Annotated in this window: 49 protein-coding genes, 3 rRNA genes, 2 pseudogenes and 1 other annotated feature (1 of these 55 cut by a window edge); of the genes and pseudogenes, 44 read left to right on the top strand and 10 right to left on the bottom strand. The window is 72.0% G+C overall.

Features of this window, described 5'->3' with window-relative positions; genetic code table 11:
- The 9 genes from pgsA to dapF form a co-directional block, all read left to right on the top strand.
- A protein-coding gene (gene pgsA, locus EQG70_RS11785) for a CDP-diacylglycerol--glycerol-3-phosphate 3-phosphatidyltransferase (RefSeq protein WP_017832914.1) crosses the window boundary here: on the top strand, positions 1-463 show its 3' portion. It extends 143 nt beyond the left edge of the window; 463 of the gene's 606 nt are visible here — the last part of the coding sequence; the start codon falls outside the window, past its left edge; it ends in the stop codon at positions 461-463.
- Positions 460-954 (top strand): CinA family protein, encoded by a 495-nt coding sequence (locus EQG70_RS11780; RefSeq protein WP_017832913.1) that lies wholly within the window; start codon positions 460-462, stop codon positions 952-954. The genes pgsA and EQG70_RS11780 overlap by 4 nt, the downstream gene beginning before the upstream one ends.
- A 163-nt stretch (positions 955-1,117) precedes the next feature.
- Positions 1,118-1,549, top strand: a complete 432-nt coding sequence (locus EQG70_RS11775) for a helix-turn-helix domain-containing protein (RefSeq protein ID WP_017832912.1) — start codon at positions 1,118-1,120, stop codon at positions 1,547-1,549.
- A gap of 154 nt (positions 1,550-1,703) precedes the next feature.
- The gene (locus EQG70_RS11770; RefSeq protein WP_017832911.1) at positions 1,704-1,925 is read left to right on the top strand and encodes a DUF3046 domain-containing protein; all 222 of its coding nucleotides are present in this window, start codon (positions 1,704-1,706) and stop codon (positions 1,923-1,925) included.
- A 234-nt stretch (positions 1,926-2,159) separates the two neighbouring features.
- Positions 2,160-3,272, top strand: a complete 1,113-nt coding sequence (recA, locus tag EQG70_RS11765; RefSeq protein ID WP_017832910.1) for a recombinase RecA — start codon at positions 2,160-2,162, stop codon at positions 3,270-3,272.
- An 8-nt stretch (positions 3,273-3,280) separates the two neighbouring features.
- Positions 3,281-3,913 (top strand): regulatory protein RecX, encoded by a 633-nt coding sequence (locus tag EQG70_RS11760; RefSeq protein WP_035929674.1) that lies wholly within the window; start codon positions 3,281-3,283, stop codon positions 3,911-3,913.
- A 29-nt stretch (positions 3,914-3,942) separates the two neighbouring features.
- Positions 3,943-5,472: a tRNA (N6-isopentenyl adenosine(37)-C2)-methylthiotransferase MiaB gene (miaB, locus tag EQG70_RS11755; RefSeq protein ID WP_109268708.1), complete on the top strand. Its 1,530-nt coding sequence runs from the start codon at positions 3,943-3,945 to the stop codon at positions 5,470-5,472.
- On the top strand, positions 5,469-6,389 hold the full coding sequence (gene miaA / locus EQG70_RS11750; protein ID WP_109268709.1) for a tRNA (adenosine(37)-N6)-dimethylallyltransferase MiaA: 921 nt from the start codon (positions 5,469-5,471) through the stop codon (positions 6,387-6,389). The genes miaB and miaA overlap by 4 nt, the downstream gene beginning before the upstream one ends.
- A 50-nt stretch (positions 6,390-6,439) precedes the next feature.
- Complete coding sequence (gene dapF / locus EQG70_RS11745; RefSeq protein ID WP_109268710.1) at positions 6,440-7,429, top strand: diaminopimelate epimerase; 990 nt, start codon at positions 6,440-6,442, stop codon at positions 7,427-7,429.
- 93 nt (positions 7,430-7,522) lie between these two features.
- Here the strand turns inward: dapF and EQG70_RS11740 are convergent, their stop codons facing one another.
- Positions 7,523-8,185 carry a class I SAM-dependent methyltransferase gene (locus EQG70_RS11740; protein ID WP_017832905.1) on the bottom strand — a complete coding sequence of 221 codons (663 nt, stop codon included), beginning with the start codon at positions 8,183-8,185 and terminating at the stop codon, positions 7,523-7,525.
- A gap of 140 nt (positions 8,186-8,325) precedes the next feature.
- Between EQG70_RS11740 and hflX the strand changes: the two genes are divergently transcribed.
- Together hflX and EQG70_RS11730 are read left to right on the top strand one after the other, a co-directional pair.
- On the top strand, positions 8,326-9,954 hold the full coding sequence (gene hflX / locus EQG70_RS11735) for a GTPase HflX (protein WP_017832904.1): 1,629 nt from the start codon (positions 8,326-8,328) through the stop codon (positions 9,952-9,954).
- 4 nt (positions 9,955-9,958) lie between these two features.
- On the top strand, positions 9,959-12,037 hold the full coding sequence (locus EQG70_RS11730; RefSeq protein ID WP_017832903.1) for an ATP-dependent DNA helicase: 2,079 nt from the start codon (positions 9,959-9,961) through the stop codon (positions 12,035-12,037).
- Between the two features lie 151 nt (positions 12,038-12,188).
- On the opposite strand, the gene lexA is transcribed toward EQG70_RS11730, so the two are convergent.
- Entirely contained in the window at positions 12,189-12,887 is a 699-nt protein-coding gene (lexA, locus tag EQG70_RS11725; RefSeq protein WP_126347017.1) for a transcriptional repressor LexA, read from the bottom strand.
- A 425-nt stretch (positions 12,888-13,312) separates the two neighbouring features.
- Between lexA and EQG70_RS11720 the strand changes: the two genes are divergently transcribed.
- From EQG70_RS11720 to EQG70_RS11695, 7 genes are all read left to right on the top strand, one after another.
- On the top strand, positions 13,313-13,741 hold the full coding sequence (locus tag EQG70_RS11720; RefSeq protein WP_109222402.1) for a hypothetical protein: 429 nt from the start codon (positions 13,313-13,315) through the stop codon (positions 13,739-13,741).
- A 90-nt stretch (positions 13,742-13,831) separates the two neighbouring features.
- Positions 13,832-14,935 (top strand): histidinol-phosphate transaminase, encoded by a 1,104-nt coding sequence (locus tag EQG70_RS11715; protein WP_017832900.1) that lies wholly within the window; start codon positions 13,832-13,834, stop codon positions 14,933-14,935.
- Positions 14,936-15,079: 144 nt separating this feature from the next.
- Positions 15,080-15,709, top strand: coding sequence for an imidazoleglycerol-phosphate dehydratase HisB (gene hisB, locus EQG70_RS11710; protein WP_017832899.1), 630 nt, complete (start codon positions 15,080-15,082; stop codon positions 15,707-15,709).
- Positions 15,706-16,473: an imidazole glycerol phosphate synthase subunit HisH gene (gene hisH, locus EQG70_RS11705; protein WP_017832898.1), complete on the top strand. Its 768-nt coding sequence runs from the start codon at positions 15,706-15,708 to the stop codon at positions 16,471-16,473. Before hisB ends, hisH begins: the two co-directional genes overlap by 4 nt.
- A complete protein-coding gene (locus EQG70_RS18145; protein WP_017832897.1) occupies positions 16,470-16,631 on the top strand; it encodes a hypothetical protein in 162 nt (53 codons plus the stop codon). The genes hisH and EQG70_RS18145 overlap by 4 nt, the downstream gene beginning before the upstream one ends.
- Positions 16,632-16,691: 60 nt before the next feature.
- Positions 16,692-17,444 (top strand): bifunctional 1-(5-phosphoribosyl)-5-((5-phosphoribosylamino)methylideneamino)imidazole-4-carboxamide isomerase/phosphoribosylanthranilate isomerase PriA, encoded by a 753-nt coding sequence (gene priA, locus EQG70_RS11700; RefSeq protein WP_017832896.1) that lies wholly within the window; start codon positions 16,692-16,694, stop codon positions 17,442-17,444.
- Complete coding sequence (locus EQG70_RS11695) at positions 17,441-18,295, top strand: SseB family protein (RefSeq protein WP_109268712.1); 855 nt, start codon at positions 17,441-17,443, stop codon at positions 18,293-18,295. Before priA ends, EQG70_RS11695 begins: the two co-directional genes overlap by 4 nt.
- Before the next feature lie 44 nt (positions 18,296-18,339).
- On the opposite strand, the gene EQG70_RS11690 is transcribed toward EQG70_RS11695, so the two are convergent.
- Entirely contained in the window at positions 18,340-18,750 is a 411-nt protein-coding gene (locus tag EQG70_RS11690; protein WP_017832894.1) for a DUF1844 domain-containing protein, read from the bottom strand.
- 105 nt (positions 18,751-18,855) lie between these two features.
- Here EQG70_RS11690 and EQG70_RS11685 point away from each other — a divergent pair, with 105 nt between their 5' ends.
- The 6 genes from EQG70_RS11685 (at position 18,856) to EQG70_RS11660 (ending at position 22,664) form a co-directional block, all read left to right on the top strand.
- Positions 18,856-19,152: a DUF503 domain-containing protein gene (locus EQG70_RS11685; protein ID WP_109268713.1), complete on the top strand. Its 297-nt coding sequence runs from the start codon at positions 18,856-18,858 to the stop codon at positions 19,150-19,152.
- Between the two features lie 337 nt (positions 19,153-19,489).
- Positions 19,490-20,443, top strand: a complete 954-nt coding sequence (gene infC, locus EQG70_RS11680) for a translation initiation factor IF-3 (protein ID WP_051063737.1) — start codon at positions 19,490-19,492, stop codon at positions 20,441-20,443.
- A 156-nt stretch (positions 20,444-20,599) separates the two neighbouring features.
- Positions 20,600-20,794 (top strand): 50S ribosomal protein L35, encoded by a 195-nt coding sequence (gene rpmI / locus EQG70_RS11675; protein WP_017832891.1) that lies wholly within the window; start codon positions 20,600-20,602, stop codon positions 20,792-20,794.
- A gap of 94 nt (positions 20,795-20,888) precedes the next feature.
- The gene (rplT, locus tag EQG70_RS11670) at positions 20,889-21,278 is read left to right on the top strand and encodes a 50S ribosomal protein L20 (protein WP_031282709.1); all 390 of its coding nucleotides are present in this window, start codon (positions 20,889-20,891) and stop codon (positions 21,276-21,278) included.
- 14 nt (positions 21,279-21,292) lie between these two features.
- Positions 21,293-22,207, top strand: coding sequence for a TrmH family RNA methyltransferase (locus tag EQG70_RS11665; protein ID WP_232035316.1), 915 nt, complete (start codon positions 21,293-21,295; stop codon positions 22,205-22,207).
- A gap of 4 nt (positions 22,208-22,211) precedes the next feature.
- On the top strand, positions 22,212-22,664 hold the full coding sequence (locus EQG70_RS11660) for a (deoxy)nucleoside triphosphate pyrophosphohydrolase (protein WP_237740428.1): 453 nt from the start codon (positions 22,212-22,214) through the stop codon (positions 22,662-22,664).
- A 44-nt stretch (positions 22,665-22,708) separates the two neighbouring features.
- Here EQG70_RS11660 and EQG70_RS11655 read toward each other — a convergent pair whose 3' ends face one another.
- Positions 22,709-23,137 (bottom strand): DUF4157 domain-containing protein, encoded by a 429-nt coding sequence (locus EQG70_RS11655; protein WP_031282707.1) that lies wholly within the window; start codon positions 23,135-23,137, stop codon positions 22,709-22,711.
- A gap of 290 nt (positions 23,138-23,427) precedes the next feature.
- Here EQG70_RS11655 and pheS point away from each other — a divergent pair, with 290 nt between their 5' ends.
- The 3 genes from pheS (at position 23,428) to EQG70_RS11640 (ending at position 27,863) form a co-directional block, all read left to right on the top strand.
- Positions 23,428-24,498, top strand: a complete 1,071-nt coding sequence (gene pheS, locus EQG70_RS11650; RefSeq protein WP_035929629.1) for a phenylalanine--tRNA ligase subunit alpha — start codon at positions 23,428-23,430, stop codon at positions 24,496-24,498.
- Between the two features lie 3 nt (positions 24,499-24,501).
- Positions 24,502-27,054, top strand: a complete 2,553-nt coding sequence (gene pheT / locus EQG70_RS11645) for a phenylalanine--tRNA ligase subunit beta (protein WP_109268714.1) — start codon at positions 24,502-24,504, stop codon at positions 27,052-27,054.
- Between the two features lie 191 nt (positions 27,055-27,245).
- Positions 27,246-27,863, top strand: coding sequence for a hypothetical protein (locus EQG70_RS11640; RefSeq protein ID WP_109268715.1), 618 nt, complete (start codon positions 27,246-27,248; stop codon positions 27,861-27,863).
- 94 nt (positions 27,864-27,957) lie between these two features.
- Here the strand turns inward: EQG70_RS11640 and EQG70_RS11635 are convergent, their stop codons facing one another.
- The gene (locus EQG70_RS11635) at positions 27,958-29,328 is read right to left on the bottom strand and encodes a M1 family metallopeptidase (protein WP_138976473.1); all 1,371 of its coding nucleotides are present in this window, start codon (positions 29,326-29,328) and stop codon (positions 27,958-27,960) included.
- Entirely contained in the window at positions 29,325-30,293 is a 969-nt protein-coding gene (locus EQG70_RS11630; RefSeq protein ID WP_167508887.1) for a quinone oxidoreductase family protein, read from the bottom strand. Before EQG70_RS11630 ends, EQG70_RS11635 begins: the two co-directional genes overlap by 4 nt.
- A gap of 333 nt (positions 30,294-30,626) precedes the next feature.
- Between EQG70_RS11630 and argC the strand changes: the two genes are divergently transcribed.
- From argC to EQG70_RS11600, 6 genes are read left to right on the top strand one after another with little or no spacing between them, the layout of a single operon-like run.
- On the top strand, positions 30,627-31,676 hold the full coding sequence (gene argC, locus EQG70_RS11625) for an N-acetyl-gamma-glutamyl-phosphate reductase (RefSeq protein ID WP_031282701.1): 1,050 nt from the start codon (positions 30,627-30,629) through the stop codon (positions 31,674-31,676).
- A complete protein-coding gene (gene argJ, locus EQG70_RS11620) occupies positions 31,673-32,887 on the top strand; it encodes a bifunctional glutamate N-acetyltransferase/amino-acid acetyltransferase ArgJ (RefSeq protein WP_017832880.1) in 1,215 nt (404 codons plus the stop codon). Before argC ends, argJ begins: the two co-directional genes overlap by 4 nt.
- Before the next feature lie 46 nt (positions 32,888-32,933).
- Entirely contained in the window at positions 32,934-33,863 is a 930-nt protein-coding gene (argB, locus tag EQG70_RS11615; protein ID WP_109268718.1) for an acetylglutamate kinase, read from the top strand.
- Positions 33,860-35,173, top strand: a complete 1,314-nt coding sequence (locus EQG70_RS11610; RefSeq protein ID WP_017832878.1) for an acetylornithine transaminase — start codon at positions 33,860-33,862, stop codon at positions 35,171-35,173. Before argB ends, EQG70_RS11610 begins: the two co-directional genes overlap by 4 nt.
- A gap of 8 nt (positions 35,174-35,181) precedes the next feature.
- A complete protein-coding gene (gene argF / locus EQG70_RS11605) occupies positions 35,182-36,150 on the top strand; it encodes an ornithine carbamoyltransferase (protein ID WP_017832877.1) in 969 nt (322 codons plus the stop codon).
- A complete protein-coding gene (locus EQG70_RS11600; protein WP_017832876.1) occupies positions 36,147-36,641 on the top strand; it encodes an arginine repressor in 495 nt (164 codons plus the stop codon). The genes argF and EQG70_RS11600 overlap by 4 nt, the downstream gene beginning before the upstream one ends.
- A 40-nt stretch (positions 36,642-36,681) precedes the next feature.
- Here EQG70_RS11600 and EQG70_RS11595 read toward each other — a convergent pair whose 3' ends face one another.
- The gene (locus EQG70_RS11595; RefSeq protein WP_017832875.1) at positions 36,682-37,125 is read right to left on the bottom strand and encodes an ankyrin repeat domain-containing protein; all 444 of its coding nucleotides are present in this window, start codon (positions 37,123-37,125) and stop codon (positions 36,682-36,684) included.
- A gap of 194 nt (positions 37,126-37,319) precedes the next feature.
- Between EQG70_RS11595 and EQG70_RS11590 the strand changes: the two genes are divergently transcribed.
- Positions 37,320-38,840 carry a long-chain-fatty-acid--CoA ligase gene (locus tag EQG70_RS11590; RefSeq protein ID WP_035929606.1) on the top strand — a complete coding sequence of 507 codons (1,521 nt, stop codon included), beginning with the start codon at positions 37,320-37,322 and terminating at the stop codon, positions 38,838-38,840.
- A 108-nt stretch (positions 38,841-38,948) separates the two neighbouring features.
- On the opposite strand, the gene EQG70_RS11585 is transcribed toward EQG70_RS11590, so the two are convergent.
- Positions 38,949-40,625, bottom strand: coding sequence for a catalase (locus EQG70_RS11585; protein WP_017832873.1), 1,677 nt, complete (start codon positions 40,623-40,625; stop codon positions 38,949-38,951).
- Between the two features lie 312 nt (positions 40,626-40,937).
- Here EQG70_RS11585 and EQG70_RS11580 point away from each other — a divergent pair, with 312 nt between their 5' ends.
- The 7 genes from EQG70_RS11580 to EQG70_RS11550 all read left to right on the top strand — a co-directional run bounded on the left by EQG70_RS11580 (position 40,938) and on the right by EQG70_RS11550 (position 50,583).
- Positions 40,938-42,149, top strand: a complete 1,212-nt coding sequence (locus EQG70_RS11580) for an argininosuccinate synthase (RefSeq protein ID WP_031282696.1) — start codon at positions 40,938-40,940, stop codon at positions 42,147-42,149.
- A 140-nt stretch (positions 42,150-42,289) separates the two neighbouring features.
- Positions 42,290-43,738: an argininosuccinate lyase gene (gene argH, locus EQG70_RS11575; RefSeq protein ID WP_017832871.1), complete on the top strand. Its 1,449-nt coding sequence runs from the start codon at positions 42,290-42,292 to the stop codon at positions 43,736-43,738.
- Positions 43,735-44,415, top strand: coding sequence for a DNA-3-methyladenine glycosylase (locus tag EQG70_RS11570; RefSeq protein WP_167508886.1), 681 nt, complete (start codon positions 43,735-43,737; stop codon positions 44,413-44,415). Before argH ends, EQG70_RS11570 begins: the two co-directional genes overlap by 4 nt.
- Before the next feature lie 54 nt (positions 44,416-44,469).
- Positions 44,470-44,976, top strand: coding sequence for an adenine phosphoribosyltransferase (locus EQG70_RS11565; protein WP_017832869.1), 507 nt, complete (start codon positions 44,470-44,472; stop codon positions 44,974-44,976).
- Positions 44,977-45,094: 118 nt separating this feature from the next.
- Positions 45,095-47,353, top strand: coding sequence for a HelD family protein (locus EQG70_RS11560; protein WP_095651761.1), 2,259 nt, complete (start codon positions 45,095-45,097; stop codon positions 47,351-47,353).
- A 67-nt stretch (positions 47,354-47,420) separates the two neighbouring features.
- Positions 47,421-48,731, top strand: a complete 1,311-nt coding sequence (tyrS, locus tag EQG70_RS11555) for a tyrosine--tRNA ligase (RefSeq protein WP_017832867.1) — start codon at positions 47,421-47,423, stop codon at positions 48,729-48,731.
- 460 nt (positions 48,732-49,191) lie between these two features.
- Positions 49,192-50,583: ribosomal RNA gene (locus tag EQG70_RS11550) — 16S ribosomal RNA — on the top strand.
- Positions 50,584-50,616: 33 nt separating this feature from the next.
- Here the strand turns inward: EQG70_RS11550 and EQG70_RS18910 are convergent.
- Positions 50,617-51,480 (bottom strand): annotated as a pseudogene (locus EQG70_RS18910) (IS481 family transposase); the annotation flags it as partial.
- A gap of 75 nt (positions 51,481-51,555) precedes the next feature.
- Positions 51,556-51,827, top strand: a sequence feature (16S ribosomal RNA rRNA prediction is too short).
- A gap of 612 nt (positions 51,828-52,439) precedes the next feature.
- On the opposite strand from EQG70_RS18910, the gene EQG70_RS11540 reads away from it, so the two are divergent.
- The 3 genes from EQG70_RS11540 (at position 52,440) to EQG70_RS11530 (ending at position 56,600) form a co-directional block, all read left to right on the top strand.
- Positions 52,440-55,568, top strand: a 23S ribosomal RNA gene (locus tag EQG70_RS11540).
- Between the two features lie 194 nt (positions 55,569-55,762).
- Positions 55,763-55,879 (top strand): 5S ribosomal RNA (gene rrf, locus EQG70_RS11535).
- Together the 16S, 23S and 5S rRNA genes form the textbook arrangement of a ribosomal RNA operon.
- Before the next feature lie 238 nt (positions 55,880-56,117).
- A complete protein-coding gene (locus EQG70_RS11530) occupies positions 56,118-56,600 on the top strand; it encodes a GyrI-like domain-containing protein (protein ID WP_109268728.1) in 483 nt (160 codons plus the stop codon).
- A gap of 40 nt (positions 56,601-56,640) precedes the next feature.
- On the opposite strand, the pseudogene EQG70_RS18335 reads toward EQG70_RS11530, so the two are convergent.
- Positions 56,641-56,781: pseudogene (locus EQG70_RS18335) on the bottom strand (transcription initiation protein); the annotation flags it as partial.
- Positions 56,782-56,860: the final 79 nt, after the last annotated feature.

Genomic DNA, 56,860 nt, shown 5'->3' with positions numbered 1-56,860 from the left:
CCTGGCGGTCTTCGCGGTCGCCATGTACACGGACAAGCTCGACGGCGACATCGCCCGGGCCCGCGGGCTGATCACCAGCTTCGGCAAGATCGCCGACCCCATCGCCGACAAGCTGCTGACCGGCGCCGCGTTCGTGGTGCTCTCGATGCTCGGCGAGCTGTGGTGGTGGGTGACCGTGGTGATCCTCGTCCGCGAGTGGGGGATCACGCTCCTGCGCTTCGTCGTCATCCGCTACGGCGTCATGGCCGCCTCGAAGGGCGGCAAGCTCAAGACCGTCCTGCAGACCGTGGCGCTCCTGCTCCTGCTGCTCCCGCTGGTGCCCCTGGTGGGCGCGTGGTGGCCGTGGCTGGGCTGGATCGCGATGGGGGCGGCCCTCGTGGTCACGGTCGTGACCGGCGTGGACTACGTGGTCAAGGCGGTCCAGCTGCGCCGCCGGGCGCTGGCCGGGCGGAACGCGGCGTGACGGAGCCGCAGCCGGCCGCCCGGGCGCTCGTCGAGGAGGCCGTCCGCCGGGCGCTGACGGTCGCGACCGCGGAGTCCCTCACCGGGGGAGCGCTGGCCGCCGCCGTCGTCGACGTCCCCGGGGCCTCGGCCTGCTTCGAGGGCGCGGTCGTCTCCTACTCCAACCGGGTCAAGACCGAGGTCCTCGGCGTGCCGGCCCGGCTGCTCGCCGAGCGGGGCTCCGTCGACCCCGAGGTCGCGGTCGCCATGGCGGAGGGCGCCCGCCGCCGCCTCGGCACGGACTGGGCCGTCTCCACCACGGGCGCCGCCGGCCCCGAGCCGCACGACGGCAAGCCGGTGGGCACGGTCTACGTGGGCGTCGCCGGACCGGGCGGGTCCACCGTCCACGAGCTGGCCGCGGCGGGGGGCCGGGCGGAGATCCGGGCGGCCGCCGTGCGCGCCGCCCTCGAGCGGCTCACGGCGGCCCTGGTGCTCCCAGCCAACTCACAGTGAAAAACCGCCTCCTGCGGGGAAGAATGGAACCGTCAGCGGGGTTAGCAATGATCGCAGGCTCGAGTTGAGCCGATCGAAGTCAAGATGTCGACCGGCCGGCGCCGAGGCACCGCCCGCAGCAGGCGGTGAAGCTGCCGCACACACGAGGAGACGAGCGATTCACATGACCAAGCAACCCGTGTCCGTCAATGGCGTCGTCCGTTGGAAGGACGTGGGCCTCGACGAGGACGACAGCACCGAGACGAAGGACATGAAGATGGGTGTACTCCGCCAGGAGATCGGTGAGGTCCTGCGCAGCGTCCGCCAGCGCCAGGGACGCACCCTCCGAGAGGTCTCGCACAGCGCCCGCGTCTCCCTCGGCTACCTCAGCGAGGTGGAGCGCGGACAGAAGGAGGCCTCCTCCGAGCTGCTCGCGTCGATCTGCGCCGCGCTCGACATCCCGATGTCCCAGATGCTGCGCGAGGTCGCGGACCGGCTGGCCTACGCCGAGGGCCTCCTGGTCCCGGACACCGTGCCCAGCGACCTCACCGAGCAGTACTCGCGGGAGTTCGGCCGGGTCAACGGCGGCGAGGCCGCCGCGGCCGGCGCCCGCTGATCCGCCCGGGCGGCCCGCCGCCCGCCCACGACGTCCCGGAGGGCTCGTCGGTCCCAGGACCGCCGGGCCCTCCGGCCTGTGCCGGCCCCGCCGCCCGGATGGCAGGATGGACGGGCACGACCCCCGGCCGGCAGCACGACGAAGGAGGACGCGGATGAGGCTGAGCAGCTTCTGGCAGCTCATGGCCGACGAGTTCGGCGCGGGCTACAGCAGGGTCCTGGCCCGGGACCTGGTGCTCGGGGAGCTCGAGCACCGCACGGCCGCCGAGGCCATCGAGGCCGGCGTCGACCCGCGGACCGTGTGGTTCGCCCTCTGCCGGGCCCAGGACGTCCCCGAGTCCCGCTGGTGGGGCGTGGACCGCCCGCCCCGGGACTGACACCCGCCGGGCTCCCGGCGCGCCCGTGGACCCGCGACCGCTTCGAAGGTATATTCGAAGCAGCGGGTCGCGGACTGCACAGCCCGGTCCGTCCCGGGAGAGTGGTTCCCGCTCCTCCCCAGGCCCCGCGCGAAGCCTTACGGTGTCCGACCACGGCGATACCGTGGAACACGAAAAGACCAGCAGCAACGGTTCCGGCCGCACCGGCGGAACCCCCCGAACACGAGGTGGACCATGGCAGCCAAGGGCAGCAACAAGCAGAGCGCCGACCAGCAGTTCGGCAGCGACCGCGAGAAGGCTCTCGAGACCGTTCTCGCGCAGATCGACAAGAACTACGGCAAGGGCTCGGTCATGCGCCTGGGCGACCGTCCGGCGACCAAGATCGAGACCATCCCCACCGGGTCCATCGCGATGGACGTCGCGCTGGGCATCGGCGGGTTCCCGCGCGGGCGCGTCGTGGAGATCTACGGCCCGGAGTCCTCCGGCAAGACGACCGTGGCCCTGCACGCGGTCGCCAACGTCCAGAAGGCCGGCGGGATCGCCGCCTTCATCGACGCCGAGCACGCCCTCGACCCCTCCTACGCCGAGAAGCTCGGCGTGGACACCGACAGCCTGCTGGTCTCGCAGCCGGACACCGGTGAGCAGGCCCTGGAGATCATGGACATGCTCGTCGGCTCCGGATCCATCGACATCATCGTCATCGACTCGGTGGCGGCCCTGGTGCCCAAGGCCGAGATCGAGGGCGAGATGGGCGACAGCCACGTGGGCCTGCAGGCCCGCCTGATGAGCCAGGCGCTGCGCAAGATCACCGGCCGGCTCTCCCACTCGAACACCACCGCGATCTTCATCAACCAGCTGCGCGAGAAGATCGGGGTGTTCTTCGGCAGCCCCGAGACCACCACCGGTGGCAAGGCGCTGAAGTTCTACGCCTCGGTCCGCGTGGACGTGCGCCGCATCGAGACCCTCAAGGACGGGGCCAACCCGGTGGGCAACCGGACCCGCGCCAAGATCGTCAAGAACAAGATGGCGCCGCCCTTCAAGCAGGCCGAGTTCGACATCCTCTACGGGGAGGGCATCTCCACCGAGGGCGGGCTCATCGACATGGGCGTGGAGCACGGCATCGTCAAGAAGTCCGGGGCGTGGTTCACCTACGAGGGCGACCAGCTGGGGCAGGGCAAGGAGAACTCGCGCCGGTTCCTCAAGGACAACCCGGAGCTGGCCGAGGAGATCGAGCGCCGGATCCTGGTGAAGCTCGGGGTCGTCGAGGAGCCGGAGACCGCCGAGGAGACCGCGGAGGAGCAGCCCGTGACCGGGCTGCCCACCGAGGTCGCCGGCCCGGCCTTCTGAGCGGGTCCGTGACCGAGAGCCCGTACGACCGCCGGCGCCGCCGGTCCTCCGCCCGCCACCGCGGGCCGGAGGGCCCGGCGGCGTCGTCGTCCCCGGCCCAGGACCCCGAGCCGGACGCCCGGGAGGTGGCCCGGGCGATCGTCCTGCGCCAGCTCACCGCCTCGGCGAAGAGCCGCAAGCAGCTCGAGGACAAGCTCGCCGACCGCAACGTCCCCGAGGACGTTGCCCGGGAGGTGCTGGACCGGTTCGAGGAGGTCGACCTCGTCGACGACGCCCAGTTCGCGGAGCTCTACGTCCGCTCCCGGGCCGGCTCCCGCAAGCTCTCCCGGTCCGCGATCCGGCGGGAGCTGGCCACCCGCGGCGTCACGGGGGAGATCGCCGAGTCGGCGCTCGAGCAGCGCACCGACGAGGACGAGCGGGCGGACGCCGCCGAGCTGGTGCGCCGCAAGCTCCCCGCCGGGGCCGAGCTCACCGACCGCGCCGAGCGGGACAAGGCCGTGCGGCGGCTGGTCGGGATGCTCGGGCGCAAGGGCTACCCGCCCGGGCTGGCCTTCGCCGTGGTGAAGGAGGAGCTCGAGGCGCGCTCCGGTGCCGCGGTCCGGGACGACGAGATGGGCGAGGAACACCCGGAGACCCCGTGACCGGGACCGCCCCGTACAATTGTCCGGTGATGTCGACCCCCGCAGCCCTTTCCCCGGACCCGACCGCGTCCTCCGGCGCGCCCGCCCCGCGCTCCTACGAGGTGCGCACGTTCGGGTGCCAGATGAACGTCCACGACTCCGAGCGGATCACGGGCCTGCTCGAGGCCGCCGGCTACGTCCCCGCCGCCGGCGGCGAGCCGGACCTCGTGGTGTTCAACACGTGCGCCGTGCGCGAGAACGCCGACAACAAGCTCTACGGCAACCTCGGCCAGCTCGTGCCCGCCAAGAAGCGCAACAAGGACCTGCAGATCGCCGTCGGCGGCTGCCTCGCGCAGAAGGACCAGGACACCATCCTCGAGCGGGCGCCGTGGGTGGACGTCGTCTTCGGCACCCACAACATCGGCTCCCTGCCCGCCCTGCTGGAGCGCTCGCGGCACAATGCCGAGGCGCAGCTGGAGATCCTCGACGCCCTCGAGGTGTTCCCCTCGACGCTGCCCACCAAGCGGGACAGCGCCTACTCGGGGTGGGTCTCGATCTCCGTGGGCTGCAACAACACCTGCACGTTCTGCATCGTCCCGTCCCTGCGCGGCAAGGAGAAGGACCGGCGGCCCGGGGAGGTCCTCGCCGAGGTGCAGGCCCTCGTGGACGACGGGGCGGTCGAGGTCACGCTCCTGGGGCAGAACGTGAACTCCTACGGCGTGGAGTTCGGGGACCGCGGGGCGTTCGCCAAGCTGCTGCGGGCGTGCGGGCAGATCGAGGGCCTGGAGCGCGTGCGCTTCACCAGCCCGCACCCGGCCGCGTTCACCGACGACGTCATCGACGCCATGGCGGAGACCCCCAACGTCATGCCGCAGCTGCACATGCCCCTGCAGTCCGGCTCCGACCGGATCCTCAAGGAGATGCGCCGCTCCTACCGCTCGAAGCGGTTCCTCGGGATCCTGGACACGGTCCGCGAGCGCATCCCGGAGGCCGCGATCACCACGGACATCATCGTGGGCTTCCCGGGGGAGACCGAGGAGGACTTCCAGGCCACCCTCGACGTCGTGGCGGCCTCCCGCTTCTCCTCGGCGTACACGTTCCAGTACTCCGTCCGGCCCGGCACCCCCGCGGGGGAGATGGCGGACCAGGTGCCGAAGGCCGTGGTGCAGGAGCGCTTCGAGCGGCTGGTGGCGCTGCAGGACCGGATCGCGGCGGAGGAGAACCGGGCGGTGGTCGGCCGGCAGGTCGAGCTGCTCGTCACCGCGGAGGCCGGCAAGAAGTCCGAGCAGACCCACCGGCTCTCGGGCCGCGCGCGGGACCAGCGGCTCGTCCACTTCTCCGTCCCGGAGGGCGCCGAGGTCCCGCGGCCCGGCGACTTCGTGACGGTCGGCGTCACTGGCGCCGCCGCCTACCACCTCGTCGCCGACCCCCGGTCCCCGCAGGACTACGCGCTGCGGCGCTCGCGGGCCGGGGACGCCTGGGACCGCCGCCAGGCCGAGTCCTGCGGGGTCCCCGCCGCCCCGGGCGCCGCCGGTCCCGGGCCCGTGAGCCTGGGCATGCCGGGCCTCCCCGTCCGGTGACCCGCTCGGAGCTGCCGGTTCTCGCCGTCGTCGGGCCCACGGGCACCGGCAAGACCGCCCTGGGCGTCGAGCTCGCCCTGCGGCTGGGCGGGGAGGTCGTCAACGCCGACTCCATGCAGTTCTACCGCGGGATGGACATCGGCACCGCCAAGGCGACCGCGGAGGAGCGGCGCGGGGTGCCCCACCACCTCCTCGACGTCCTCGACGTCACGGAGGAGGCCTCGGTCGCGGACTTCCAGGGCGCCGCCCGGACCCGATTCGCGCAGATCCGCGCCCGCGGCCGGGTCCCCGTCCTGGTGGGCGGCTCGGGGCTCTACGTGCGCGCGGCCCTGGACGTGCTCGAGCTGCCCGGCACCGATCCCGCGGTGCGGGCCCGGATCGAGGACGAGCTCGCGGCGCGGGGCCCCGGTGCCCTGCGGGAGCGGCTGCGCCAGGTGGATCCGGCGTCCGCCGCCCGGCTGCAGGACGAGCGGCGGCTGGTGCGCGCCCTGGAGGTGTGGGAGCTCACGGGCCGCCCGTTCACGTCCTTCATGCCCCGCCGCGAGCACGTGGAGCCCACGGTGCAGATCGGTCTGGACCTCGAGCGTGCCGCGCTGCACGACCGGCTCGCCCGCCGGGTCGGGGCCATGGTCGAGGCCGGCCTGGAGACCGAGGTGCGCGCCCTGGCGGCCCGCGGGCTGCGCGAGGGGCGCACGGCCTCCCGGGCCCTGGGCTACGGCCAGTTCCTGGACGTGGTGGACGGCCGCGCCACCGTGGCGGAGGCGGTCGAGGCCACCGTGGTGGCCACCCGCCGCTTCGCCCGCCGCCAGCGGACCTGGTTCCGTGCGGACCCCCGGGTGCACTGGCTGGACCCGTCCGCGCCCGGCCTCGCGGGGCGCGCCGTGGACGTCGTCGAACGGGTCGCGGCCGGGGGCTGAACCGCGGGCCGGACCGCGGACCGGCGGCCGGGTCCGCGTATCATGGCCGGGTGACTTCCGCCCAGAGCCCCACCGCCCAGCACGAGGACACCCGCCCCGCCCCGGACACCGCCCCCGGCGCCGACGCCGGCCCCTGGGGGGAGCTCCGGGGCCGCGCCTTCGCCAAGGGCCACGGCACGGGCAACGACTTCGTGCTGCTGACCGACCCGCACGCGGAGCTGGCCCTGGACGCCGAGCTGGTGACCCTGGTGTGCGACCGCCACCGCGGCATCGGGGGGGACGGGCTGATCCGCGCCGTGCGCTCCGAGGCGATCCCCGAGGGGCGGGCCGTCCTCGAGGCCGCGCCGGACGCCGAGTGGTTCATGGACTACCGCAACAACGACGGCTCCGTCGCCGAGATGTGCGGCAACGGGGTCCGGGTCTTCGTCCACTACCTGCTCCAGCGGGGCCTTGCCGCGGTCCCCGAGGGGGACGTGCTGCGCATCGGCACCCGCGCCGGGGTGAAGACCGTGGCCCGCACCGACTCCGGCTACGCCGTGGACATGGGGCCGTGGACCTTCCTCGACGGGGACGCGGCCCGGTCCCGCGGCTCGGACGCCGTCGTGACCGCCGAGGGGCTGAAGGTGCCCCGCCCCGCGCTGTCGATCGGCATGGGCAACCCGCACACCGTCGTGGCGCTCGCGGAGGGGGAGAAGCTGGACCAGCTCGGGCTGCACACCGCCCCCGTCGTGCGCCCGGAGCCCGTGGACGGGACCAACGTCGAGTTCGTGGTCCCCGCCGACGGCGACGACGACGGCGTGGGCCGGGTGCGGATGCGCGTGCACGAGCGCGGCGTGGGCGAGACCCAGTCCTGCGGGACGGGCGCGTGCGCCGCGGCGGCCGCGACCCGCTTCTGGGTCGGCGCCACGGCCCCCGACCAGTGGCTCGTGCAGGTGCCCGGCGGGATCGTCTCCGTGACGTTCGTCCCGGCGCCCGACGGCGCCGAGCACGTGGTGCTGGCCGGACCGGCCGTGCTGGTGGCCGACGGCACCTTCGTCTGAGGCCTGAGGCCTGAGGCCTGAGGCCTGAGGCCTGAGGCCCGAGGCCTGAGGCCTGAGGCCCGAGGTTTGTGGGGGCGGCCCGGTGCCGGTCGCTCAGTCCCGCCGTTCGACGAGCAGGACCCGGAACCCCTTGTCGGTCGTGTGCCGGGAGACCCGGAAGGCGGCGCCCAGCGCGGTGCCGAGCCACTTCTGCAGCGAGTCCGCCCCGAGGTTCTTCTGCACCACCAGCCACGCCGTGCCGCCCTCGGCCAGCCGCGGCAGCCACTGGAGGAGCAGCTCGTGCAGCTGCTGCTTGCCGATCCGGATGGGCGGATTGGACCAGATGGTGTCGAAGCGCCGCTCCGCGGGCACCTGCTCCGGCAGCAGCGCCTCCACGCCGGTCAGGCCCAGGGCCGCCGCGTTGTCCCGGGTGAGCCCGAGCGAGCGCTCGTTGACGTCCACGGCCGTGACCCGGGCCCCCGGGGCGGCCCCGGCCAGGCTCAGCGCGATCGGGCCCCACCCGCAACCGATGTCCAGGAGCTCCGCCCCGGCGGGGTCGGGAACATTTTCCAGCAGCACGGACGTTCCCTTGTCGAGACCCCGCGGACTGAACACCCCGTTGGAGGTCTGCAGCGAGACCTCCCGCCCCCGCAGCCGCACGGCCACGGACCGCCGCACCTCGGGGACCGAGGGGTCCTCGGAGAAGTAGTGCTCGGTCCCCGGGTTGGGGGTCGCCGGGCCGGCCACGGGATCGGGGGAGTCGGGAGGCGGTGCCATAGCGCCCCATGCTACCGACAGCGCCCGCCCCGCACGCACCGGGAACCGGCGCGGACCCCGCCGGGACGCCCGGCTCCGACGCCGGGATGTCCGGCTCCGCCACTAGAATGTACTGATCAGCATCCCGTCCGAAAGGAACCATGACCCACCCCCGTGAAACCCCTGCCGAGCCCCGCGACGCCGCGGAGCCCGAGAACGGCCTGAGCCGGCAGGATCTGGAGGACGTCGTCGAGCGCGTGCTGTCCCGGGCCCGGGCCCGGGAGCAGGCCGCCGGGCAGGACACCGCCCCCGAGGACGACTCCACCGCGCCGGGCCGGTTCTCCGGCCGGGCCCGGGAGCTGGCCGACGCCGAGGACGGGCACACCGTCCACGACGGCGACCAGCAGGACCTCGAGGAGCGCCGCGCGCTGCGCCGCGTCGCGGGCCTGTCCACCGAGCTCGAGGACGTCACCGAGCTCGAGTACCGCCAGCTGCGCCTGGAGCGCGTGGTGCTGGCCGGGCTGTGGACGGAGGGCACGCTCGCGGAGGCCGAGAACTCCCTGCGCGAACTGGCCGCGCTCGCCGAGACCGCGGGCTCCGAGGTGCTGGACGGCATCGTCCAGCGCCGGCTCAAGCCGGACCCGGCCACGTACCTGGGCTCGGGCAAGGCCAAGGAGCTGCGGGACATCGTCGCCGCGACCGGCGCGGACACCGTCGTCGTCGACTCCGAGCTCGCCCCCTCCCAGCGGCGCGGGCTGGAGGACGTCGTGAAGGTCAAGGTCATCGACCGCACGGGTCTGATCCTCGACATCTTCGCCCAGCACGCCAAGTCCAAGGAGGGCAAGGCCCAGGTCGAGCTCGCCCAGCTCGAGTACCTGCTCCCGCGCCTGCGCGGCTGGGGCGAGTCCCTGTCCCGCCAGGCCGGCGGTCGCGCCGCCGCCGGTGAGGGCATCGGCTCCCGCGGCCCCGGTGAGACCAAGATCGAGCTGGACCGCCGGCGCATCCGCACCCGCATGGCCAAGCTGCGGCGTGAGATCGCCGCGATGAAGCCGGCGCGCGAGACCAAGCGGCTCAACCGCCGCCGCCACTCCGTGCCCTCGGTGGCGATCGCCGGCTACACCAACGCGGGCAAGTCCTCGCTGCTGAACCGGCTCACGGACGCGGGCGTGCTCGTGGAGAACGCCCTGTTCGCCACCCTGGACCCCACGGTCCGCCGCGCGCAGACACCGGACGGCATCGGCTACACGCTCTCGGACACGGTCGGCTTCGTCCGGTCGTTGCCCACGCAGCTCGTCGAGGCGTTCCGCTCCACCTTGGAGGAGGTCGCCGACTCCGACCTCATCCTGCACGTGGTGGACGCCTCCCACCCGGACCCGGAGGGCCAGATCCGCGCGGTGCGCCAGGTCTTCACGGACATCGACGCGCAGAACATCCCCGAGATCATCGCCCTGAACAAGGTGGACGCCGCCGACCCGTTCGTGGTCGAGCGGATCAAGCAGCGCGAGCGCAACGTGGTGGTGGTCTCGGCCCGCACCGGGGAGGGCATCGAGGAGCTGCGGCAGCGGATCAGCGAGTCCATCCCGCGGCCCGAGACGGTGCTGGACCTGCTCGTCCCCTACCAGCGCGGGGACGTGGTCAGCCGGCTGCACGACTGGGACGCGGAGATCCTGCGCACCGAGCACCTGCCCGAGGGCACCCACCTGCTCGTGAAGGTCCGCGAGGACCTCGCGGCCGAGCTCGCGGAGTTCGCCCCCGAGCGCGCTCCCGGCTTCGGCGCCGAGAGCGCCTGAGCGCGTGGCCGCCGCATTCGTGGACGAGTCCGGGCACGACGTCTCGGGCGTGCGCCCGGAGACCCTGCCCGGGGCCAAGGACTCCCTGGCCCTGCTGGACACCGCCGTGACCGCGATGGGCGGGCAGGTCCGGGACGGGCAGCGGCTGATGACCGCCAAGGTGGCCGAGGCCCTGGACCGGGGCCGGCACCTGCTGGTCCAGGCGGGGACCGGCACCGGCAAGTCCCTCGCGTACCTGGCCCCGCTCGTGGAGCACGCCCAGCGCGCGGACAAGCCGGTGGTCGTGGCCACCGCGACGCTCGCGCTGCAGTCGCAGATCGTCGGCCGGGACGTGCCGCGCCTGCTGGCCGCCCTCGAGGGCGAGCTCGAGCGGGACGTGGACGTGGCCCTGCTCAAGGGCCGTAGCAACTACGCGTGCCTGCACAAGATCGAGGGCGGCTACCCGTCCGACGACGAGCCCGGCGCGCTCTTCGCGCTGCCCGACGCCGCCCCGCACCCCGGCCCGCCGCAGCCCGAGGCCGCCGAGAACCCCGGGCGGCTGGGGCAGGAGGTCCAGCGCCTGCGCGAGTGGGCCCGCGAGACCGGGACCGGCGACCGGGACGAGGTGCTCCCCGGGGTCAGCGACCGCGCCTGGCGCCAGGTGTCGGTCACGGCCAAGGAGTGCCTGGGCCGCAGCTGTCCCCTGGTCGAGGACTGCTTCGCGGAGCTCGCCAAGCAGCGGGCCGGTGAGGCCGACATCGTCATCACCAACCACGCCCTGCTCGCGATCAACGCGTTCGAGGGCATCACGGTGCTGCCCGAGCACGACGTCGTGGTCATCGACGAGGCCCACGAGCTCCAGGACCGGGTGACGGGCGCCGTCACCGGACAGCTCTCCGCGGCGATGGTCCGCTCGGCCGCCGCGTCCGCGCGCAAGCACACCTCCGCGAGCCCCGACTCGCTCACCGCCGGGGCCGCCAACCTCGAGGCCGCCCTGATGGGCGCTCCCGCCGAGCTGCTGCACCGCGGCCTCGGGGACGCCCAGGCGGCGGCCGTGGCCCAGATCCGGGACGCCGCCCGCACCGTGATGACCGAGTCCAAGGCCGGTCCCGGGGAGAAGGACGGGGACGCCGGCCGGCAGATGGCCCGCTCCCGGGTGAGCGACGTCCTCGACCTGGCCGAGCGGATCCTCGCCGCCGAGGAGCACCGCGAGGTGCTGTGGATCTCGCGCCAGGGCGGCTGGGAGCCGGGCCGCGGCTACGTGCCCGCGGAGGACACCGACCCGGCGACCCTGCACGTGGCCCCGCTCAGCGTGGCCGGCACCCTGCGGGAGGGGCTCTTCGACGGGCGCACCGTGGTCCTCACCTCCGCCACCCTGTCCGTCGGCTCGTCCTTCGACTCCGCCGCCGGCGCCCTCGGCCTGCGGGGCGAGGGCGCCCCGCGCTGGGAGGGCGTGGACGTCGGCAGCCCGTTCGACTACCCGAAGCAGGGCATCCTCTACCTCGCCAAGCACCTGGAGAAGCCCGGCCGCCGGCTCACGGAGGCCCAGCTGGACGAGATGCTGGCCCTGCTGGAGGCCTCCAGGGGCGGGGCCCTCGGGCTCTTCTCCTCCCGCCGGGCGGCGGAGGAGGCGGCCGAGGCGCTCCGCGGGCGCACCGACCTGCCGATCCTGTGCCAGGGGGAGTCCTCGCTCGCGGGACTCGTCCAGGAGTTCACCGACGACCCGGCCACGAGCCTGTTCGGCACGATGAGCCTGTGGCAGGGCGTCGACGTCCCGGGGGCCTCGTGCCGGCTCGTGATGATCGACCGGATCCCCTTCCCGCGCCCGGACGACCCGCTGGCGAGCGCCCGCAGCCGCGCCGCGGAACGGGCCGGCGGCAACGGGTTCATGTCCGTGTCCGCGACGCACGCGGCCGTGCGGCTCGCCCAGGGGGCCGGGCGGCTCATCCGCGCGGGCGGGGACCGGGGCGTCGTGGCGATCCTGGACTCCCGGATCGCGACCGCCCGCTACGGCGGCTTCCTCCGCGGGTCCCTGCCGCCGCTGTGGACCACCACGGACCGCCAGGTGGTGCTCGGCGCCCTGCAGCGGCTCTCCGTGGGCTGAGCACGTCCGGCGGACGCCCGGGGTCTCCCCGGACCGCGCCGGGCCCGCACGGGGTGCGGACAGCAGGAGGTGTCCGGACGGCGGCCGGCCCGGACGGCAACGGGCCCCCCCACCGGCGGCGGAGGGCCCGGGTGCCGGGGCGTGCGGCGGCTCAGAGGCTGCGCAGCACCGAGACGACCTTGCCCATCACGGTGGCGTGGTCGCCGAGGATCGGCTCGTAGCGCGTGTTCTGCGGCAGCAGCCAGGTGTGGCCGTCCCGCTGGCGGAAGGTCTTGACCGTGGCCTCGTCGTCGAGCAGGGCGGCCACGATGTCACCGTTGTCGGCGGCGCTCTGCCGGCGCACCACCACCCAGTCGCCGTCGCAGATCGCGGCGTCGATCATCGAGTCGCCCTTGACGCGCAGCATGAACAGCTCGCCGTGCCCGACCAGCTGGCGGGGCAGCGCGAGGACGTCCTCCACGGACTGCTCGGCCGTGATCGGCCCGCCGGCGGCGATGTGGCCCACCAGGGGGACCATCGTCACGTCCGCCGAGGTGGACAGCTCGGCCACGGCGTTCTGGGCGGCGGGACGAGCGGTCCGGCCCGCCGGTGGCGCCGGGGCCTCCTGCGACGGCTCGGCGGACTCCGCCCCGTCGGTCCCGCGCAGCTGCAGGGGAGTGAGCACCTCCATGGCCCGCGGGCGCTTGGGGTCGCGGCGCAGATAGCCCAGCTTCTCGAGCTGGGCGAGCTGGTGGGTGACGCTGGAGAGCGAGGCCAGGCCCACGAGGTCCCCGATCTCCCGCATGGACGGCGGATAGCCGTGCTCGGCGATGGAGCGCTGGATGGCCTCGAGGATGGTGCGCTGGCGCACGGTGAGCCCGCGGCTGCGCGAGCGTGCCCCGGGGCGGGCGCCCTGGGCGCGGGGCTCCTCGGGGGTGGGGGGCTGGGCCATGGGAGCGTCGTCCTTTCCCGTCCGGCTGCAGGTGCCGCAGCCGGTCTGCGCGGTCCCGGTTCCGATGTCGGACCCGGGTGGTTCGATGGGTCCCGGTCGGCAGGCGCAGGGGATCCGCAGCGCGCGCCGGCCGGGGGCCCGGACCTGTCCTCAGCCTAGGCGACACGCCGTGTGTGTTCAAACATATGTACGACCCGCTGTCGACAGCATTCGCAGACACGTGCTAGACATGGGTCATCGGTATTCGAAAGTATGTTCGATCGAATGGAGGCCCGCGAGGGTCGTCGACCGGACCGGTGTTCGAGATCGCCCGCTCCGTGCGGGAACGTCAAGGAGTTCATGTCATGAGTGCCAGTGCCACCCTCACCGCCGTCGTCGCCCGCCGCCGCGAGTCCGCAGGATCCGCCCGGGGGCTCGGCCGTGCGCTCCGGCGGGCCCGTCCCGCCCGCTCCGCGTCCCGCACCCCGCTGACCCTGACCCGCCGCGGCCGCCTGGTGTTCCTGGGGCTGCCCGTCCTGGCCGGCTCCGCCGCCCTGGTGGTGCTCGCCGTGATCTTCCTCGTCCCCTCGACGGCCACGGCCACGAGCGCACCCGTCCCGGGCTCCGGGACCGAGCAGACCACCGTGTTCCCCGGGCAGAGCCTTTGGGAGCTCGCCGTGGCGGCCGATCCGGACCGGGACCCGCGGGAAGTCATGGACGAAATCGTGGAGCTCAACGACCTGGACAGCTCCGTGCTCGTGGCCGGCCAGCTCCTCGAGGTCCCGGCCACCTGAGCCGCCCGCCCGATCAGCACGCCCCGCTCTGTACACCCCGATCTGTACGCCCCGATCTGTACGCCCCGGGCGGAGCACTAAACTGTCCGGGTGACGCAGAACCTGGACCGACTCAACGCCCTCCCGCTCCGCGACGACCTGCGCGGCAAGACGCCGTACGGCGCCCCGCAGCTCGACGTCGCCGTGGCGCTCAACACCAACGAGAACACCCATCCGGTCCCGGCGGACGTGCACGCGGCGATCGTCCGGGAGGTCACCGAGGCGGCCTGGACCCTCAACCGGTACCCGGACCGCGAGTTCACCGCCCTGCGCGAGGAGCTCGCCGCGTACCTCGGCCACGGGCTCGGGCCCGGGAACCTGTGGGCGGCCAACGGGTCCAACGAGATCCTGCAGCAGATCCTGCAGGCCTTCGGCGGCCCGGGCCGCACCCTGCTCAGCTTCGTCCCCACCTACTCGATGTACCCGCTGCTGGCCTCCGGCACGCACACCGGCTTCGTCGCCGGGGAGCGGGCGGCGGACTTCGGCCTGTCCGCGGAGTCCGCGGCCGAGCAGGTGCGCCGGCACCGCCCCGACGTGGTCTTCCTCTGCTCGCCCAACAACCCGACCGGCACCGCGCTGGGCTCGGACGTGGTCACCGCCGTGTACGAGGCGGGGGAGGAGTTCCGCACCGTCGTGGTGGTCGACGAGGCGTACGCGGAGTTCTCCCACGGCGGCACCCCCACCGCGCTCACGCTGCTCGAGGGCCGGCCCCGGCTGATCGTCTCCCGCACCATGAGCAAGGCGTTCGCGCTCGCCGGCGCCCGCCTCGGCTACTTCGCGGCGGCGCCGGAGGTCGCCGACGCCGTGCGCCTGGTCCGGCTGCCGTACCACCTCTCCGCCGTCACCCAGGCCACGGCCCTGGCGGCCCTGCGCCACTCGGAGTCGCTGCTGGCCAACGTGGAGGACATCAAGGTCCAGCGCGACCGGATCGTCGACGAGCTCAAGCGGATCGGGCTGGAGCCGGCCGAGTCGGACTCCAACTTCGTGTTCTTCGGCGGCATGGAGGACTCCCGGGCCGTGTGGGGGGAGCTGCTCGAGGACGGGGTGCTCGTGCGGGACGTCGGGATCCCCGGCCACCTGCGCGTCACCGCCGGCACCGAGGAGGAGACCACCGCGTTCCTGACCAGCATGGAGCGGATCGTCTCCGCCGGCTGAGGGGCCCCGGGGCCGGGTCCTCCCGACCCGGATAGCATGGAGGCAGACCACCACCACCGGGCCCGGGGCGCCGCCGTGCGTCCCGGCCCGGACCATCCGCGGCCCACCGACGGCCGTGCCGCGCCCGCGAGGAGTTCCCACCGAATGAGCGACCAGACCACCACCGGCACCCGTGCGCCCCGCCGCGCCGCCCTGGAGCGGCGCACGAGCGAGTCCACGGTGTCCGTCGAGATCGACCTCGACGGCACCGGCGAGAACGACATCGACACCTCGGTGCCCTTCTACGACCACATGCTCACCGCGCTGTCGAAGCACTCCCTGATCGACATGCGGATCCGGGCGACCGGGGACACCCACATCGACGTCCACCACACCGTCGAGGACACCGCGATCGTCCTCGGGGACGCCCTGCGCCAGGCGCTGGGCGAGAAGGCCGGGATCCGCCGGTTCGGCGAGGCCACCGTCCCGCTGGACGAGGCCCTGGCCAACGCCGTGGTCGACATCTCCGGCCGGCCCTACGCGGTGCACACCGGCGAGCCGGAGGGCCAGCAGTACCACCTCATCGGCGGGCACTTCACCGGCTCCATGGTCCAGCACGTCTTCGAGTCCCTGGCCCACCACGCCGGGATCTGCCTGCACGTCACGCTGCTGGCCGGCCGGGACCCGCACCACATCGCCGAGGCCCAGTTCAAGGCCCTGGCCCGCGCGCTGCGCCAGGCCGTGGAGCCCGATCCCCGGGTCCGCGGCATCCCGTCCACGAAGGGGGCCCTGTGAGCGCCGACGGCACCGCCGCGACCGACGGCGCCGCCCGGCCCACCGTCACGGTCCTCGACTACGGCGCCGGCAACGTGCGCTCGGCCGTGCGCGCCCTCGAGGCCGCCGGCGCGGACGTGGTGCTCAGCGCCGACCCCGAGGCGGTGCTCGACGCCGACGGCCTCGTGGTCCCCGGCGTCGGCGCGTTCGCCGCCGTCATGGACGGCCTGCGCTCCGTGGACGCGCTGCGCCTGATCGGCCGCCGCCTCGCCGGCGGACGGCCCGTGCTGGGCATCTGCGTGGGCCTGCAGGTCCTCTTCGACTCCGGGGTGGAGCACGGCCAGGAGACCGAGGGCATGGGCGAGTGGCCCGGCGTCGTCGAACGGCTGAAGGCCGACGTCGTCCCGCACATGGGCTGGAACACGGTCGACCCGCCCGAGGGCAGCGTCCTGTTCCGGGGCATCGAGGACCAGCGCTTCTACTTCGTGCACTCCTACGGGGTGCAGGAGTGGGACTTCCCGCAGAGCATCCAGAAGATGCGGCCGCCGCAGGTCACCTGGTCCGACCACGGCGGGCGCTTCATCGCCGCTGTGGAGAACGGGGCCCTGTGCGCCACGCAGTTCCACCCCGAGAAGTCCTCCGAGGCGGGCATCCAGCTGCTGCGCAACTGGCTCGGCACCCTGCCTCGCACGGGACGCCTCGACCACCTCAAGGCCGGCGACCCCCTCGGCGGGGACACCCTGGCCGGCCGGCCGACCCTGGAGAGCCAGGACGGCGCCGCGTGAGCGCGGCCGTCGTCGTCATGGTGCTCGGGGCGTTCGTCGCCGGCGGCGCCATCTCGTTCCACCAGCAGCGCAAGCCGCTGTGGACGGTCGTCCTCCTGGCCGCCGTCGCGGCGGCCCTCGTCGGCTACGGCTGGTACGCCTGGTTCCAGGGCCGCTGAGCCCCGGGCCCACCCCGAACGTCCGCACACCCGCACCCGAGCACCGAGAGAAGAGAACCCATGTCCCTGAGCGAGACCCCCCGCCTCCAGCTGCTGCCCGCCGTCGACGTCGCGGACGGCCAGGCCGTGCGCCTGGTCCAGGGCGAGGCCGGCTCCGAGACCGGCTACGGCGACCCGCTCGAGGCCGCCCTCGCGTGGCAGGAGGCCGGCGCCGAGTGGATCCATCTCGTGGACCTCGACGCCGCCTTCGGCCGCGGCGACAACATCGACGTCCTCCGCCGCGTGGCCGCCGAGCTGGAGCTGAAGGTCGAGATGTCCGGCGGCATCCGCGACGACGCCTCGCTGGAGCGGGCGCTGTCCCTGGACCCCGCGCGGATCAACCTGGGCACCGCGGCCCTCGAGAACCCCGAGTGGACGCAGAAGGTCATCGCCGAGCACGGCGACGTCATCGCGGTGGGCCTCGACGTGCGGGGCACCGTGCTCGCCGCCCGCGGCTGGACCGAGGAGGGCGGGGACCTCTGGGAGGTCCTGGACCGCCTCGAGGAGCACGGCTGCGCCCGCTACGTGGTCACCGACGTCACCAAGGACGGCACCCTCAAGGGCCCCAACCTGGAGCTGCTGCAGGAGGTCGCGACCCGCACCGACAAGCCCGTGGTCGCCTCCGGGGGGATCTCCTCCCTCGAGGACCTCGCCGCCCTGCGCACCCTGGTGCCCTCCGGCGTCGAGGGCGCGATCGTGGGCAAGGCCCTCTACGCGGGCCGCTTCACCCTCGAGGAGGCCCTCGACGTGGCGGGCCGGCCGGGAGCGCGGTGACCGGGCGGCCCCTGCCGGCGCACATCGCCGCCCAGCTCGCGGGCGCGGGCGGCACGGAGGACACCGGCGGCCAGGCCTGGGCCGGGCGCGACCTGGGGGAGGGCACCAGCCACACCCACCGCTTCCCCGACGACGACGGCGCCGCCGCCCCGGCCGTGCTGCAGGCCCTCGAGGACCTGCGCGCGGGGAGGGGGGACGAGTCCGCGGTGGTCGCCGCGCTGGCCGGGACCCGGGTGTTCGTGCCCGTCGTGGCCGAGGTCTCGGCCTCGACCGTGACCGAGGCCGGTCTGGTGGCCGACAAGGAGGCCGACATGGCCCTCGTGTCCCTGCGGGCGGCGGACGGCCGGCAGGTGCTGCCGGTCTTCACGTCCACCGCGGCGCTCGCGCACTGGCACGACCGGGCGCGGCCGGTGGCCACGGACGTCCGCCGGGCGGCCGTGGCCGCGGTCAAGGACGGCACCCAGCTGCTCGTGCTCGACCCGGGCACGGAGCTCCCGTTCGTCGTGCGCCGCCCGGCCCTCTGGGCGCTGGCCCAGGGCAGGACCTGGACGCCCTCCTACCGCAGCCCGGCGGTCGGGGCGGCCGTGCGGCGCTGCGCCGAGGACCTGCCCGGGGTGCTCGGCGTGGGGACGGCCCCCGGCGACGGGGTGGCCGTGCGCGCCGCGGACGGGGTGGTCGTCCGGGGCGGCGGGGCGGGCCCCGAGCTGGCCGTGGTGCTGTCCCTGCGCGCCGGGCTCGACCGGGCGCAGCTGGACGACGTCGTCGCCCGCTTCCAGGCCCGGCTGAGCGTCGAGCCGGCCCTCGCGGAGGACGTGGACTCGATGCAGCTGCGTCTCACGACGGCGGGCTGACCCGGGGAACCCGGATCAGCCCGCGGCACGCGGGGTGACGGTCCTCAGGTGACGGGACCCGTGAACCGCTCGCCGGGTCCCTGGCCGGGGGCGTCCGGGTAGCGCGAGGCCTCCCGGAACGCGAGCTGCAGGGTGCGCAGGCCGTCGCGCAGCGGAGCGGCGTGCTGCGAGCCGATCTCCGGGGCCGCGGCGGTGACGAAGCCGGCCAGCGCGGTGATGAGCTTGCGCGCCTCGTCGAGGTCCTTGAGCTCCTCCGCGTCCTCGCCGGCGGCGAGACCGCACTTCACGGCGGCGGCGCTCATGAGGTGCACGGCCGCGGTCGTGATGACCTCGATGGCGGGGACCTCCGCGATGTCGCGCATCTGCTCGTCGACGGCGCTGACCGTCTCCTGCGGGATCTCCTGGCCGGACCGTGCGGCGTCGTCGTCGAAGCGGAAGGTGTTCTCGGAAGTCATGTCCCAACTCTGCCACACCGCTGTCCGCCGCCCGGACCGTCCCGGCCCCGCCGGCACTATCCTGCTGGGGAGGCCGGGGGACGGCCGGGAGGAGGCGGGGACGCCGTGTGGATCGGGTGGATCGAGTTCGACGTGCTCCTGGGGGACGTGCACTCCCTCAAGGGCAAGCGCTCCGTGGTGCGGCCCCTCGTCGCGGAGCTGCGCCGCAGGTTCCCCGTGACCGCGGCCGAGGTCGGCCACCTGGAGCTCCACCGCCGGGCCCTGGTGGGCACCGCCGTGGTCGCGGTCGACGCCGCCCGCCTCGTCGAGGTCCTCGACGACGTCGAGCGCTTCGTCGCCGCCCGCCCGGAGACGGAGCTGCTCTCGGCCCGCCGGGCCCTGCACAGCACCGAGGACGAGTGACAGCGCGCACGCCCGCCGTTTCCCGAACCGGCGGCCCATGGGCTAGACTGGTCGGCAGTGTGCAAGTGGAGGAGACTCCCACCCGCGCCGGCCACGGTCCCCGATCCGCTCGGACGACCTGATCACGGCCGCCGGGTCCGCGACGACATCGTCCGCACGACGGCACGGCCGGGAGTTCCCGCGTCCGCTCCGTCACGCAGCGCGCCACCCCCGGGTGGCGCACCGATGAGCCTCCGCTTGCCGACCGCAGCGGGGGCTTTTTGTCGTTGCGGACCGGACCGAACCATGAGGTCCCCGGAAACCTCCGGGCGACCACGCAGAACATCAGGAGCACGGCATTAGCGATCCACGTATCAATGACAGAATCCGAGTCCCCGAAGTCCGTCTCGTCGGACCCGCAGGCGAGCAGGTCGGCATCGTCCGCGTCGAGGACGCACTGAGGCTGGCCCGCGAATCGGATCTCGATCTGGTCGAGGTGGCGCCCAACGCCAAGCCGCCGGTGGCCAAGCTCATGGACTTCGGCAAGTACAAGTACGAGGCCGCGGTCAAGGCCCGGGAGTCGCGCAAGAACCAGACGAACACGGTCCTCAAGGAGGTCCGGTTCCGGCTCAAGATCGACACCCACGACTACGAGACCAAGGTCGGCCACGCCAAGCGGTTCCTCGGGGCCGGCGACAAGGTCAAGGCCATGATCCAGTTCCGCGGCCGCGAGCAGCAGCGCCCCGAGATGGGCGTCCGCCTGCTCGAGCGCTTCGCGAACGACGTCGCGGAGGTCGGCGCGGTCGAGTCGAGCCCCCGGGTCGACGGCCGCAACATGGTGATGGTCGTGGGCCCGCTGAAGAACAAGGCCGAGGCCAAGGCCGAGGCGCGCCGCCAGAAGCAGCGCGACGAGGCGAAGGCCGAGAACGAGCGCAAGGCGAAGGACAAGATCGACACGTCCTCCGCGGCGCCCGTGACCCAGTCGATCGGGGACGCGTTCCCGGCCGAACTGCGCGAACGGGCCGGGCAGGCCGAGGAACCGGTGCAGCAGCCGGCCCCGGAGCCCGAGGTCCCGGAGACGGCGCAGGCCGCCGCCCCCGAGCCCGAGGTCGCCGAGCCGGAGGCGCCCGAGGCCGTCGAGGCCCCGGAGCCCGAGGTCGCGGAGGCGCCCGAGGTCGTCGAGGCCCCGGCGCCGAAGGCCGCCCCGAAGCCGCCGGCCCCGAAGGCCCCGGCGCCCACGGCCCCGGCCGCGGCGCCGAAGGCTCCCCGGCCCGGTCCCAAGCCGGGCGCCAAGCCCGGGCCCCAGGCCTGAGCGGCGCACGACCTTCCGCGCGAGCGGAGCAGAACTGACAGCGCCCCGCGGCGCGCAGCCGGTCCCGGTTGCACCCAGGGGCACCGTGGAGGTGCGGCGGACGTCGCCGTGCCCTCCGGTGGCCACCACCGGAAGAAACGCAAGGAGAGCGGCCACATGCCGAAGATGAAGACCCACAGCGGGGCGAAGAAGCGCTTCAAGCTCACCGGTACCGGCAAGGTGAAGCGCCAGCAGGCCAACCGCCGCCACTACCTGGAGCACAAGTCCTCGCGGCTGACCCGCCGCCTGGCCTCCGACCAGATCGTGGCCCCCGGCGACGCCAAGGTCATCAAGAAGATGCTGGGCAAGTAGTCCCCACCGCATCCCCCGGGGAGTCCGACTCCCCGCCCCGCACAGATTTGACCTCCCGGCCGCGCGGCCGGGACCGAAGTGAAGGAGTACACACGTGGCACGTGTGAAGCGGGCGGTCAACGCCCACAAGAAGCGCCGGGAAATCCTCGAGCAGGCCTCCGGCTACCGCGGCCAGCGCTCGCGCCTGTACCGCAAGGCGAAGGAGCAGGTCACCCACTCGTTCGTCTACAGCTACAACGACCGCCGGAAGCGCAAGGGCGACTTCCGCCGGCTGTGGATCCAGCGCATCAACGCCGCGGCCCGCGCCAACGGCCTGACCTACAACCGCTTCATCCAGGGCCTCAAGGCCGCCGAGGTGGAGGTCGACCGCCGGATGCTCGCCGAGCTGGCCGTGAACGACCAGCAGGCGTTCGCCGGTCTGGTCGAGATCGCGAAGAACGCCCTGCCGGAGGACACCTCCGCGCCGCGCGAAGCCGCCGCCTGAGCACAGTCGGAGCAGTGAACCTCACGGAGCGCCTGGCCGCCCAGCCGATGTCCAACCCCCGAGCCGATCGGGTCAGGGACGTCGCGGGACTGGTCGGGCGCTCCGCGCGTTCCAAGCGCGGGCTGTTCCTCGCCGAGGGCCCGCAGAACGCCCGCGAGGCCCTGGCCCGGCATCCGGAGTCCCCGTGCGTGGACGCCGTCTACGTCACCGAGGACGCCCTGGGCCGCCACCCGGACATCGCCGCGCTCCTCGAGCGTGTGGCCGAGGACCGCTCCGTGTTCGTTCGCCTCGTGACGCGGGAGGTCCTCGCCGCGATGAGCGACGCGGTGACCCCGCAGGGCGTCGTCGTCGTGTGCCGCCCCCTCGACGCGGACCTCGGGGCCGTGCTCGCCGCCCGGCCGCGGCTCGTGGCCGTGCTGGCCCGGGTCCAGGACCCCGGCAACGCCGGCACCGTGCTGCGCGCGGCGGACGCCGCCGGCGCGGACGCGGTGGTGCTCACCGCCGGCAGCGTGGACGTCTACAACCCCAAGACCGTGCGCTCGACCGCCGGCTCCCTCTTCCACCTGCCCGTCGTCGTGGGCGCCGACCTGCCCGCGCTGCTCGGGGCCGCCCGCGCCGCCGGGTGCGGCGTGCTGGCCGCCGACGGCCACGGGGACGTCGACCTCGACCGCCTCCAGGACGCCTCCGCCGCCCGGGCCGCCGGCGCGGACGGGGTCGACACCCCCTACGACCTGGCGCGCCCCACCGTGTGGCTCTTCGGCAACGAGGCCCGGGGACTGTCGGAGGAGGAGAAGGCGCTGGCCGACCACCGCGTCGCCGTGCCGGTGCACGGCCGGGCGGAGTCCCTCAACGTGGGCACCGCCGCCACCGTGTGCCTCTACGCCTCGGCCCGGGCCCAGCGGCGCCCCGGCGCCGGGGACGGGCGCTGAGCCCGTGACCGCTCCGTTGCCCGCCGCGTACCGCACCCAGGTGGTCGGCGCCGCCCTCCTCGACGACGCCCGCCGCCCCACGGCCTTCCTCGCCGCGCAGCGGGCCTACCCCGAGGCCCTGCGGGGCCTGTGGGAGTTCCCCGGCGGCAAACAGGAGCCGGACGAGAGCTGCGAGCAGGCCCTGGTGCGGGAGTGCGCCGAGGAGCTCGGCGTGGACGTCCGGCTGCTCGCGGAGGTGCGCGGACCGCACGCCCAGGGCTGGCCGCTCAAGGACACCGCGGCGATGCGGGTCTGGACGGCCGTGGCCGCCGGCGGCGACCCCCGGCCCGTGCTGGGGGAGGACCACCTGGCCGTGCGGTGGCTCCCGCTCGCCGACCCCGCCGCCGCGCTCGAGCTCCCCTGGATCCCGGCCGACCTGCCGATCGTGCACGCCCTGCTGGACCACCTGCGGGGCTGACCCGGTCCGTGCCGGCCGGAGCGGGTCAGGTGGCGGCGCGCCGGTCAGCCGTGGTGGCGGGGGGCGGGGGCGTAGCCGCCGTCGGCGAGACCGGCCCCGATCTCGAAGGGGTTGCGGTGCGCCGGGTGCCCGCAGCGCAGCACCGACCACCCCGCGGCCAGGAGGTAGGCCGGCAGGAAGGGCAGGCCCAGCCACTGCGCCCACTGGGTCGCGTGGCGGGACTCGTGGGCCACGAGCCGGGGGCGGGCCGCGACGTCGTCGATCCCGGCGCGGAACAGGACCACGTTGCCCACGGTGAACGCCCCGGCCCGGGGCAGCCGGGGCCGGTAGCCGAAGCCCAGGATCAGCCCCTCCGGGCCGCGGACCAGCTTCGTCCGGGAGGCCGCGGCGACCAGCAGCCCCAGCGGGGTGGACAGGTTCGCCATGTTCCACACCTGCCGCAGGCGCGCCGCCCGGCTCGGTTCGGGTGTCATGGCACCAGCCTAGATCCGCTCGGCGCACCCCGTCCGGGCCGACGATCGCCACGCCTGCGATCACCCGGGCACGGAAGCAGCGGGGCAGCGCCGGCACTCCTCCGCGCCGGACCGCGCCGCGCTCCGTCGACGTGCCGGAGAAGCGGTGGGCGGACCCTGCGGCCCGTGCCATAGACTGGAACACGCCCGCGATCCGTGCCGATCCGGGCTTTCCCGTGCTCCATGTCCCACGGACCGTGGGACGGCGTGCGCGGACGACCCCGTCCCCGAGCCGAAGAAGTCGCCAGCTGATGTCTGAACTGCCACCCGAGACCGCCCCGAGCGGCGCGGTCGACCCGACCGACGAGGCCGCGGTCGCCGCGGCCGTGGAGGCGGCCCTGGCCGCCGTCGGAAACGCCCAGGACCTCGACGAGCTCAAGGAGGTCCGGCTCGCCCACGCGGGGGACCGCTCCCCGCTGGCGCTGGCCAACCGGCAGATCGGCTCCCTGGACAAGTCGCAGAAGTCCGCGGCCGGCAAGCTGGTCGGCCAGGCCCGCGGCCGCGTCAACCAGGCGGTCGCCGCCCGCACCACGGTGCTGGAGGAGGAGCGGGACGCCCGGATCCTCGTCGAGGAGGCCGTGGACGTCACCGCCGCCGGCCGGCGCCGGCGCCTGGGCGGGCGGCACCCGCTGACCAACCTCATGGAGCGCGTCGGCGAGACGTTCGTGGCCATGGGCTGGGAGGTCGCCGACGGCCCCGAGGTCGAGTCCGAGTGGTACAACTTCGACTCCCTCAACTTCAAGCCCGACCACCCCGCCCGGGAGCTGCAGGACACCTTCTTCGTGGACCCGCCCGAGGCGCACCTCGTGCTGCGCACGCACACCTCGCCGGTGCAGATGCGCACGCTGCTCAGCCGCGAGCTGCCGGTCTACGTCGTCGTCCCGGGGCGCACCTACCGCACCGACGAGCTCGACGCCACGCACACCCCGGTCTTCCACCAGGTCGAGGGTCTGGCCGTGGACAAGGGGCTGTCGATGGCCGACCTCAAGGGCACGCTCGAGCACTTCGCCCGGCAGATGTTCGGCCCGGAGGCGAAGATCCGGCTGCGGCCCAACTACTTCCCCTTCACCGAGCCGTCCGCCGAGCTGGACGTGTGGCACCCGAACGCCAAGGGCGGGCCGCAGTGGATCGAGTGGGGCGGCTGCGGCATGGTCCACCCGAACGTGCTGCGCGCGGCCGGCATCGACCCCGAGGTGTACTCGGGCTTCGCGTTCGGCATGGGCATCGAGCGGACCCTGATGTTCCGCAACAACGTCCCCGACATGCGCGACATGGTCGAGGGCGACGTCCGCTTCAGCGAGCACTTCGGGATGGAGATCTAAGACATGCGAGTTCCTTTGTCATGGCTGCGCGAGCACGCCCCCGTCCCGGCGGACGCGACCGCCGAGGACGTCCTGGCCGCCCTGGTGACGGTGGGCCTCGAGGAGGAGGACGTGCACCGTCCCGCGGACCACCTGAAGGGCCCGGTCGTGGTCGGCCAGGTGCTGTCCAAGGAGCCGGAGACCCACTCCAACGGCAAGACCGTCAACTGGTGCACCGTCCGCGTGGTCCCCGAGGGCCAGGAGCAGACCCTGACCGGCGAGGGCATCGACCCCTCCGGCGTGCAGGGCGTGATCTGCGGGGCCCACAACTTCGAGGTCGGGGACAAGGTCGTCGTGACCCTGCCCGGCGCCGTCCTGCCCGGGGACTTCAGGATCTCGGCGCGCAGGACCTACGGCCACACCTCCGCCGGGATGATCGCCTCCGTCCGGGAGCTCGGCATCGGCGAGGACCACGACGGCATCCTGGTGCTCTCGACCCTCGGCCTGGACCCGGAGCTCGGCACGGACGCCCTCGAGCTGCTCGGCCTCCACGACGAGGCCGCCGAGATCAACGTGACCCCGGACCGCGGCTACGCGTTCTCGATCCGCGGCGTGGCCCGCGAGTACTGCCACGCCGTGCACGAGCCCTTCACCGACCCGGCCGGGACCGTGGCGCCCCGGGTGCCCGCCCCCACCGCGGACGGCTTCCCCGTGGCCGTCGAGGACGACGCCCCGATCCACGGCAACCCCGGGTGCACCCGCTTCGTCGCCCGCACGGTGACCGGCATCGACGCGAGCGCCCCCACACCCCCGTGGATGTCGGCGCGGCTGCGCCTGGCGGGGATCCGCTCGATCTCCCTGCCGGTGGACGTCTCCAACTACGTGATGCTCGAGCTCGGCCAGCCGCTGCACTTCTACGACCTCGGGACGCTGACCGGCGGCATCGGGGTCCGCCGGGCGGCGCCGGGCGAGACCCTGACCACCCTGGACGGCAAGCGGCGCACCCTGGACCCCGAGGACCTGCTCATCACCGACGGGTCCGGGCCCATCGGCCTGGCCGGGGTCATGGGCGGGGCGGCCACCGAGGTCTCGGACGCCACCGTCGACGTCCTCGTGGAGGCGGCCCGCTTCGACGAGGTCTCGATCGCCCGCACCACCCGCCGGCACCGGCTGCCCTCCGAGGCGTCCAAGCGCTTCGAGCGCGGCGTGGACCCGCAGATCGCCCCGGTGGCCGCCCAGCGCGCCGTGGAGCTGCTCGTGGAGCTGGCCGGCGGCACGGCCGGGCCCGGGGTCACCGACGTGGACGCCACCACCGCCCCCGCGCCCATCGAGCTGCCCTGGGACCACCCGAGCCGCCGCACGGGCGTGGAGTACACGGCGGAGCAGGTCGTCGCGACCCTCACCGAGCTCGGCGCGCAGGTCGAGGCCACCGACGACGGCTGGCGCGTCGTGCCCCCGTCGTGGCGGCCCGACCTGGTCGAGAAGGAGGACCTGGTCGAGGAGATCGCCCGCCTCGTGGGCTACGACGCGATCCCCTCGCGGCTGCCCGTGGCGCCCCCCGGGCGCGGCCTGACCGCTGAGCAACAGGCCCGCAAGCGGGTGGCCGACGCGCTCGCGGCCGCCGGGCTGACCGAGGTGCTCGCCTACCCGTTCGTCGCGCAGGCGGACAACGAGCTGTGGGGTGCCCCCGAGCCCGGGGTGCCCGTGCCGTCGGTGAAGCTGGCCAACCCGATCAGCGAGGCCCAGGGGATGCTGCGCGTGTCCCTGCTCCCGGGCCTGCTCGAGGTGCTGCGGCGCAACACCTCCCGCGGCTTCCGCGACCTGGCGCTCTACGAGGTCGGGCGCGTCTTCCGCCCCGGCGAGCAGCTCGGCAGCGCGAGCATCCCGCCGCTGGGGGCGCGCCCGGACCCGGCGGTGCTCGAGGAGCTCGAGGCCGGCCTGCCCGCCCAGCCGCGCCACCTCGCCGCGGTCCTCGCCGGCAAGGACGCGGCCGAGGGGCCGTGGACCGCGCCGCGCGCGTTCGACTGGCAGGACGCCCTCGACACCGCCCGGCTGGCCGCCGAGGTGCTGGGGGTCGAGCTGACCGTCCGCCAGGGCACCCACCAGGCGTTCCACCCGGGCCGCACCGCGGTGCTCGCCACCGCCGACGGCACCCCGCTGGGCTACGCGGGCGAGCTGCACCCGCAGCTCGTCGCCGCGCAGGACCTCCCCGAGCGGACCGTGGCGATGGAGCTGAACCTCAGCTCGCTCACCGCGGCCGAGTCCGGGGTCGTCCAGGCGCGCCCGATCTCCGGCTACCCGGCCGCCACGCAGGACGTCGCGCTCGTGGTGGACGCCTCCGTGCCGGCCGCCGAGCTGCGGGCCGCGCTCGAGGAGGGCGCCGGGGAGCTCCTCGAGGACGTCCGCGTCTTCGACGTCTACCAGGGACCCGGCATCGAGGAGGGCCGGAAGTCGGTCGCCTTCGCGCTGCGCTTCCGGGCCCCGGACCGCACGCTGACCGCGGACGAGGCCTCCGCCGCCCGCGAGGCGGCCGTCGCCGTCGCCGCCGAGCGCCACGGCGCCGTGCTCCGCGGCTGAGCGGTCCCGCCCGAACGGCCCGCCCCCTCCGGGGAGCGGGCCGTCCGTCGTCCCCGCCCCGCCCGGGCGGTAACACTCGCGAACGCCAGGGAGTGCGCCGTCGACTTCGGTACTGTGGCACCGGGTCCCCGGCCGCGACCCCGGCGTTCGCGACCGACCCCCCTTCCCCGACCCCGTTCCAGGAGCGCAGCATGACCGAGGAGACCACCGACCGCCAGGAGCCGTTCTTCGCCTTCGACGACGAGCAGGACGTGCAGGACGGGCGCGCCCGCCGGTCGATCGCCTGGAAGCCGACGGCCGTGGGCCTGCTGGGGCTGCTCCTGGGCCTGGTCCTCGCGGTGAGCGCGGCCCTCGCCTGGGACGACTCCCGCAGGCTGGCCGGCTACGCGGACCGGTCGTGGGTGATCTCCGGGCAGTACCAGGACCTCACCAACGATCTGCAGACCAAGACCTGGAACCCCATCTACCGCGGGGTGCTGCCCGCGGACGAGGCGGTCACCGAGCAGCCCTTCGACTCGGGCCTCGCCGACCCGCGCGTCCCGGAGGCGGGGGAGGAGATCGTCTTCCGCGGCACGCAGACGGGCTCCGGCGAGGACGACTTCCACCAGGAGGCCGACGCGCTGCTCGCCGTCGAGGACGGCACCCTCCAGGTGGTCGAGACCGCCGAGGCGGGCGAGTTCGGGAACGGCGTCACCGCGGGCACCATCGCGTGGCAGCGCGTCCAGGCGGCCCTGCTGCTGCTCGCCGGTCTCGCCGCGGCCGGGGGCGGGGTCTGGTTCGCCCGCCGGCTCTACCGCCGGGAGCACTGACCGGCCGGCCGCCCGCGCGGCGCAACGGGCCCCTGCCGGACGCACAGCGTCCGGCAGGGGCCCGTTCCCGTCGGTGCCGGGGGACCGGCGCGGGTCAGGGCAGGGCAGGCAGCTCCCGGCGGAGCAGCCACGTGTCGAGCAGGCCGTCGACCTCCGCCCATCGGTCCCGGGGCACGAAGCCCCGCAGGTGCTCCCGGAAGCCCGCCGTGCTCACCCACCCGTCCCGGTTGGCGGTGGCCCAGCCGCGCAGCAGGGCCCGGAAGGCGTCCTCGCCCACGGTCTCCCGGATCGCGTGGACGGTGAGGGCGCCCCGGACGTACACCACGTCGTCGAAGAGCCGCACCTGCCCGGGGTCCCCGATGACGAGGTCCTGGCGCATCTTGGACAGGGTCCGGTGCGCCTTCTCCGCGTGCCAGCGGGCCGGCCTGTCGCCGGAGGCCTCCGACCAGATCCACTCCGCGTAGGACGCGAACCCCTCGTTGAGCCAGATGTCCTGCCACGCGGAGAGGACCAGGCTGTTGCCGAACCACTGGTGGGCCAGCTCGTGCGCCACGAGCCGCTGCTCCTCCCAGTCCGTGCCCAACTGGTTCTTCCCGAACACGGAGCACGCGTAGCACTCGAACGGGTCCTCCAGCGACTCGTCGACGACCACCACGGTGTAGCTCGGGAAGGGGTAGGGGCCGAACCAGTCGTTGAACACCTCGATCATCCGGCCCTGCTCCGCGAAGGTCTTCTCCGCCTTCTTGCGCCGCTTCCTGGAGCACACCAGGTACTGGGGGACGCGCGAGCCCGAGAGCTCGTGCCGTTCGTACGGGCCGATCTGCACGGTGGCCAGGTAGGGCGGCAGCGGCACCCGGGACGTGTACACCCAGTGGCGCTCGCCGTCGCGCTCCACCACGGACTCCAGCTCGCCGTGGACCACCACCTCGTAGTCGGCGTCCGCGTGCACGGCGACCCGGTAAGTGGCCTTGTGGGAGGGGTGGTCCACGCACGGGAACCAGGTGGACGAACCGGTGGGCTGCCCGGCGACGAGCACGCCGTCGTCGAGCTCGGCCCAGCCGATCTCGCCCCAGGGCCCGTCCAGGGACTCGGGGTACCCCTCGTAGGCCACGGTGAGCGTGAACGCCTCCCCGGCGGCGACGACGCGCGGCAGGGTCAGCACGAGGCGGCTCCCGCGGTGGTCGGCGCGGACGCGGCGGCCGCCGAGCAGACCGCCGAGTCCGCCGGTGCCGAACCTGACATCGGTCACGGCGAGCTCGGTGAGGTCCAGCTCGATCCGGTCCGTGTCGTGCAGCGCGCGGCAGGACAGGGTGGCGCGCGCCTCGAGGCCGTTGTCCTCGACGTCGTAGTCGAGGTCCAGGTCGTAGTGCTCCACGGTGGCCGCGCAGCACCCCACGAACGGGGTGTAGGGGTCCCGTGCGCCGTCGGCGCCGAGGAAGCGGTGCATCATCGGTGCGGCGCTCACGGGACCAGCAGCAGCTTGCCCTGGGCGGCGCGGGACTGGAGCAGCTCGTGGGCCTGCCGTGCCCGGTCGAGCGCGAACGTCTCGGCGACGCGGAGGGTCAGCGACCCGTCGAGCACCGCGTCGAACAGCTCGCCCGCGCGCCAGTTCCGCTCCTTCTCGTCGAGCAGGTAGTCGTTGAGGGTGGGGCGGGTGAGGAACAGGGAGCCGTGCTGGGCGAGCCGCTGCGGGTCGAGCGGGGGCACCTGGCCGGAGGAGCCGCCGAAGAGCACCAGCATCCCGCGCCGGCGCAGCGCCCGGAGCGACTCGTCGAAGGTGTCCTTGCCCACCGAGTCGTAGACGACGTCGGCGCCGCGACCGCCGGTGACCTCCCGGACGTGCCCGGCGAAGCCCTCGTAGCCCACCAGGGCGAAGTCGGCCCCCAGGGAACGCGCGGTCTCCGCCTTGGCCTGCGAGCCCACCAGGGCGACCACCGTGGCCCCGAGCGACTTCAGCAGCTGCACGGCGAGACCTCCGACCCCGCCCGCGCCCGCGGTGACGACGGCGACGTCGCCCTCCTGGACCGGGTACGTCGAGCGGACCAGGTAGTGCGCGGTGAGACCCTGCAGCGGGACGGCCGCGGCGACCTCGTCGGACACGCCGGAGGGCACGCGCAGGGCCTTGTCGGCGTCCACGAGGAAGGCGTCGGCGTAGGTCCGGGACGCCTGCGAGGTGGTGATCCGGTCGCCCAGGGCGAAGTGGCGCACCTCGGAGCCCACGCCCGTCACCACGCCCATGCCCTCGGAGCCCGGGGTGAAGGGGTGCTCCACGGGGTAGACGCCCTCGCGCTGGTACACCTCGATGAAGTTCACCCCCGCCGCGCGGGTCTCGACGAGCAGCTGACGCGGGCCGGGTTCGAGGTCCGGACGCTCGCCGAGGGTCAGGACCTCGGGGCCTCCGGCTCGCTCGACCATGACGCAACGGACCATGACGGGTACCTCCTGGAGATCGCGGACGGGAACCCTGCCATGGTAGGCACGGAGTCCCGCCGCGCCCTCCCCGCAGGGGTCGCCCAGGGGTAGCGTGTGCACAAGAGGGGGCACGGGAAAGCCCCCGTAATCATCGAGATTTGCAGACGGGAAGCGTAGATTCGGGGGCAGAGCCGTTCCCGGGGGGAGCGCGAGAGCGGCCGTGGTCGATCCGAGTGGGGGGATCCTGACGTGCTCCGACGAGGCGTACCCGCGCCCCGCTCCGCCGGTCCTCCCCCCGTAGCGTGCATAAATATTGAAGACCATGCATAACTTTGAGCTAGAGTGGGTTCTATGACGTTCAGCGCAGCAGTGTCGGGGGCATCCGGCTACGCCGGTGGCGAGGTCCTGAGGATCCTCGCCGGTCACCCGCAGATCGAGATCGGGGCCGTGGGGGCCCATTCCAACGCGGGCCAGCGGCTGGGGGAGCTGCAGCCGCACCTGCACTCCCTCGCCGACCGGGTGCTCGTCGACACCACGGTGGAGAACCTCGCCGGCCACGACGTCGTCTTCCTCGCCCTGCCGCACGGCGCCTCGGCCGCGATCGCCGCGCAGCTGCCGGCGGAGACCGTGGTGATCGACGCCGGCGCCGACCACCGGCTCGACTCCGCCGAGGAGTGGGACCAGTTCTACGGGTCCCCGCACGCCGGGACCTGGCCGTACGGGCTGCCGGAGCTCGTCGTGGACGCCGAGGGCACCCGCCAGCGCGAGCAGCTCCGCGGCGCCACCCGCATCGCGGTGCCGGGGTGCTACCCGACCAGTGCCCTGCTCGCCCTGGGCCCCGGCTTCGCGGCCGGTCTCCTGGAGCCGGAGGACGTCGTGATCGTCGCGGCCTCGGGCACCTCCGGGGCCGGCAAGGCCGTCAAGGCGCACCTGCTCGGCTCGGAGGTCATGGGCTCGATGAGCCCGTACGGGGTGGGCGGCGCCCACCGGCACACCCCCGAGATCGAGCAGGGCCTCTCGAAGGCCGCCGGGCGCCGCGTGCGGATCTCCTTCACCCCGACGCTCGCCCCCATGCCGCGGGGCATCCTCACCACCGCCACCGCGCGGGTCCCCGAGGGCGTGACCGCCGCGCAGCTGCGGGAGGCCTGGGAGACCGCCTACGCGGCCGAGCCGTTCGTCACCGTCCTGCCCGAGGGGCGGTGGCCCTCGACGAAGTCGGTGGCCGGCTCCAACCACGCCCAGCTCCAGCTCGCCCACGACGCCCGGGCGGGGCGGGTCATCGTCACGTGCGTGATCGACAACCTCGTCAAGGGCACCGCCGGCGGTGCCGTCCAGTCCATGAACCTCGCACTCGGCCTGCCGGAGGACACCGGCCTGACACTCCAAGGAGTCGCACCGTGAGAACGTACCCCTCCCAGCAGCCCGCCGGCACCCTGCAGGTCGACACCGCCCGCGGCGTGGCCGCCGCCCAGGGCTTCCGCGCCGCCGGCACCGAGGCCGGCTTCAAGGACTCCGGCGGGCCGGACCTCGCCCTCGTCGTCAACGACGGGCCCCAGCACCACGTGGGGGCCGTGTACACGACCAACCGGATCACCGCCGCGCCCGTCCAGTGGTCCAAGGCCGCGACCGCGGACGGCCGGGCCGCCGCCGTGGTCCTCAACTCCGGCGGCGCCAACGCTTGCACCGGACCGCAGGGCTTCCAGGCCTCCCACCGGACCGCCGAGCTCGTCGGCGAGGCGCTCGGGGTCGGGGCCGGGGACGTGGTGGTGTGCTCCACCGGGCTGATCGGCATCCAGCTGCCCATGGACGTCATGGAGCGCGGCCTCCCCGGGGTCGTCGAGGCCCTCGGGGACGACGACGCCGCCGGGGCCGCCGCGGCCCGGGCCATCATGACCACCGACTCCGTCTCCAAGCAGGCCGCCTACGTCCGCGACGGGTGGACGGTCGGCGGCATGGCCAAGGGCGCGGGCATGCTCGCCCCGGGGCTGGCCACGATGCTCGTGGTGCTCACGACCGACGCGGAGCTCTCCTCCGACGCCCTGCAGTGGGCGCTCGAGGACGCGGTGAAGGTCACGTTCAACCGCACCGACTCCGACGGCTGCATGTCCACCAACGACACCGTGGTGCTGCTCGGCTCGGGCGCCTCCGGGATCACGCCGGACGAGTTCGAGTTCAGCCAGGCCGTGACCGCGGTGTGCCACTCGCTGGCCCAGCAGCTCATCACGGACGCCGAGGGCGCGTCCCACGACATCGAGATCACCACCGTCAACGCCGCGACCGAGCGGCAGGCGGAGGACGTGAGCCGCTCCGTGGCCCGCTCCAACCTCTTCAAGGCCGCGATCTACGGCAACGACCCCAACTGGGGCCGCGTCCTGTCCGCGGTCGGCACCACCGACGCCGCGTTCGACCCCGACCGGCTCGACGTCGCCATCAACGGTGTCGTGGTCTGCCGCAACGGCATGATCGGGGACCCGCGCGAGGGCGTGGACCTGGCCGCCGACCGCAGGGTCACCGTCCTGGTCGACCTCAAGGCCGGGGACGCCGACGCCACCGTCTGGACCAACGACCTGACCCACGACTACGTCGAGGAGAACAGCGCCTACTCCAGCTGACCAGCCCGCCCACCAGCACAGCACCGACCCACGGCGCAGGAGAACCATGACCGACCCGAGTGACCCGACCCGCAACGAGACCGCCCAGCTGAAGGCGGGCACCCTGATGGAGGCCCTGCCCTGGATCCAGCGCTACTCCGGGTCCGTGATGGTCTTCAAGTACGGCGGCAACGCCATGGTGTCCGAGCCGCTGCGGCAGGCCTTCGCGGAGGACATGGTGTTCCTGCGCCACGTCGGGATCAAGCCGGTCGTGGTGCACGGCGGAGGGCCCCAGATCAACCGCATGCTGGAGCGGCTGGGCATCGAGTCCGAGTTCCGCGGCGGGCTGCGCGTCACCTCCAAGGAGGCCGTGGACGCCATCCGCATGGTGCTGACCGGGCAGGTCCAGCGGGAGCTCGTCTCCCTGCTCAACGCCACCGGCCCGTACGCCGTCGGGCTCTCGGGGGAGGACGCCGAGCTGTTCCGCGCGGTCCGCCGGGGCACCGTGGTGGACGGCGAGGAGGTGGACCTCGGCCACGTGGGCGAGGTCGTCGGCGTCAACCCCGAGCCCGTCACCCAGCTCCTCGAGGCCGGGCGGATCCCCGTCATCTCCTCCGTGGCGCCGGAGGTCGACGCGCACGGCCGCCCCACGGGGGAGATCCTCAACGTCAACGCGGACACCGCCGCCGCCGCCGTGGCGGTGGCCCTGCGCGCCGAGAAGTTCGTGGCCCTCACCGACGTCGAGGGGCTCTACGCGAACTGGCCGGACAAGGACTCCCTCATCGCGTCGCTCTCCGCCTCGGAGCTGCGCGCGATGCTCCCGAGCCTGCAGGCCGGGATGATCCCCAAGATGGAGGCGGCCCTGCGGGCCGTGGAGGGCGGGGCGCGCCGGGCGTCCATCGTCGACGGGCGCAGCCCGCACACGTGCCTGCTCGAGATCTTCACCGACACCGGCATCGGTACCCAGCTCGTCCCCGACCACGGAGCATCGTCATGACCGCCCAGCACACCGCCTCCCGCTACTCGGCCCAGACCGCCCTGCTCGGCGAGTACGCCGACTCGCTGCTCGGCGTCTTCGGCAGCCCGTCCCTCGTGCTCACCCACGGCAAGGGCGCCGTGGTCACCGACGCCGACGGCCGGGACTACCTCGACCTGCTCGCGGGCATCGCCGTCAACGCCCTCGGCCACGCCCACCCGCGCTGGGTGGAGATCGTCTCCCGCCAGCTCGCCACCCTCGGGCACGTCTCCAACTTCTTCACCTCCCCCCAGCAGATCGCCCTCGCCGGGAAGCTGCTGTCCCTGGCCGGCGCGCCCGCGGGCTCCCACGTCTTCTTCGCGAACTCCGGCACCGAGGCCAACGAGGCCGCGTTCAAGCTCGCCCGCCGCCACGGCCACGAGCACCCCGGCCCGGACGGCCGGCCCCGCGGCACCGTCCTCGCCCTCGAGTCCGCCTTCCACGGCCGCACCATGGGCGCCCTCGCCCTGACCGCCAAGGAGGCCTACCGGGCGCCCTTCGAGCCCCTCCCGGGCGGGGTCCGGCACATCCCGGCGACCGTCGAGGCCCTCGAGGAGCACCTCGACGGGACGGTCGCGGCGCTGATCGTGGAACCCGTGCAGGGCGAGGCCGGCGTGCGCGAGCTACCCGAGGGCTACCTCCGGGCCGCCCGGGAACTGACCCGCCGGCACGGTGCGCTGCTGGTCGTGGACGAGGTGCAGACCGGGATGGGCCGCACCGGCCGCTGGTTCGCCTCCTCCGCCGAGCTCACCGGCGACGACCTGCCGGACGCGATCACCCTGGCCAAGGGCCTCGGCGGCGGCTTCCCGATCGGCGCGATGCTGACCGTCGGCCCGGAGGTCTCCGCGCTGCTCGGGGCCGGCCAGCACGGCACCACGTTCGGCGGCAACCCGCCGGCCACCGCCGCGGGCCTCGCCACCGTCACCGTCATCGAGGAGGACGGCCTGCTGGAGCACGCGCGCACCGTGGGCGCCGTGCTCGGCGAGGGGCTGCGCGCGGTCCCCGGGATCGGCGACGTGCGCCAGCACGGACTGCTGATCGGCGCCGACCTCGAGGTCCCCGAGGGGGCCACCGCCCCGTTCGGCCCCGCCGTGGTCGAGGCCGCCCGGGACGCCGGATTCATCGTCAACGCGACCGGCCCCGGGACCCTGCGCCTGGCCCCGCCCCTGATCCTGACCCCCGAGCAGGCGCGCACCTTCCTCGAGGCGCTCCCCGAGATCCTGCGCACCGCCGCCGCCGCGGTCACGGCCCCCGCCGCGACCTCGCCCGACTCCCCGCCGAAAGAAGCATGAACCCGTCCATGACCCCCCGCCACTTCCTCGTCGACACCGACCTCTCCCAGCAGGAGCAGACCGAGGTGCTCGAGCTCGCCGCCCGCCTCAAGGCCGACCGCTGGGCCCACCGGCCCTATGCGGGGCCCCAGACCGTGGCCGTGATCTTCGACAAGACGTCGACCCGCACCCGGGTCTCCTTCTCCGCCGGGATCGCCGATCTCGGCGGCAACCCGCTGATGATCAACCCGGGCGAGTCGCAGCTGGGCAAGGAGAGCGTGGCCGACACCGCGCGCGTCTTCTCCCGCATGGCCTCGACCATCGTGTGGCGCACCTACGCCCAGTCCGGGCTGGAGGAGATGGCCGCGGCCGCCACCGTGCCCGTCGTCAACGGGCTCTCCGACGACTACCACCCCTGCCAGATCCTCGCGGACCTGCTCACCGTCCGGGAGCACCGGGGCGGTCTCGCCGGGCTCACCTTCGCCTACCTCGGGGACGCCGCCAACAACATGGCCCACTCCTACCTGCTGGGCGGGGCCACCGCCGGCATGCACGTGCGCGTGGCCGGCCCGGCGAGCCACCTCCCGGACCCGGCGGTGGTGCGGGCCGCCGAGGAGCGCGCGGAGCAGACGGGAGGGTCCGTGCGCGTGACCACCGACCCGGCCGAGGCGCTCGCCGGGGCGGACGTGGTCTGCACCGACACCTGGGTGTCCATGGGCCAGGAGGCGGAGACCGAGGCGCGGGCGGAGGTCTTCCGGGCGTACTCCGTGGACGCCGCGGCGATGGCCCAGGCCGCGCCCGGGGCGCTGTTCCTGCACTGCCTGCCCGCCTTCCGCGGCTCCGAGGTCGCGGCCGAGGTCATCGACGGCCCGCAGTCCGTGGTGTGGGACGAGGCGGAGAACCGCCTGCACGCCCAGAAGGCCCTGCTCGTCTGGCTCATGGCGCGCTCCGGGCGCTACGACCTGGGTGCCGCCGACGCCTCCGCCGTCCCCGCATGAGCATCCCCGCCACCAAGACCGCCCGGCAGGCCCGGATCGTGGCCCTCGTGACCGGAGGGGCGATCCACTCGCAGGCCGAGCTGGCCGCCCGGCTGGCCGAGGACGGCGTGCAGGTCACCCAGGCCACGCTCTCCCGCGACCTCGTGGAGCTCGGGGCCGTCCGGGTGCGCGAGGGCTCCGGCGCCCTCGTCTACGCCGTCCCGCAGGCCGGGGCCGACCGCTCGCCCGCCTCCGGGATCACGCAGGAGGTGCTCGACGCGCGCCTGGCCAGCCTGTGCCGCGAGCTGCTGGTCACCGCCGAGGCGAGCGCGAACCTCGTGGTCCTGCGGACCCCGCCGGGGGCCGCCCAGTACTTCGCCTCCGCCATCGACACGTCCGTGCTCCCCGCCGTCCTCGGCACCATCGCCGGCGACGACACCATCATGGTGGTGTGCCGGGCGGCGGACGGCGGCCACGCCGTGGCCCGCCGCTTCCTGGAGCTCGCCGAGTAGAGGTCCCGGCGCCGCCCCGTGCCGGCCGTGCGCCGCGCGCTCAGCGGGCCGCGTACTCCTCCAGGACGGGGACGAGCTCCGTGCGCTCGAAGACCCGGGCGAAGTCCAGGGCGGAGTGGGCGCCGGCCGTCTGCGAGGCCCCGGCCGCGAGCAGCGTCCGCACGATCGTCTCGTTGCCCCGGAAGACCGCGCTCATCAGCGCCGTCTGACCGTTGTCGTTGACCCGGTCCGGGTCCGCCCCGGCCTCGAGCAGCGCCGCGACGGTCTCCTCGCGCTGGTGGTAGGCCGCGAGGACCAGCAGGGTGTCGCCCTTGCCGTTGGTGAGGTTCACCGGGACGCCGGCGCGCACGGCCGGCAGGAGGTTCTCCGTGTCCCCCGTCCGGGCCATCTCGAACAGGGAGAGCACGTAGGCCATCTCCTCCTCGGTCAGCTGGGGGGCCGCCGGGTCCTGCGGCTGGTCGGTCGGCTGGGGGTTCTCGGTCACGGGTGGTCCTTCGAGGTCGGTCGGATGCAGCTCCTGCCGGCCAGTTTATCGGGGGTGGGGACCGCGACACGCGCCACCCCCAAGTACCCGGGTCTTGACGTTGCAGTAACCGACTGGCACGCTCGTGTGACACAGCTCACCTCGTGCCCGTTCCTCGCGCCGGTGCCCGTGCACCGGGGATCCGGAGTTCCCCCATGACGAATCTCGCCACCCTGCTCACCGACACGGCCGCGGCCTCCCCGGAGTCCCGGGCGGTGGTCCTCGACGACAAGGTCCTGACCTACGGGGCCCTCGACGACCTGTCCGCGCGGGTCGCGTCGATGCTCGCCGCGGCCGGCGTCGGACAGGGCGACCGGGTGGCCCTGATCCTGCCCAACGTCCCCCACATGCCGATCGCCTACTACGGGATCCTGCGCGCGGGCGGGGTGGTCGTGCCCCTCAACCCCCTCCTCAGCCCCCGGGAGCTGGCGTACCACTTCGACAACGCCGAGGTGTCCCTGGTGCTCGTCTGGGAGGCGATGGCCGAGGCGACCCGCGCCGCGGTCGCGGACCTGGACCGGGACGTCCGGGTGGTCGAGGTCTCGGCCGCCGGCACGCTGCAGGCGCTCGCGGACGTCCCGCCGCGGCCCGGGGTCGCCGAGCGCGACGACGACGAGCCCGCCGTCCTGCTCTACACCTCCGGGACCACGGGCCGGCCCAAGGGCGCCGTCCTGACGCACCACAACCTCCGGGCCAACGCGGCGCTGTCCGCGGGCCTCTTCGACCTGGCGCCCGGGGACGTCATGTTCGGGGCCCTGCCGTTCTTCCACGTCTTCGGCCAGACCGTGGCGCTCAACGGCGTCGTCCACGCGGGGGCGACCGTCACGCTGCTGCCGCGCTTCGACCCGGCCAAGGCGCTGGAGATCCTGGCCCGGGACGAGGTCACGGTCTTCGCCGGGGTGCCGAGCATGTACGTGGCGCTGCTCGCCGCCGCGGACGGCGGGACGGTCGAGCTGCCGCACCTGCGGGCCGGGGTCTCGGGCGGGTCCCCGCTGCCGGTCGAGGTCCTGGAGCGCTTCGAGGAGGTCTTCGGCGCCCCCATCTACGAGGGCTACGGCCTGTCCGAGACCTCCCCGGTGGTGTGCTTCAACCAGAAGGACCGGGGACGCCGCCCGGGCTCGATCGGCACGGTGGTGCGGGGCGCGCAGCTGAAGGTCGTGGACGACCTCGGCGCGGAGGTCCCCGTCGGGGAGATCGGCGAGCTCGTGGTGGCCGGGGAGTACGTGATGGCCGGCTACTGGCGCAACCCCGAGGCCACCGAGGCCGCGATCCGTGACGGCTGGTTCGCCACGGGGGACCTCGCCCGGGTGGACGAGGACGGCTTCTACTACATCGTGGACCGCAAGAAGGACATGGTCCTGCGCGGCGGCTACAACGTCTACCCCCGCGAGGTCGAGGAAGTGATCTACCAGTTCCCCGGCATCGCCGAGGCCGCGGTGGTCGGGGTGCCGGACGAGGCGATGGGCGAGGAGGTCGCCGCCGTCGTCGCCTTCCGCGACGTGCCCGAGGCGGAGCGGGACGCGAAGGTCGACGAGCTGGACGCCTTCGTCCGCGAGCGCGTGGCCAAGTACAAGCACCCGCGCTACTACAAGGTGGTCGACGAGCTGCCGAAGGGCCCGACCGGCAAGATCCTCAAGCGCTCCCTCGACCTCGCGGGCGCCGGGCACCGCGGCTGAGCCCGCACACGGAAGGGGCCGGCCGCTGGACGCGGCCGGCCCCTCCTGCTCGATGGGTCCGCACGGACACCGGGGGAGGCGCCCCGGACGGGGCGCCTCCCGGACGGGTCAGCTGGACATCATCGCGGGGCTCGCCTGCTGGGGCTCGCGCTCCACGGCCACGTGCTCGTTGGGCACGCAGTGGGTCATGGTGAGACCCGCCACGCTGCGCGGGCCGTTGTTGCCGAGGTTGGCCACGCGCTGCAGCTCCTCCTCGGAGAGACGCTGGGTGGCCAGGGGGCCCAGGTCCTTGACGTCCTCGAGGGAGACGCCGATGCCGTCGCCCACGCGGCGGCCCATCTCGTCCTCGACCATGTAGAAGTGCCAGACCATGCGCTCCTGGATCGGGCGGTCGCACTGGGAGAGCGCGCCGACCAGGTTGTCGATGAGCTCCTCCTTCTCCCACTCCTCCTGGAGCTGGAAGCGCTCGCCGGCCTGCTTGTAGTCGTTGGTCCGCTCGATCCGGGCGCGGGTCAGGCGCGCGCTGATCTCCGGGCCGACCTCGGGCTGGTACCCCTCGGGCTTCGGAGTCTCCTGCACGCCTCCGATGATGGACGGCTCGTAGTTCACGTGCGGGTTCTGGCCCGGGGCGTGGTCCACGGCGTAGGCCATCTGGCCGTCGCGCTGGTTGGTGGCCACCGGCGCCTTCGGCGCGTTGACCGGCAGCTGCAGGTAGTTCGGGCCCACGCGGTAGCGCTGGGTGTCCGAGTAGGAGAAGGTGCGGCCCACGAGCATCTTGTCGTCGGAGAACTCCAGGCCGTCCACCAGCACGCCGGTGCCGAAGGCGATCTGCTCGTTCTCCGCGAAGAAGTTCTGCGGGTTGCGGTTCAGCACCATGCGCCCGACCGGCTTCGGCGGGAACAGCTCCTCCGGCCACACCTTGGTGTCGTCCAGCGGGTCGAAGTCCAGCTCGGGGTGGTCGTGGTCCTCCATGACCTGGACCTGCAGCTCCCACTCGGGGTAGTCGCCGGCCTCGATCGCGTCGTAGAGGTCCTTGGTGTGCGAGCCGAGGGTCTGGGCCTGGATGTTCGCGGCGTCGGCCGAGGTGAGGGACTTCACGCCCTGCTTCGGGATCCAGTGGTACTTCACCAGGAGGGACTCGCCGGCGGCGTTGACCCACTTGTAGGTGTTCACGCCGAAGCCCTGCTGGTGGCGGTAGTCCGCCGGGATCCCGCGCGGGGAGAACAGGATCGTGATCATGTGCATCGCCTCGGGCGACTGGCTGAAGAAGTCGAAGGCGCGGTTGGCCACGCCGGCCTCGAAGTTCACGGGGTCCGGCTTCTGGGAGTGGATGAAGTCGGGGAACTTGATGGCGTCCCGGATGAAGAACACGCCCAGGTTGTTGCCGACGAGGTCCCAGTTGCCCTCCTCCGTGTACATCTTCACGGCGAAGCCGCGCGGGTCGCGGGCCACCTCGGAGGAGTCCCGGCCGCCGGCCACGGTGGAGAACCGCACGGCCACGTCGGTGCGCTTGCCGGCCTCGGCGAAGACCTTGGCGCGGGTGAACTTCGCGATGGGCTCGTCGCCGTAGGCGCCGTAGGCCTCGAAGTAGCCGAAGGCGGTGGTGCCGCGGGCGTGCACCACGCGCTCGGGGATGCGCTCGCGGTCGAAGTGGCTCATCTTCTCGAGGAACGCGTAGTTCTCGAGGGTCGCGGGCCCGCGCGAGCCGATGGTGCGGGTGTTCTGGTTGTCGTGGACCGGGTGGCCCTGACGCGTGGTGAGGGTCTGCTCGGGAACGTTCGTCATGGGGTTCCTCTCGGGGTAGGGACCGGGTGTGCAGGACGGCCGGGGCGCGTGGCCCCCGCCGTGGTGGGGTGCGGTCGGTCGGTCTGGATCACACCCGGTCCCCAGTATGTCGGAAGGGCCGGGCTATTGCTAGCTATTCATAATTGCGGAGTGGCGCACGGCACCTCCGCAGGTCGGAGGGCGGGCGCGGCCCGGCGGGGGAGTGCGCGGGACGGTCCGCAGAGTATGCATAAATACAAGTCGACGTGTATAGTCATGCACAGAAGGCGGGGCCACGCCGTGGCGCCCGGACCACCGACGAAGGAGAACACCGTGACCGAGCGTGTTGTGCTGGCCTACTCCGGGGGTCTCGACACCTCCGTGGCCATCGGCTGGATCGGCGAGGCGACGGGGGCCGAGGTCATCGCCGTCGCCGTCGACGTGGGGCAGGGCGGCGAGGACCTCGAGACCATCCGCCGGCGCGCCCTCGACTGCGGGGCCGTCGAGGCCTACGTGGCCGACGCCCGCGACGAGTTCGCCGCGGAGTACTGCATGCCGGCGCTGCAGGCGAACGCCCTCTACATGGACGCCTACCCCGTGGTCTCCGCGCTGTCCCGCCCGGTCATCGTCAAGCACCTCGTGGCCGCCGCCAAGCGCTTCGGCGCCTCCACCGTGGCCCACGGCTGCACGGGCAAGGGCAACGACCAGGTCCGCTTCGAGGTGGGCATCCAGACGCTGGGCCCCGAGCTCAAGTGCATCGCCCCGGTCCGCGACCTCGCCCTCACCCGCGACAAGGCCATCAACTACGCCGAGAAGCACCACCTGCCGATCGCCACGACCAAGAAGAACCCCTTCTCGATCGACCAGAACGTCTGGGGCCGCGCCGTGGAGACCGGGTTCCTCGAGGACATCTGGAACGCCCCCACCAAGGACGTCTACGACTACACGGACGACCCCACGTTCCCGCCGCCGGCCGACGAGGTCGTGATCAGCTTCAAGGGCGGCATCCCCGTGGCCCTCGACGGCCAGCCCGTCAGCCCGCTGCAGGCAATCCAGGAGATGAACCGCCGCGCCGGCGCCCAGGGCGTGGGCCGGATCGACATCGTCGAGGACCGGCTCGTGGGCATCAAGTCCCGCGAGGTCTACGAGGCCCCCGGCGCCATGGCCCTGATCGCCGCGCACCGTGAGCTGGAGAACGTGACGGTCGAGCGCGAGCAGGCCCGCTTCAAGCGGATGGCCACCCAGCGCTGGACCGAGCTCGTCTACGACGGCCAGTGGTTCTCCCCGCTCAAGCAGTCCCTCGACGCGTTCATCCAGGACACCCAGAAGTACGTGGACGGCGACATCCGGATGACCCTGCACGCCGGCCAGGCCACGGTCACCGGCCGCCGCTCGAACACCTCCCTGTACGACTTCAACCTCGCCACCTACGACGAGGGCGACGCGTTCGACCAGTCCCAGGCCCGCGGGTTCATCGAGCTGTTCGGCATGTCCTCGAAGGTCGCGGCGTCCCGCGAGCAGCGGATCGCGGCCGAGGGCAAGTAGCCCCCGAGCACGTAGGCTCGTCCCCAGCAGGAACGGGCACGACGACGGAGGGCCCCATCCCGGCGGTGGGGCCCTCCGCCCACGCCCGGCCGACCCGACCCCCGGCGGCCCCGGCCCCGGCGGAACCCACGAGGAGAGACATGGCGCAGCAGGACAAGCACGGCACCAACGAGGGCGCGCTCTGGGGCGGGCGCTTCGCCGGGGGACCGGCCGACGCCCTCGCGGCGCTGAGCAGGTCGACGCACTTCGACTGGCGCCTGGCCCCCTACGACATCGCGGGCTCCCGGGCCCACGCCCGGGTCCTGCGCACCGCGGGGCTGCTGACCGACGACGAGCTCGGGGGCATGCTCGACGCCCTCGACCGGCTCGAGGCCGACGTCCGCTCCGGGGCCTACGCGCCCGCCCCCTCCGACGAGGACGTCCACGGCTCCCTCGAGAAGGGCCTCATCGAGCGGGCCGGGCCCGAGCTCGGCGGCAAGCTGCGCGCCGGCCGGTCCCGCAACGACCAGATCGCCACCCTCGGGCGGATGTACCTGCGCGACCACGCCGCGATCATCGCCCGCAACGTGCTCGACGTCGTGCAGGCCCTCCTGGACCAGGCGAAGGCCCACCCGGAGGCCCCGATGCCCGGGCGCACCCACCTCCAGCACGCCCAGCCGGTGCTCCTGTCCCACCACCTGCTCGCCCACGCGTGGGCGATGCTGCGGGACGTGCAGCGCCTCGTGGACTGGGACGCCCGCGCCGCGGTCTCCCCGTACGGCTCGGGGGCGCTCGCCGGGTCCTCGCTCGGACTGGACCCGGGGGCCGTCGCCGCCGAGCTGGGCTTCGACTCCGCCGTGCACAACTCCATCGACGGCACCGCGGCCCGGGACGTCTACGCCGAGTTCTCCTGGGTCACCGCGATGATCGCCGTGGACATGTCCCGGATCTCCGAGGAGATCACCACCTGGGCCACCAAGGAGTTCTCCTTCGTCACCCTCGACGACGCCTTCTCCACCGGGTCCTCGATCATGCCGCAGAAGAAGAACCCGGACATCGCGGAGCTCGCCCGCGGCAAGGCCGGCCGGCTCATCGGCGACCTCACAGGGCTGCTGGCCACGCTCAAGGGCCTGCCGCTGGCCTACAACCGGGACCTCCAGGAGGACAAGGAGCCCGTCTTCGACGCGATCGACCAGCTCGAGGTGCTGCTGCCCGCGGTCGCGGGGATGATCGCCACCCTCGACTTCAACACCGGGCGGATGGCCGAGCTCGCCCCGCAGGGCTTCGCCCTCGCCACGGACGTGGCCGAGTGGCTCGTGCGCCAGGGCGTGCCCTTCCGGGACGCGCACGAGGTCGCCGGGGACGCGGTGCGCGTCTGCGAGCAGCGCGGGATCGAGCTGTGGGACCTCTCCGACGAGGACTTCGCCGCCATCTCAGACCGGCTCACCCCCGGCGTGCGCGAGGTGCTCACCGTGGCGGGTTCGCTGGCCTCGCGCAGCGCCCAGGGCGGCACGGCGCCGTCGGCCGTGGCCGCGCAGATCGGCGAGCTCGAGCGCCAGGTGGCCGAGGCCGCGGAGTTCTCGCGGCGGGCGCCGATCGTCGCAGGATGAGCGTGAACGGGCCCGTCACCGGGCCGGCGCTGCTCGAGCTGCTGTCCCGGCCGGCTCCCGAGGTGGCCCCCTGGCTGCTCGGGAGCCTGTTCGGCCACCGGACCGCCGAGGGCTCCGTGGTCCTGCGGATCACGGAGGTCGAGGCCTACGGCGGGCCGGACGGCTCCGACCTGCCGGACCCGGGGGCGCACACGTGGCGCGGGCGGACGGCGCGCAACGCCTCGATGTTCGGTCCGCCGGGCCACGTCTACGTGTACTTCACCTACGGCATGCACCACGCCGTGAACCTGGTCTGCCGCCCCGAGGGCACCGCCGGCGGGTGCCTGCTCCGCGCGGGCGAGGTCGTCGAGGGCGTGCCGCTGGCCCGCGCCCGCCGGGCCGCCGGACGCTCCGGCCCGGTGCCCGACGCCGCGCTGGCACGTGGCCCCGGCAACCTCGCCAAGGCCCTGGGCATCGACCTGACCCACGACGGCGCACCGCTCACCGCGGGGGACGCCGCGGCGCCGGGCTTCTTCCTGCGGCTGCCCGGCCCCGGGGACGCCCCCGCCGCCGGCCGCGGGCCCCGCACGGGGGTGTCCGGACCCGGCGGGACCCCCGAGTTCCCCTGGCGCTGGTGGCTGCCCGGCGAGGCCTCCGTGTCCCCGTACCGCGCCGCGGTCCCGCGCCGGCGCCGCTGAGTCCGCGGGACCCGGACGGATAGCATGAGCGGTGTGACTGAATCCGTTGAGCAGATGATCGAGCGCCTGTGCGTGAAGATCCCCGACTACCCGGAGCCGGGGGTCCTCTTCCGCGACCTGACACCCCTGTTCGCGGACGGTCCCGGCTTCCGGCGGACCGTCGACGCCCTGGCCGACGCCTTCCGCGGTCAGTTCGACCACGTGGCCGGCGTCGAGGCCCGGGGCTTCCTCATGGCGGGGGCCGTGGCCTACGCGACGGGCGTGGGCCTCATCCCGGTGCGCAAGGCCGGGAAGCTCCCCCGGGAGACCTTCCGCGAGGAGTACGTCCTGGAGTACGGCTCGGCGGTGCTGGAGATCCACACCGACGACGTCCCGCGTGGGGCCCGCGTGCTCGTGCTCGACGACATCCTCGCGACCGGCGGCACCCTCGGGGCCACGGCGCAGCTGCTGCACCGGGCCGGGCTGCACGTCGCCGGGTTCGGGCTGATCATGGAGCTCACCGACCTGCGGGGCCGCAGCCAGCTCGGCGGCCACCGGGTGCGGGCACTGTACCGGGTCTGACCAGGGGCGAAGCACCCCGGCGAAGCACTGTGACGCACCGCGCCGCCGGATCGCCGTCGGAACGCCCGCGGACCGGTAGAATCGATGGTCTGTTCGATCCGGAACGAGGTGTCCACCCATGGCAGAGACCGTCGCCACGATGGCGGCCGAGCAACTTGCTGTCGAACGCGCGTACGTCGCGATGCTCTACGACCGGCTCGACGAGCTGCGGGCCGAGAAGACCGCCGAGCTCGCGGCCGTGCGCCGCAGCGAGTCCTTCGGCAACCACCAGAACCGCGCGGAGCGTGACGCGTTCGCCTCCCACTACGAGGACCGGCTCGCCCAGCTCGAGGCCGTGGACCACCGGCTCGTCTTCGGCCGCCTGGACGGCCAGGACGGCGACCGCCGCTACGTCGGGCGCATCGGCCTGGCCACCGCGGACCACCAGCGGCTCATGGTGGACTGGCGCGCCCGCGAGGCCGCGGCCTTCTACCAGGCCACCGCGCAGAACCCCATGGGCATCCGGCGCCGCCGCCACCTCATCCTGGAGGGCCGCGACGTCGCCGCCCTCGAGGACGACGTCCTCGACCCGGACATGCTCGAGGACGAGGGCGTGCTCCACGGCGAGGGCGCTCTGCTCGCGGCGCTGAACCAGAAGCGCACCGGACGGATGTCGGACATCGTCGCGACCATCCAGGCCGAGCAGGACAAGATCATCCGCGCCCCGCTGCCCGGCGTCCGCGTGGTGCAGGGCGGGCCCGGCACCGGCAAGACCGCCGTGGCGCTGCACCGGGCGGCGTACCTGCTCTACGAGCACCGGGAGCGGCTGCGCAAGGCGGGAGTGCTGATCGTCGGCCCGTCGTCGTCGTTCATGTGGTACATCGAACGGGTGCTGCCGGCGCTCGGGGAGACCGGCGTCGTGATGTCCTCCCTCTCCGAGCTGTTCCCCGGCGTGGCGGCCGTCCCCGAGCGCGACCCCCGGACCGCCCGGCTCAAGTCCGGCCTCGACATGGCCGAGGTCGTGGCCCGCGCCGTGCGGGACCGGCAGAAGGTCCCGGCGGCGGACCAGGTCCTGCGCGTCGACTCCCACCGCGTGACGCTGACCCCGCGCACCGTCAAGCGTGCCCGGGACAAGGCCCGTGCCACGGGGAAGCCGCACAACGAGGCGCGCAACACGTTCGTGAAGATCGCCCTGCGCGAGCTCACCGAGCAGCTCGGCGAGCACCTCAACACCACCAGCGGCAACGTCATGGACCGCTCCTACCTCGCGGAGGACATCCGGCAGTCCCGGGACGTGCGGATCGCGCTCAACCTCGCGTGGATGCCGCTGTCGCCCCAGACCCTCGTCGCGCAGCTGTTCAGCAAGCGGCACTACCTCGAGTCCGCAGCCCCGCACCTGAGCGCCGCCCAGGTCGAGGCCCTGCTGCGCCCGGCCGACGCCCCCTTCACCGTGGCCGACGTGCCGCTGCTGGACGAGGCCGCCGAGCTGCTGGGCGACCTCGACGAGGCCGGGGTGCGCCGGCGGGCCGAGGCGGACCGGGAGCACCGCAAGGCCACGGACAACGCCGAGCACGCGCTGGCGAACATGCACCAGAGCCTCGAGGACGTCGGCGCGGACGGCATCGTGACCGCGGCCCAGCTCACGGACTTCAACGCGGTCACCCAGCACCGGATGACCGCCGCCGAGGCCGCGACCGCGGACCGCACGTGGGCCTACGGGCACGTCGTGGTCGACGAGGCCCAGGAGCTCTCGCCGATGCAGTGGCGCGTGCTCATGCGCCGGTGCCCCATGAAGTCGTTCACCGTGGTCGGCGACATCGCCCAGGCCGGCTCGGCCACCGCCGCCCGCAGCTGGCAGGACGCCCTCGAGCCCTTCGTGGGGGAGCGGTTCGTCCTCGACGAGCTCACGGTCAACTACCGCACCCCCGCCGAGATCGCCGAGGCCGCGGTCGACGTCGCCCGGGCCGCCGGCCTGGACATCTCCGCCCCGCGGGCCGTCCGGGAGGGCGAGCCGCCGATCGTGCAGCGGGTCGGCGCCGCGGACGTGGTCGAGGGCGTCCTCGAGCAGGTGCGCACCGAGCTCGACCTGGTCAGCGGCGGGCTCGTGGCCGTGGTCGTGCCCGAGGACCGCGTGCAGGAGATCGGCACGGCCCTCGCCGGGGCCCTGCCCGGGCTCGTGGGTGCCGGGGTCCGCCGGCTGGACCGGCAGGTCGTGGTCCTCTCCGCGTGGGACGCCAAGGGACTGGAATTCGACTCGGTGGTGGTCGTCGAGCCGCAGGCGCTCGTCGAGGAGGTCGGCGGCGGGGTCGGCAACCTGTACGTGGCCATGACCCGGCCCACCCAGCGGCTGCGCGTCGTCGCCGCCCGGCCGCTGCCGGCCGGCCTCGACCGGTTCTGACCCCGGGCCGCCGGGGACACCGGGACGCGGAGGGGAACCCCCTCCGCGTCCTGGTACCTTGGAAGCCGTGTCGAACGCAATAGACCTGGACCTCCAGCACAACGATCCGTCCTTCGCCAACGTGTGGCAGGAGCTGCAGTGGCGCGGCCTCGTGCACGTGTCGACCGACGAGGCGGCCCTCGAGCGGTCGCTCGCCGAGGAGAAGGTCACCTATTACTGCGGCTTCGACCCCACCGCGGCGTCCCTGCACCTCGGGCACCTGGTGCAGCTGCTGCTGATGCGCCGGCTCCAGCTCGCCGGTCACCACCCGATCGGGCTCGTGGGCGGGTCCACCGGTCTGATCGGGGACCCGCGGCAGAGCTCCGAGCGGGTCCTGAACTCCCGGGAGACCGTCGCGCAGTGGGTGGACCTGCTGCGCGCCCAGGTAGAGCGCTTCCTCTCCTTCGAGGGCGAGAACCGGGCCGTCATGGTCAACAACCTGGACTGGACCTCCCAGCTCTCCGCCATCGACTTCCTCCGCGACATCGGCAAGCACTTCCGGGTCGGCACGATGATCAAGAAGGACATCGTGGCCAAGCGGCTCAACTCGGAGGAGGGCATCTCCTACACCGAGTTCAGCTACCAGATCCTGCAGGGACTGGACTACCTGAACCTCTACCGCGACCACGGGTGCACCCTGCAGACCGGGGGCTCCGACCAGTGGGGGAACCTGACCTCCGGGACCGACCTGATCCGCAAGGTCGAGGGCGTGTCCGTGCACGCCGTCGGCACCCCGCTGATCACCAACTCGGACGGCACGAAGTTCGGCAAGTCCGAGGGCAACGCGGTGTGGCTGGACCCGGAGCTCACCTCGCCCTACGCCTTCTACCAGTTCTGGCTCAACACGGCCGACGCGGACGTGGTCGACCGGCTCAAGGTCTTCACCTTCAAGACCCGGGCCGAGATCGAGGAGCTGGCGCGCTCCGTCGAGGAGGAGCCCTACAAGAGGCAGGCCCAGAAGGTCCTCGCCTGGGAGGTCAACTCGCTGGTGCACGGGGAGGCGGCGACCGAGAAGGCGATCGCGGCCTCGGCCGCCGTCTTCGGACGCGGCGAGCTCACGGAGCTCGACGCCGAGACCCTGGACTCGGTCGCCCGGGAGCTGCCCGGCGCGAGCGTGTCCGCCGGAGCGCTGCAGGTCGCCGACCTCCTCGTGGCCACCGGGCTGTCCGAGTCGAAGTCCGCCGCGCGCCGGACCCTCAAGGAGGGCGGGGCGTACGTCAACAACGAGAAGGTCGTCGGCGAGGACGCCGAGCTCGGGCCCGACCAGCTCCTGCACGGCCGATGGGCGCTGCTGCGCCGCGGCAAGAAGCACCTCGCCGCCGTCACCGTGGAGGCCTGATCCGGGCCCGATCCGCCCACAACCCCCGTCCGGGAGCCGAGCTTGCAGGCCCCTGGGCGGGGGTGTAGTGTTCATCGAGTCGTCAGGCAGGGCCGAGAGGCCGGCGGGCGACGACACCGCAAAGAGCAGCAGGACCGAGAGGTGCTGCCTAGTTCATGCGGGAGCGACCGTTCAGGTCGGTCCGAACCCGGAACAACGCAAGTTGACACGCCGAGAACGGGCTGCGTAGGATGGTCGAGCTGCCTGAGGCGGGGAACGAAGTTCCGACGCGGAGGGCACCGAAAATTCCAACACGGTTTCCGGGTGTGGTGCCTGGTTGCTGGTCTGTTGTTTGAGAACTCAATAGTGTGCCATGTTTGTTGATACCGGATGTTTTATTCGGTTGATTGGTTGTCGCCGTCCTGCCTCCGTGGGGTGGTGGCGACATTTTCAGCCGGGGTTTGATGTTTTCGTTGTTTTTTTGACGGAGAGTTTGATCCTGGCTCAGGACGAACGCTGGCGGCGTGCTTAACACATGCAAGTCGAACGATGATGCCCAGCTTGCTGGGCGGATTAGTGGCGAACGGGTGAGTAATACGTGAGTAACCTGCCCTTGACTCTGGGATAAGCCTGGGAAACTGGGTCTAATACTGGATACTACCTCTTACCGCATGGTGGGTGGTGGAAAGGGTTTTACTGGTTTTGGATGGGCTCACGGCCTATCAGCTTGTTGGTGGGGTAATGGCTCACCAAGGCGACGACGGGTAGCCGGCCTGAGAGGGTGACCGGCCACACTGGGACTGAGACACGGCCCAGACTCCTACGGGAGGCAGCAGTGGGGAATATTGCACAATGGGCGGAAGCCTGATGCAGCGACGCCGCGTGAGGGATGACGGCCTTCGGGTTGTAAACCTCTTTCAGTAGGGAAGAAGCGAGAGTGACGGTACCTGCAGAAGAAGCGCCGGCTAACTACGTGCCAGCAGCCGCGGTAATACGTAGGGCGCAAGCGTTGTCCGGAATTATTGGGCGTAAAGAGCTCGTAGGCGGTTTGTCGCGTCTGCTGTGAAAGCCCGGGGCTCAACCCCGGGTCTGCAGTGGGTACGGGCAGACTAGAGTGCAGTAGGGGAGACTGGAATTCCTGGTGTAGCGGTGAAATGCGCAGATATCAGGAGGAACACCGATGGCGAAGGCAGGTCTCTGGGCTGTTACTGACGCTGAGGAGCGAAAGCATGGGGAGCGAACAGGATTAGATACCCTGGTAGTCCATGCCGTAAACGTTGGGCACTAGGTGTGGGGGACATTCCACGTTTTCCGCGCCGTAGCTAACGCATTAAGTGCCCCGCCTGGGGAGTACGGCCGCAAGGCTAAAACTCAAAGGAATTGACGGGGGCCCGCACAAGCGGCGGAGCATGCGGATTAATTCGATGCAACGCGAAGAACCTTACCAAGGCTTGACATTCACCGGACCGCCCCAGAGATGGGGTTTCCCTTCGGGGCTGGTGGACAGGTGGTGCATGGTTGTCGTCAGCTCGTGTCGTGAGATGTTGGGTTAAGTCCCGCAACGAGCGCAACCCTCGTTCTATGTTGCCAGCACGTGATGGTGGGGACTCATAGGAGACTGCCGGGGTCAACTCGGAGGAAGGTGGGGATGACGTCAAATCATCATGCCCCTTATGTCTTGGGCTTCACGCATGCTACAATGGCCGGTACAAAGGGTTGCGATACTGTGAGGTGGAGCTAATCCCAAAAAGCCGGTCTCAGTTCGGATTGAGGTCTGCAACTCGACCTCATGAAGTCGGAGTCGCTAGTTGTAAGAGGGCATGACGTTATTGGCACGGGCCGGGGTGCGTGAGGCCGGGGGCTGATCGCCGCAGGCGGTATGGGGCCGATGGTAGTTGAAGTGGTTCACCCAGACCCCGATGGCGTACCGGCGGGCCTGCTCGCTGGCGTAGGGGCGGGCGTAGAGCACCTCGTCGGCCAGCAGGCGGTTGTACCGCTCCACCTTCCCGTTGTGCCGCGGCGTGTAGGGGCGGATGCGCTGGTGGCGGCCGGCCAGGGCTTCCACGCAGCGGGTGAAGTCCTTGGCCCGGTAGTTGGCGCCGTTGTCGGTCACGACGCGGTTCAATCGGGTGATGCCGTGGGCGGCGAAGAAGGCTCTCGCCCGGCAGAAGAACCCGATGGTGGTCACCGCCTTCTCGTCCTCGAGGGCCTCGGTGTAGGCCAACCGCGAGAAGCCGTCCACGGCCGAGTGCAGGTAGGTGTAGCCGACCTTGGCCCCGGCCCCGCGCTTGGCCGCCTTCGCGGCGGTGGAGCCGCGGCCGTGGGCCCGCCAGCCGCCGCCGTCGGGGATCCTGCCCACCTTCTTCACATCCAGGTGGACCATGTGCCCGGGCCAGGCGGCGCGGATCCGTCCCGGGGTCCTGCGGGTGTTCTCGCCGGCGGGGGTGAGGTCGCGCAGGCGGGAGATCCCGAGCCGGTGCAGCCAGCGGCCGACGGTGCGCAGGCTGATCGCCACGGCGCGGTCGACCAGGTGGCGGTGGATGCGCCGCGCTGACCACTTGTGCTTGCGGCGCCAGCGCTCGATGAGGTCCACGACCGCCGCCGGGGTGCGGGTGCTGCTGTGCCGCGGGGTCGAGGGACGGTCGGTGAGCCCGGCTTCGCCGGACTCGAGGTAGCGGGCCACCCAGGTCGCCACGGTGGGCCGGCTGACGCGGAACTCCGCGGCCACGTGGGCCTTGGGGATGCCGTCGTCGAGGTGGCGCAACACCATGCGCAGCCGGCCGGTCGGGGTCAGGGGTGCGTTAACGTGGGTCATGAACGGGCTCTCTCGCGCGGACGGACGGTGTAGGAACTTCCATCCTGTGACGAGGAGCCCGTTCCTCATCTCATCGACGCACCCACGCCAAGAACCTCATGACCCACAACAGCTAGTAATCGCAGATCAGCAACGCTGCGGTGAATACGTTCCCGGGCCTTGTACACACCGCCCGTCAAGTCACGAAAGTTGGTAACACCCGAAGCCGGTGGCCTAACCCCTTGTGGGAGGGAGCCGTCGAAGGTGGGACTGGCGATTGGGACTAAGTCGTAACAAGGTAGCCGTACCGGAAGGTGCGGCTGGATCACCTCCTTTCTAAGGAGCCGTTGACCGCCGTGTGGTGGTCGCCCCCGCCCTAGTGCCCGTCCGTGGTGCTGGTGGGGTGAGCTCATGGGTGGAATATCAACGAGCAAGTGGCCGCACTCCTCCTGTGCTTCCCGGGTTCCGATCCGGCGGGTGTGGGGGTTGCCGGCCGGGTCGGGTCCTAGTACCTGTCCCATCGTGGTGGACCCTGTGGGGTTCGTGCGGTGTGGGTGGTGGAAGAGAACCGGTCCGGTGGTGGGTGTGGTCCGTGGCGCACTATTGGGTCCTGAGACAACAGGCCCCGTCCCCTTTGGTGGGGGGTGGGGGTGTTGTGTCGCAGGTTCCCGGCGTCCTGCCGGTGGTCGTGTCCCTTTCGGGGGCCGCTAACCACCAGTGTGCGGGGTGTGCGGGTTGTTGTTTGAGAACTGTATAGTGGACGCGAGCATCTTAAGAACAGGTGCCGCAGGCAGCCGGACGGCTTCCTCTTCCCGCAAGGGTTGGGGGTGTGTCTGGTGGGTTGTGGTGCCGTGTTCGTGATTGATCGCCGAGATACCGCTGCCGTGCCCCGTTGGGGTGTGGTGGTGGTGGTATCGGTGTGTTCTGTGATCATGTGGCAAGTTTTTAAGGGCGCACGGTGGATGCCTTGGCATCAGGAGCCGATGAAGGACGCGGTAATCTGCGATAAGCCTCGGGGAGCTGATAAACGAGCTGTGATCCGAGGGTCTCCGAATGGGGAAACCCCGCCGCGTGTTATGCGTGGTGACCCGCACCTGAATTCATAGGGTGTGTGGAGGGAACGTGGGGAAGTGAAACATCTCAGTACCCACAGGAAGAGAAAACAACAGTGATTCCGTCAGTAGTGGCGAGCGAACGCGGAAGAGGCCAAACCGATGGTGTGTGATACCCGGCAGGGGTTGCATCATCGGGGTCGTGGGGCGTGTCGTCCTGGGTCTGCCGGCCCGGGCGTGTGAGTGCAGGGCGATAGTCGAACCGGTGTGAGTGCCGGACCGGAGAGGGTGAGAGTCCCGTAGACGAAATCGTTGCTGCCGCACGGTACGCGTACCCAAGTAGCACGGGGCCCGAGAAATCCCGTGTGAATCTGCCAGGACCACCTGGTAAGCCTAAATACTACCTGATGACCGATAGCGGACCAGTACCGTGAGGGAAAGGTGAAAAGTACCCCGGGAGGGGAGTGAAATAGTACCTGAAACCGTGTGCCTACAAACCGTCGGAGCCCTACAAGGTGACGGCGTGCCTTTTGAAGAATGAGCCTGCGAGTTAGTGTTACGTCGCGAGGTTAACCCGTGAGGGGTATCCGTAGCGAAAGCGAGTCTGAATAGGGCGAGTGAGTGGCGTGATCTAGACCCGAAGCGAAGTGATCTACCCATGGCCAGGTTGAAGCGCGTGTAAGAGCGCGTGGAGGACCGAACCCACTTCAGTTGAAAATGGAGGGGATGAGCTGTGGGTAGGGGTGAAAGGCCAATCAAACTTCGTGATAGCTGGTTCTCCCCGAAATGCATTTAGGTGCAGCGTTACGTGTTTCTTGCCGGAGGTAGAGCTACTGGATGGCCGATGGGCCCTACAAGGTTACTGACGTCAGCCAAACTCCGAATGCCGGTAAGTGAGAGCGTAGCAGTGAGACTGTGGGGGATAAGCTTCATAGTCGAGAGGGAAACAGCCCAGACCACCAACTAAGGCCCCTAAGCGTGTGCTAAGTGGGAAAGGATGTGGAGTTGCTTAGACAACCAGGAGGTTGGCTTAGAAGCAGCCACCCTTGAAAGAGTGCGTAATAGCTCACTGGTCAAGTGATTCCGCGCCGACAATGTAGCGGGGCTCAAGTACACCGCCGAAGTTGTGGCATTGCACCAATGATACCCAACCGGTCTTCGGACCGGTTCAGGTGGTGCGATGGGTAGGGGAGCGTCGTGTGGGCAGTGAAGCTGCGGGGTGACCCAGTGGTGGAGCCCACACGAGTGAGAATGCAGGCATGAGTAGCGAATGACGGGTGAGAAACCCGTCCGCCGGATGATCAAGGGTTCCAGGGTCAAGCTAATCTGCCCTGGGTCAGTCGGGACCTAAGGCGAGGCCGACAGGCGTAGTCGATGGACAACGGGTTGATATTCCCGTACCGGCGAAGAACCGCCCCTATCGAACCGGGGACACTAACCACCCGAACCGGGCCATGCGGTGACCATTGGTCGCCGCCGGCACCGGGGAGCGTGGGACCTGAACCGGGGAGGTAAGCGTATTAACAGGTGTGACGCAGGAAGGTAGCCGAGCCGGGCGATGGTAGACCCGGTCTAAGCGTGTAGGGCGATCCGTTGGCAAATCCGCGGATCATTGAGCCTGAGACGTGACGGGACCCCCATTCGTGGGGGGATTCGGTGATCCTATGCTGCCGAGAAAAGCATCGACGCGAGGTTCCAGCCGCCCGTACCCCAAACCGACACAGGTGATCAGGTAGAGAATACTAAGGCGATCGAGAGAATCATGGTTAAGGAACTCGGCAAAATGCCCCCGTAACTTCGGGAGAAGGGGGGCCCCGACCGTGGACACCACTTGCTGGTGCGAGCGGGTAAGGGCCGCAGAGACCAGGGGGAAGCGACTGTTTATCAAAAACACAGGTCCGTGCGAAGTCGCAAGACGATGTATACGGACTGACTCCTGCCCGGTGCTGGAAGGTTAAGAGGACCTGTTAGCCTCACGGCGAAGCGGAGAATTTAAGCCCCAGTAAACGGCGGTGGTAACTATAACCATCCTAAGGTAGCGAAATTCCTTGTCGGGTAAGTTCCGACCTGCACGAATGGAGTAACGACTTCCCCGCTGTCTCAACCATGAACTCGGCGAAATTGCAGTACGAGTAAAGATGCTCGTTACGCGCAGCAGGACGGAAAGACCCCGAGACCTTTACTATAGTTTGGTATTGGTGTTCGGTGTGGCTTGTGTAGGATAGGTGGGAGACGGTGAAGCGGGCACGCCAGTGCACGTGGAGTCAACGTTGAAATACCACTCTGGTCACTCTGGACATCTAACTTCGGCCCGTGATCCGGGTCAGGGACAGTGCCTGATGGGTAGTTTAACTGGGGCGGTTGCCTCCTAAAGAGTAACGGAGGCGCCCAAAGGTTCCCTCAGCCTGGTTGGCAATCAGGTGTCGAGTGTAAGTGCACAAGGGAGCTTGACTGTGAGAGCGACAGCTCGAGCAGGGACGAAAGTCGGGACTAGTGATCCGGCGGTACATTGTGGAATGGCCGTCGCTCAACGGATAAAAGGTACCTCGGGGATAACAGGCTGATCTTGCCCAAGAGTCCATATCGACGGCATGGTTTGGCACCTCGATGTCGGCTCGTCGCATCCTGGGGCTGGAGTTGGTCCCAAGGGTTGGGCTGTTCGCCCATTAAAGCGGTACGCGAGCTGGGTTCAGAACGTCGTGAGACAGTTCGGTCCCTATCCGCTGCGCGCGCAGGAAATTTGAGAAGACCTGTCCTTAGTACGAGAGGACCGGGACGGACGAACCTCTGGTATGGCAGTTGTACCGCCAGGTGCACCGCTGCTTCGCTACGTTCGGAAGAGATAACCGCTGAAAGCATCTAAGCGGGAAGCTCGCTTCGAGATGAGATTTCCAGACACCATTTGGTGTGAGAGGCCCCCAGCTAGACCACTGGGTTGATAGGCCGGAGGTGGAAGCACGAACCAACGACGTGTGCAGCCGACCGGTACTAATAAGCCGACAACTTACACCACACCCCCACCCCCAACACGTGTTGGGAACGAAGGGTGGGGTCACCACAGAACACCGCGTCCACTATACGGCTCCCAACCAACAACCCCCGCGGTTGCCGGTGAAGACCCACAACTGAATACCGCCCACCACGGGCGGACAACCACAGTGACTTACCCACCCCCGCCGGCACCGGCAGGGGTCGGGCACCAGAGTTACGGCGGTCATAGCGTGGGGGAAACGCCCGGTCCCATCCCGAACCCGGAAGCTAAGACCCGCAGCGCCGATGGTACTGCACCCGGAAGGGTGTGGGAGAGTAGGACACCGCCGGACCACACCACCAGGGTCGAGCCCCCGCACCACACGGTGCGGGGGCTCCCCGCATTTAACACCCATCACCCAGCACGAGCTCTACGGGACAGGCCCTCATCCCACGATGAGGGCCTGTGCTCATCCTTGGGCCCCGCTGCCGCCGGCGAGCGAGCCGGACCCGCGATACGGCCGACGCTCCACGGACCGACCGCTGTCCGTCACAGAAGCGCGGGACCGGCCGGCAGCGGATAATGCGGGCATGGATGCGACCGACCATGAGTCCTTCACCCCGAGGGTGATCGAGCAGGACGAGCAGCCCACGGCGGTGGTGACGGGAACGGTGGCCATGGGTGAGCTGCGGGAGTTCTTCGACCGCGCCTTCGGCGAACTGGGACAGGCGATGTCCGACGGGGCGTTCGAGCCGACGGGTCCTCCGATGGCCGTCTACCACGGGGTTCCGGCGGAGACGGTGCACCTGGAGGTGGGTTTCCCGGTGCAGGGGGAGGTCTCCCCGAAGGGCGCAGTGGTGGCGGGCCGGCTGCCCGCCTCTCGCGTGGCGACGTCCGTGCACCGCGGCAACTACGACGACCTCGGGCGATCCTGGCAGCACCTGGCGGAGTGGGCGGGGCAGCAGGGGCTCGCCCTCGGCGACCGCATGTGGGAGGTCTACGTGACCGAGCCGCGGCCGGGGGACGACCCTGCCGACATGGTCACCGAGCTCTACTGGATGCTTCGTCCCTGATGTCCCGCGGGCCGCTCGGCCCACGGCCGGGGAAGGCCCCGTCGATCCCGCCGCCGAAGACGTACACGCCCGCCGCCTTGGCCTCCTCGATGACGGCGTGCGAGGCCTCCACCACCGCCTCGAAATCCTCCTCGGGGACCACCATGGCCTCACTCGGGAACGAGATCAGGTACTTCGTCATGGAAGGGCTCCTCTGCTCCGGCGGCGCCGTCCCTCGGCTCCTCGGCGGGGCACCGCACGGGTGCCCCGCCCGATGATGG

The sequence above is a fragment of the Kocuria rosea genome, from assembly GCF_006094695.1.
Taxonomy (GTDB): domain Bacteria; phylum Actinomycetota; class Actinomycetes; order Actinomycetales; family Micrococcaceae; genus Kocuria; species Kocuria rosea.
This window is presented reverse-complemented; position numbering and strand designations above follow the sequence as displayed.

Bases quoted from the DNA above. Each gene is read 5' to 3' on its own strand.
- EQG70_RS11775 (WP_017832912.1), top strand. From the start codon at position 1,118: ATGACCAAGCAACCCGTGTCCGTCAATGGCGTCGTCCGTTGGAAGGAC.
- EQG70_RS11770 (WP_017832911.1), top strand. From the start codon at position 1,704: ATGAGGCTGAGCAGCTTCTGGCAGCTCATGGCCGACGAGTTCGGCGCG.
- recA (WP_017832910.1), top strand. From the start codon at position 2,160: ATGGCAGCCAAGGGCAGCAACAAGCAGAGCGCCGACCAGCAGTTCGGC.
- miaB (WP_109268708.1), top strand. From the start codon at position 3,943: ATGTCGACCCCCGCAGCCCTTTCCCCGGACCCGACCGCGTCCTCCGGC.
- EQG70_RS11740 (WP_017832905.1), bottom strand. From the start codon at position 8,185: ATGGCACCGCCTCCCGACTCCCCCGATCCCGTGGCCGGCCCGGCGACC.
- hflX (WP_017832904.1), top strand. From the start codon at position 8,326: ATGACCCACCCCCGTGAAACCCCTGCCGAGCCCCGCGACGCCGCGGAG.
- EQG70_RS11720 (WP_109222402.1), top strand. From the start codon at position 13,313: ATGAGTGCCAGTGCCACCCTCACCGCCGTCGTCGCCCGCCGCCGCGAG.
- hisB (WP_017832899.1), top strand. From the start codon at position 15,080: ATGAGCGACCAGACCACCACCGGCACCCGTGCGCCCCGCCGCGCCGCC.
- priA (WP_017832896.1), top strand. From the start codon at position 16,692: ATGTCCCTGAGCGAGACCCCCCGCCTCCAGCTGCTGCCCGCCGTCGAC.
- EQG70_RS11690 (WP_017832894.1), bottom strand. From the start codon at position 18,750: ATGACTTCCGAGAACACCTTCCGCTTCGACGACGACGCCGCACGGTCC.
- rpmI (WP_017832891.1), top strand. From the start codon at position 20,600: ATGCCGAAGATGAAGACCCACAGCGGGGCGAAGAAGCGCTTCAAGCTC.
- EQG70_RS11655 (WP_031282707.1), bottom strand. From the start codon at position 23,137: ATGACACCCGAACCGAGCCGGGCGGCGCGCCTGCGGCAGGTGTGGAAC.
- pheS (WP_035929629.1), top strand. From the start codon at position 23,428: ATGTCTGAACTGCCACCCGAGACCGCCCCGAGCGGCGCGGTCGACCCG.
- pheT (WP_109268714.1), top strand. From the start codon at position 24,502: ATGCGAGTTCCTTTGTCATGGCTGCGCGAGCACGCCCCCGTCCCGGCG.
- EQG70_RS11640 (WP_109268715.1), top strand. From the start codon at position 27,246: ATGACCGAGGAGACCACCGACCGCCAGGAGCCGTTCTTCGCCTTCGAC.
- EQG70_RS11630 (WP_167508887.1), bottom strand. From the start codon at position 30,293: ATGGTCCGTTGCGTCATGGTCGAGCGAGCCGGAGGCCCCGAGGTCCTG.
- argC (WP_031282701.1), top strand. From the start codon at position 30,627: ATGACGTTCAGCGCAGCAGTGTCGGGGGCATCCGGCTACGCCGGTGGC.
- argB (WP_109268718.1), top strand. From the start codon at position 32,934: ATGACCGACCCGAGTGACCCGACCCGCAACGAGACCGCCCAGCTGAAG.
- EQG70_RS11610 (WP_017832878.1), top strand. From the start codon at position 33,860: ATGACCGCCCAGCACACCGCCTCCCGCTACTCGGCCCAGACCGCCCTG.
- argF (WP_017832877.1), top strand. From the start codon at position 35,182: ATGACCCCCCGCCACTTCCTCGTCGACACCGACCTCTCCCAGCAGGAG.
- EQG70_RS11600 (WP_017832876.1), top strand. From the start codon at position 36,147: ATGAGCATCCCCGCCACCAAGACCGCCCGGCAGGCCCGGATCGTGGCC.
- EQG70_RS11590 (WP_035929606.1), top strand. From the start codon at position 37,320: ATGACGAATCTCGCCACCCTGCTCACCGACACGGCCGCGGCCTCCCCG.
- EQG70_RS11585 (WP_017832873.1), bottom strand. From the start codon at position 40,625: ATGACGAACGTTCCCGAGCAGACCCTCACCACGCGTCAGGGCCACCCG.
- argH (WP_017832871.1), top strand. From the start codon at position 42,290: ATGGCGCAGCAGGACAAGCACGGCACCAACGAGGGCGCGCTCTGGGGC.
- EQG70_RS11570 (WP_167508886.1), top strand. From the start codon at position 43,735: ATGAGCGTGAACGGGCCCGTCACCGGGCCGGCGCTGCTCGAGCTGCTG.
- EQG70_RS11565 (WP_017832869.1), top strand. From the start codon at position 44,470: ATGATCGAGCGCCTGTGCGTGAAGATCCCCGACTACCCGGAGCCGGGG.
- EQG70_RS11560 (WP_095651761.1), top strand. From the start codon at position 45,095: ATGGCAGAGACCGTCGCCACGATGGCGGCCGAGCAACTTGCTGTCGAA.
- EQG70_RS11530 (WP_109268728.1), top strand. From the start codon at position 56,118: ATGGATGCGACCGACCATGAGTCCTTCACCCCGAGGGTGATCGAGCAG.